Origin of the sequence: Flavobacterium sp. LAR06, assembly GCF_041946075.1 — a bacterium.
In the GTDB taxonomy this organism is placed as follows: Bacteria; Bacteroidota; Bacteroidia; order Flavobacteriales; family Flavobacteriaceae; genus Flavobacterium.
This window is the reverse complement of sequence record NZ_JAUTYT010000016.1, coordinates 1-57,671: the sequence shown is the minus strand read 5'-3', so window position 1 is coordinate 57,671 and position 57,671 is coordinate 1. Positions and strand designations below refer to the sequence as shown.

The following is a 57,671-nucleotide window of genomic DNA, read 5'->3' as shown; positions in this document are numbered from 1 at the left end:
GTTTTTTTAGCTTGAGAAAAAACAGGCGTTGAATTGCAATTTGCAATTAGCAAGCCTGTTAAAACTATTTTTGTTAACGATATTTTTTGGTTGAACATACTTTTTAATATTGTTGTGTTAATCAAATTTAGAAATTAGTTCGACTATTTGTCTTGTAAAAGCAGCATTAAATAATGAGAGGCAGACCAACTGAAATTATAGGCTTCTAATCCTTTTCCTGTAACGGGCTGATAATTCTCTCTAATTGAAATTCCTTTGTCTAAAACTCCTTCAGCATTGTAAATCAGTTTATGTGCTAATTCATTTGCTTCGGTTGTGTATCCGTATTTCTCTAATCCGTTGATTCCAAAATAACTTTGATCCAACCAGACCGGTCCTCTCCAATAACCGCCTTCCGGTTTAAATTTAGGATGATTGGCTGCCAATGTCGGTAAAGGGGCAAAAGTGTTTAGTGAGTTTGTATCTAACATATTTCCTTTTGCTAATTTGGCTTGCTCTGATGTAGCAACCTCAGCCCAAATTGGCAAATATCCTTCGCATCCCATTGCTTTAATCAACGTTTTTCCATCGATTGTAGTGTCATAAAACCAACCAGTTGTGGCATCCCAAAACTGATTTTGAATTTTAGTTTTTAGCGTTACACTTTCGTCTTTCCATTTTTTGGCTTCTTCTGCTAGTTTTAAAACGGCAGCCATTTTACTCAAATAGCTTTTCTCAGCATATAAAAACGAATTTAAATCTACACTTTCCTGATCTAGTGAATAGGCTTTTTCTCCATTTTTGAGAATTTTACTGTCATCAAAACGAACGGCATTATCCATTCCGCTTTCCCATTTTGCTGCGATCACAGTTGCGTCGGTGGATCCAAATTCACATAAACCATCCTGATCGTGATCACGGTCCTTATACCACCAATTGTGATATAATTTTAACTTTGGATAAAACTCTTTTATGAAGTTAATGTCTTTCGTTTTTTCATAAATTTTCCAGATTGCCCAGGCAGCAAGTGGCGCTTTTGTGTTTCGGTAATTGTTTTCTTCCAGAAGGTTATTTCTGTAGATGCAATCCGGGATAAATCCGTTTGGTTCCTGGTAATCAAATAAAGCACGCATTTGATTTTTTGCCAATTCAGAATCATAATTGGCTACAGCAACAGCATGTTTCCAACTGTCCCAAGCCCAAAAACCATGAAACCACTCGTAATTGTAACTTGGAAAAAGACCTCCATGTTTTAATCCTTCCGCAGCAATTCTGGTGTTGTTTTGTAGTGTTAAAACCAGTTTTGCCATCAAATCAGAATACACTACGTCTTTATAAATGCTTTTCTTTTTGGCTATTAATTCTGCTAATTGTCTTTCTTTTTCTTTTTGCGTTTTGTCAAGCAGCGTTTTGAAAACTGTTTTTGCAATAGTTTCATTTTCATTTTTCCATGAATATTGAGCAAAAATAAAAGTTTGCCCCACTACAATCTCTTTAGTTTCATTTGGCTTTAATACCAGTTTTTCTGTCTGAGCTTTGTATCCTTGTTTGGTGATTTCAATTTCAGGATTACTATTCAAGAACTGAATGTAACCTGTCGCAGTACTTTTTGCGGAAACGATTTTTAATTTTTTATCTTCTTGAGACAACTGTAAATCATCTAAAAAAATGTTCGAATTATACCAAGGAAAAAGGGTTATCGTTTTTCCGGATTTATTGGTAATGCTTGTTTTTTGCAATGCCGAATGACCCGATAAAAACACCAACTGCTGTTTTATCTCTACTTTGTCATTTTTAAATTGTTGCTCTAAATGGCTGTTATAACTATTTTGAGCAATTAATGCACTTTTCCAATTGATGACTTCCTGCTTGTTTTCGTCCTTTAATTCTAACGAAACAAAGGAAGGACTTAACCAAACCCCGTTTTGTTCTGTCATTAAAAAAGGCCCTGAAAATCCTGCCTTCACTTCTGATGGTTCTAAGAATCCAAATGCAAACCACGCGCCTTTATCTGAAAATGCTAATGCAGTTCTGTCTGTAGCTTTTTTAGGATTTCCTTTATAATTAATACTGTTTTTAGCGGATTCTAAGTTTGGGAAACTTTTTTGAGACCAACCAAACTGCAGTATAAAAAAGGGTGCAAGAATAAAAAGTATTTTCCTTTTGCCCATGTTATTTTGTTTTTAAGATGTTTTACTTCAATTTCCGCTTCTTCTTATGGAAGTTTTTTTTACATAAAAAGAATAGCCCAAGAAATATAGGCTATTCTTTTTAAATTAAAATCATTTACAGTACTAATTCGTTTGTAATTCTGTCAATGGAATTGGGTAGAAGTTATTTTTTTTATCCGTGACTTTTCCTGAAATTGTTTTTTGTGCTTGTGCAAAGTTGATGGTTGGCAACCACAAGCATAACAGTAAAGGAATAAAATTTAATTTCCTGATTAATAGTTTTTTCATTTTGGTAATGGTTTTGATTAATTTTTTTTCGTTTTCTTTTTTTGTTTTTTAGTTTATGCAGGCAATTTATCTGGTCAATGCCGAAAAAAACATTGGCCAAATAAACTACGGTATTCTCTTTATTCTGATTTTTTTTACAGACCTGTTCCGGGGCCTATAAATCAAATTTTATTCCTTGTGCCAATGGCAAACTAGTAGTGTAGTTGATTGTATTGGTTTGTCTTCGCATGTAAACTTTCCAGGCATCAGAGCCTGACTCTCTTCCACCACCTGTCTCTTTTTCTCCACCAAAAGCACCGCCAATTTCAGCACCTGATGTTCCGATATTTACATTGGCAATACCACAATCAGAGCCTGTAACTGATAAGAATAGTTCCGCTTCTCTTAAGTTATTGGTCATAATTGCAGATGATAATCCCTGCCCTACACCATTTTGGATTTCAATTGCATCTGTAACAGTTCCTGAATATTTTAATAAGTACAATACCGGGGCAAAAGTTTCGTGTTGTACAATCTCAAATGTGTTATCAGCTTCAGCAATTGCAGGTTTCACATAACAGCCACTTTCGTAACCTTCTCCTGAAAGTACGCCACCTTCAACGAGAATTTTTCCTCCCTCAGCAACTACTTTTTCCAGCGCCTGATCGTACATTTCAACCGCATGTTTGTCAATTAACGGACCAACATGATTCTTTTCGTCTAATGGATTTCCGATGCGCAGTTGCTTGTAGGCAGAAACTATTGCATCTTTAACCTTATCATAGATACTTTCGTGAATGATCAGACGACGTGTTGAAGTACATCTTTGTCCGGCTGTTCCCACTGCACCAAAAACGGCACCAATCACAGTCATTTTAATATCTGCGTCCGGGGTTACAATAATGGCATTATTTCCACCCAATTCTAATAATGAATTTCCTAAACGTCCCGCAACTACCTGTGCGACAATTTTACCCATACGAGTAGAACCAGTAGCTGAAATTAACGGTACACGTTTATCACTTGTTAATAATTCTCCTATTTTATAATCACCATTGATTAAACAAGAAATTCCTTCCGGAAGATTGTTTTCTTTGATCACTTCAGCAATAATGTTTTGGCATGCGATTCCGCAAAGAGGTGTTTTTTCAGAAGGTTTCCAAACGCAAACATCTCCACAAATCCAGGCCAAAGCAGTATTCCATGCCCAAACTGCTACCGGAAAGTTGAATGCCGAAATGATTCCAACAACTCCCAAAGGATGATATTGTTCGTACATTCTATGTCCAGGACGTTCAGAATGCATGGTCAAACCGTGAAGCTGACGGGAAAGACCCACTGCAAAATCACAGATGTCAATCATTTCCTGAACTTCGCCATAACCTTCCTGCAGTGATTTACCCATTTCATAAGAAACCAGTTTACCTAAAGCTTCTTTGTTTTTTCTCAGTTTCTCACCAAACTGACGCACGATTTCTCCACGTTGTGGCGCTGGCATTACTCTGAATTGTTTGAAAGCCGCTGTCGCTGATTCCATTACTTTTTCATAATCTGCTGCTGTCGAAGTTTTAATTTTTCCAATTAATGCTCCATCAACCGGAGAATAACTCTCTAAAATTTCTCCGTTCGAAAAATTGTTTATTCCTGTTGAAGTTCCTTCGTTAATTTCCTTTATACCCAATTGGTCTAAAGCTTCTTTAATTCCGAATCCTATTTCTGTTGTTGTCATTTCGACTTTTTATTAATGTGTTATGCTGCCTTTATAAAAAGCAGGGTACTATTTTACAGCCAGAAAAGCTTTTCTGTTGTTCCTTTTCTTTTATAAAAAAATTGATTGTTTTATTTGGTTTCCTGCAACTTTACATCAGTACTCTCAAATATTTTATCGGCAGATGATGCAACAAATCCCTGGTATAATTCTCCGTTTGCCATTGGGTAACGAAGGGCAAATTCATAATAACAAGATGGAATTTCTAAAGTACCTTCTTCAAAATCTACCACGTATAAATCTGCCAGTGTGCTTGATTGTTCCAGTAATTGTTCCGGTGTACCTTTGATTTTTCCTCCCGATGCATTTAATTTCCATCCGCTTACTTCTAAAAAGTTGTTTAATTCTTCTAAAGTTTTAAACTCTTTTAAAGCATTGGTATTTATAGTGAAGTGATTGGCTCTAAAACCGTAAACATACATCCAGGCAGCATATTCAGATTCCTCCAATAATGATTTGTAGATTTTTTGTGCATTTCCTTTCCAAACTGAACCGCTTAAAACCAATTCAGGATCGTTGAATACATTTTGATCACAACTGTTTAAGATATCCTGTACTGTTTCTTGCAATTCAGTTGAACATTTTTCTAATTCTAATTCAGAAATAAAAATTCTTGGAGCATTCTTATCAGTAGCATGTTCATAGTGTTTGGCATATAATTTTTTAGTCTCAAAATTATATTCTCCTCTTGCCTGATAACCAACATTTAAAAAAGGTTTTTCTAAAACGGCAATATTAACACGTTTATCATTAAAAGTACGAATTGCGATATGATCATTCTGAATTTCTTCACCTCTGTCTTCTAACAATTCATGTATTTTTTTTGCAGATGGAGTAATATCAGCATATTGCTCCCATAGTTTCGTAAGTAATTGATCTTTATTCATTTCTGTTATGTTAAAATACTGTTATTATGACACAAATCTATATATAAAGATGTAAATATAACAGTCTTAAGATACGATTATTGACATATAGACATTTCAAACGCTTTTTTTTGTAATTTTGACACTTTAAAATCCAGTTTTAACATAAGAATTGTCAAAATAATAGAATCTCTAAACAAACAAGAGCTATGGGAAGTACCAAGAAGAATGAAAATACTGACTATTTAGATAGAGAAATCATGCAGAAACTAAGTGAGAATGGAAGAATACCATTTTCAGATCTTGCCAAGGAATTAAATATATCCAATTCTTTGGTACATTTAAGAGTGAAGAAGTTACAGGAAGCAGGAGTAATTACAGGTTTTTCTGTAAAACTAAATGCTAAAGAACTTGGTTTTGAAACCATTACCTATACCGGAATTGTTACCAAAGAAGCCCGTTATTCCTACTCTATAGCCGAAAAACTGAAAGAAATCCCAGAAGTGATAGAATGTCACTGGGTTTCAGGAAAATATGCTTTATTTATTAAAATTGTTTCTTTTAATAATGAAGAGCTTCGTAAAATTTTATACGAGCAAATTCATCAGATTGAAGGTGTTGGAAGTACAGATTCGTTTTTTTCTTTTGGTGCTGCGTTTGAAAAAAATCTGCCGGTTTAAAATAGTATCAGATAAGTTACTTTTAAAATAAAAAACTCCTCAGGTTACTATCTGAGGAGTTTATACAGGTTTGAGTCATTTCTCTTTACTAAGAAGCGCAACATGGAACATTGTCCATTTTTAATCATTTGCAATACTTAAATTTTCCGCATTTTTATCCAATTCCAGAACAATTACTGAACTTATTGTATCTGGGAAAACCTGTGGCAAATTAAGCAGTACACCAAAATCCTTGTTTTGAACAAAAGCCACGACTTGACCATCAAAGAAATACGCTTTCTTTATTTTGGCCCCAATCAAGGCTGGCAGAATAAGTCTACCCTGATTTCTTTCAAAAACATGTAGATAGATTAGATTTCCTTTTCTGGTAGTTGCATATGTATTATTTGGCTTATAAGGCCCTCCTTTGGTTCCGTAAATAGTACGCCCATACTTAGTAAGCCAGGTTCCCATTTCTTTGAGGCGCTCAACTTGTCTGGCTTCTATTCGACCATCCATCATTGGCCCGACGTTAAAAAGTAAATTCCCATTACCTCCAGCTGTTTTTACCAAGGTCTGTATACATTCTTTAAGGGGTTTCATTTTATCATTGGGTTTCCATGCCCATTGATTACAAATCGTAATACAGCTTTCCCAGGGATCAACCATATTTAATTCCCCAATCTTTTGTTCCGGAGTTAAATAATCCCCAACCGACTCGGGTGAAAAAGATGTATGTTCTCCTTTTCCTAATCGATTATTGACAATTACATTTTTGTCCAGACTTTTTATAAATTGATAAAGCTCATTGCCGTATTCCTGTTTCCATTGCTTTTCCCAATTACCATCAAACCATAACATATATGGTTTGTAGCGAGTAATTACCTCCTTCAATTCATTTTTCATCGTCAATACAAAACGATCCATATTACCTGGTTGATCCTGCGTGTAATTAGGATCGTGCCAATCGGCAACTGTAAAATAAATACAAAATGCAAGACCTTGCTTTTGACAGGCTATTGACAACTCCTCCACGATGTCTCTTTTGAAAGGAGAATTCTTTATATTATAATCAGAAAAAGCTGTTGGCCAAAGACAAAATCCATCGTGATGTTTTGCTGTAATTACAAGGTATTTCATCCCGGAATCCTTCGCAATTTTTACCCATTGATCAGCGTTGAACAATTGTGGATTAAATTCTTTGTACAAATTATCATACTCCAGCGTTGGCACTTCATTACCCCGGCTCCAGCCAATTTCAGTACCTCTCAGACTTACCGGTCCAAAATGAATAAACATTCCAAAACGTTTATCCATAAAATCATCAACGATCATTTTTGGAGTTTTGCTGCCCGGGTCTAATAACCCGCTATTCACAGTATTTAAATTCTGGGCATTTGCAGACATACTCCAGGTCAAAATAAAAAAAACAGAACACGCCAATTTCATTAAATAGTTCCAAACTGCATATTTATACTCGCAAACACCAAATTGATGGCTTTTTGTATTTATTAAAAAAAACTTCATTTACCTGAATTTTTAATGATTTATTGGAACCAAATTTATCCTCACCTGATGCTAAAACAAATAGCGCATTTAATTATTATGATGGACTATCTTATTATTCATCACAGTGACTAAAACAAATACCGCATAAGCTGTATTTCAATTAAAACAAGGCTGTAGCATTTTCAATTAATTGCTGTCAAATCAATTATCAAATAAAATCAAAATTGTATTTTAGCGTCAAATGCTTTTTTTGCATAACAATTATAAAATGAAAAACTTTAAGCAGCGGGACGGGTTTCAGGGAGAAAAATTAATTGCATTGCCGGAGAGCATCTGGAGAAAAGCTATTAAGGAGAATCCGGTATTAAGTCATTTGTACATTACCTATATTGGCTATTTCCCCAAAGCAGCCCATCATTTTAGAGAACGAAAAAATGGATGTTCAGATAATATCCTTATTTATTGTTTACGCGGAAAAGGATGGTACACTATTAAAAATAAACGTTTTGAAGTTAGTCCTAATCAATTTTTCATTCTTCCTGCCACTAAAGAGCACATGAGTTATGGGGCAAATGAAAATGATCCCTGGACAATATATTGGATTCACTTCAGCGGTTGCGAGATAGACACTTTTAATCATAGCTTTAATATTGGTCTATATGATGGTCCAAAGCGAATCAATTTTAATGAAAAGGGAATAGAATTATGGCACACTATTTACAAAAACCTTGAAATGGGTTATGGCAAAGAAAACGTTATTAAAGCAAATCTTTGTTTATATCAATTTATCTGTTCTTTTTTATTCCCTGATACAACTAATGAAAAAAAACAGGATGAAAAAGACGCAATAAATAACACCATCCTATTTATGAAAAATAAATTATCAGAAAAACTAACACTCGAGGATTTGGCCCGGAGAAATAATTTATCTTCATCGCATTTTTCCCTACTTTTCAAAAAAAGTACCGGAATGTCACCATTGGATTATTTTATACACTTAAAATTGCAACAAGCTTGTCTCCAATTGTTAACCTCAGAGGTGAAAATCAAAAACATCGCAGCCAATTTAGGATATGACGATGCGTATTATTTTTCTCGGTTATTCAAAAAACATATGAAAATATCCCCATTGCAATATCGTTTTTCTCCTCAGTCAAAATCATCCTAATATTCTAATTTGAGAACTGCTTTATGAGTACTGGAAAAATAATTGAATACTTTTTTTTACCTGTTCGCTTCAACCATTTTTTTTGGCTCTGGTAAATATATTTAACTGAAAGGTTATAGCAAATAGTCCTTTCGCTTGAAAAACATCAAATTAATCTTTATCAATTAATCGGATTGTGCATTTCTTATTCATGAAATGACAAAATCAAAAAATCCCAAATTCCAGTTGTTAAGTTGGAATTTGGGATTTGGGATTTAAATATTGGATTTGTATTGTATCGTTTAGTCTAAAATAAAACTAACACTTACATTTGCTGTAATTTCAATTTCTCCAATTGCTAATGTTTCATTTGAAGGCACAGCATCTGCAGATTCTTTCATTCTCATAGCAGCATACATTGGCTGTGGATGATAGATTTGTGAATTATCTGAAATGGTATAAGCCTTACCTACTTTTTGCCCTAAAACAGAAACATAATCTTCTGCCTTTGCTTTGGCATCTTTAATTGCTAATTTTCTGGCTTCTGATTGATACTGGGCTAGTTTAGACGATTCAAAAGAAACGTTATCTAAACGGTTAATTCCTTGTTGAACTAAACCTTCCATCAATTCATCATATTTAGCTAAATCTTTTACTAAAATTTCGACTGTCTGAACAGCATTATAGCTTGTTTTCTTTTTTTCGTAATCATATTGCGGATTAAGAGCCACTTGTTTTGTTCTGAAATCTGTTGTTGGAATATTCATTTTTTTGATGAATTTCAACACAGCGTCCATTTTTTCGTCATTTTGCTTTTTGACGTCTTTAGCATTATTTCCCTTAGTTTCAACTGTAGCTGAAATAGAAACCTGATCTGGAGCTACTTTTACTTTTCCTTCTCCATTTACATTGATCTGCGGAATTTGTTTGGTCTCCTGGCCGTAAGACATAGTCATAAACATGATTGTTAAAAATAATACTACTTTCTTCATTTTTGTTATATTTTAAAATTATTGATAAGGGCATTTCAAAAGTTATGCCAGCATTATAATTTTCCTAATTTAGCCATAACAAAAAGTATTAAAATCGGAATTGCTAATAAAATAACCATCAAACTGTGGTCTACAATTAAGGAAGGTTCTTTTACCAAAGTAATCAAATAACCACCTATAGCACCTCCAAAGTGTGCTGTGTGCCCAATATTGTCATTTTTGGCTTTCATTCCGTATATCGAATACAATAAATATAAAATTCCGAACAAATAAGCGGGCATCGGAATGACAAAAAAGATTCCCAACATCATATCGGGCTGCAATAATATGGCAGAATATAAAATTCCGGTCACGGCGCCCGAAGCCCCTACCGCACGGTAACTATAATCATTTTTATGAAACAGCATTGTTAGCAGGCTCCCAAAGATCAAACTTCCAAAATAAATCAGAACAAAAGAAATGGTACCGAGCCATTCGATCACAACCGGTGCGAAAAACCAAAGAGTCAGCATATTAAATATTAAGTGCATCATATCAACATGCAAAAAACCGGATGATAACATTCTGATTTGTTCTCCTGAACGAATACTTCCAACATGAAATTCGTATTTTCTAAAAAAAGCAAGATCATTAAACCCTTTATAACTAATCAAGGCATTGGCAACTATAATTCCAACCAGAACGGTATTAACGGTATTCATAAATAATATTTAAAGTGAACGGTAAATATAATCATTCTTCAACACAACTTGAGAACAAACCAAAACATCCAACGTTATCATTTTTACTTTATCTTTGTAAAAAAAAGTTACATGCAATTCCTTGTTTATATTATAGCCTACCCTTTTTTATGGCTTATCTCTATACTTCCATTTAGAATATTTTACTGGCTTTCAGATTGTGTTTTCTTTCTTGTCTATCATGTTATTGGCTATCGAAAAAAAGTCGTTCGGGGAAATCTTGCTTTAACTTTACCACATTTAAGTGAAACTGAAAGAAAAGAGATCGAAAAGAAATTTTATCAGCATATGTGTGATATGTTTTTGGAGATGATCAAAACAATGAGTATCACCCCTGAGGAAATGGAGAAAAGATTTACCATTACCAATATGGATCTTTTTCATGAATATGAAAAAAAGGGGAAAAGTGTTGTTCTGGTAGCTTCACACTATGCGAGCTGGGAATGGCTTTTAACACTTAACAAAAGAATGCTTTTTAACGGCGTTGGAGTTTATAAAAAAATTGCCAATCCTTATTTTGATAAACTGGTTCGCAAAATCAGAGGAAAATATGATGCCGAATTGGTTGAAACTAAAAAAGCAATTCCGTTAATGGCACAAAACCAGCGTGACGGAATTTTAAGTCTCTATGGTTTGGCCAGTGATCAATCGCCAAAACTGGACAGAATTTTTCATTCGATGAAATTTATGGGAATTGAAGTTCCAGTTCATACTGGAGCTGAAATGCTGGCTAAAAAATATGATTTAAGTGTTATTTTTATCAAAGTAAAAAAAGTAGGAAGAGGTTATTATGAAGCGACCATTGTTCCAATTGCTGATGACCCAAAAGAATATGAAAATTTTGAAATCACTGAGAAATATTTAAGAGAAGTAGAAAAACAAATCTATGAAGCTCCTGAATATTATTTATGGACGCACAAAAGATGGAAACATCGCATTCAATAATACTCTTTTATTAAAATAGGTAAAAGTCCAAAAGGCAATATTGCTTTTTGGGCTTTTCTTTTATGTAAGTAAGCCAAACCTGAAAACTATGCTTTTAAGATATTAAAAAGAGATTTTGATGGGTTTTTGTAATGATTTTTTCTGATTTTAAACAAATGGTATTTTATACAAACAGTATACATTTGAAGTTGATTAAAAATCTATCCAAAAACCACATTAAAAGTATTACCATGTCTAAAAAATTACGCTTTACATTTTTGATCTCGGTCATCTATATAACTACTTTTGCTCAAAGTCCAAAAAGAGGTATTGCTTACGGCAATAATTCTCTTGCAGATTTAACAGCTCTAAAACCAGGTATTTCGTGGTGGTACAATTGGGGTTCATCACCTGAAAATGATATTAATGCAAATTATGAATCTCTAGGTGTTGAATATGTGCCAATGGCCTGGGGAAAAATTAGCGATGCCGAAGTACAGGCTTTCATCAACAGAATAAAACCGGGTGCAAAGTATTTACTAGCTTTTAATGAGCCAAACTTTAATGATGGTGCCAGATTAACGCCGCAAGAAGCAGTTAATGCATGGGTAAATGTAGAAAAGATTGCAGCAGCAAAAAATTTAGAAATTGTAAGCGCTTCGCCCGCATACAATGGCCCCGATAACTATGGAGGTTATACAGATCCTGTAGCATGGCATAATCAATTTTTTCTTTTATGTCCGAGTTGTAAAGTGGATTATATTGCTTTTCATACTTATGACAGTTCATCAGGATCGGTTATAGGTGTTACTGGAAATCTTAAAAGATTTAATCGACCAGTTTGGGTAACAGAATTTGCAAACAGAGTTATTCAGACTGCAGCCGAGAAAACAACATTTATGAGAGAAATCATTAACAGTTTTGAAAATGATCCTGATATTTACAGATATTCATGGTTTACAGGAAGAGTTCCTGCAGATTGGACCGATATGCAGGAAGGTCAATTATTAGCACCTGAAAGTGGTGTTCTAAAGCCAATTGGGACAGAATATATAAATACAAACTACACTGCAAAAAAAATAAATGTTCCGGGGCGAATAACAGCCAACAAACACTATAGAAGAAAGGGAACAGGCTTACAAAACACAACAGATTCCGGAACTGGTCAAAATGTTTGTTTTATTGAAGCCGGAGATTGGAATGAATTCATGTTAAATGTTGCAGATGCCGGAACTTATAATTTGACTTTTAGAGTAGCATCTCCAACAATTGCAGGAAAATTTGACATTTTAGTTAATGATGTTGTAGTAAAAACAGATGAAATTTTCCCAATTACAGGTGGTTATCAAACCTATGCTGACAAACTTGTAAGCGGGGTTACACTACCCAAAGGAGAAGTCTATCTGAAAATCAAGTTTAAATCAGATGATATGAATTTTAACTTTATTGATGTTACTGCAGCTAACTTAGGTGTAAACGATCCAATTCTTGAGAAAGATTTCTTTACTGTTTATCCAAATCCAATTAAAACACAAGCAACACTTCATATAAAAGCAGACGTGACTGAACCTTTAAATTTGAAGATTATCGACATGAAAGGTATTTTATGTTATTCATCAAATGATCATTTTACAAATGAAGATATTAAAATTGGGGATAAACTTTCAACAGGAGTTTATATAGTAATAGCCACTTATGGCACAGTTAAAAAATCGATAAAAATCATCAAAAACGAATAACCAACTCTCTAAAATAATTCCAAAAAAAAACTCTTTCAACTTAATGAAAGAGTTTTTTGTTTGAAACAGATTTAAAAATCTTAAAACCTTAGTATCTTAGAATCTTTTCTAACTAAATTCCGGCAATTGCTTTTATTTCATCTATAATTCGAAGGGCTAAAACATCAGCTTTTTCCTGAGAAGGAGCTTCAGTGTAGATACGAATAATCGGCTCTGTGTTTGATTTTCTTAAATGAACCCATTCTGTAGCGAAATCAATTTTTACACCATCAATCGTAGTAATATCTTCGTTTTTATATTTTTCAGTCATGGCAACCAAAATAGCATCAACATCAATTTGTGGTGTTAATTCAATTTTATTTTTGCTCATATAATACTCCGGATAGGAAGCGCGTAATGCCGAAACTGACATTTTCTTATTTGCCAAATGCGTTAAGAATAGCGCCACTCCAACCAAACTATCACGTCCGTAGTGAGATTCAGGATAGATAATTCCACCGTTTCCTTCACCACCAATAATAGCGTTATTTTTCTTCATCAACTCCACTACATTCACCTCTCCTACAGCGCTTGCTTCGTAGTTTCCGTTATGCGCTTTAGTAACGTCACGTAGAGCACGTGATGATGACATATTTGAAACTGTATTTCCTGGAGTTTTACTCAAAACATAATCGGCACAGGCCACTAATGTATATTCTTCTCCAAACATTTCTCCGTCTTCGCAGATGAAAGCCAAACGGTCAACATCCGGATCAACTACAACTCCTAAATGTGCTTTTTCTTTAACTACCAATTCTGAAACATCAGTCAAATGTTCTTTCAAAGGTTCCGGATTATGAGGAAAATGTCCGTTTGGTTCGCAATATAATTTTACTACTTCAACGCCCATTAATTCTAATAATTTCGGAATAATAATTCCACCAGAAGAATTTACTCCGTCAACAACAACTTTAAACTTAGCTGCTTTTACAGCTTCAACATCAACCAAAGGCAAGTTTAAAACCTCGTCGATATGAATATCCATATAAGCATCATTCACTGTAATTTCTCCCAAATTATCAACATCAGAGAAATCGAAAGCTTCTGCCTCTGCAATTTCAAGAATTTTTGCTCCTTCGGCTCCGCTTAAAAATTCTCCTTTTTCATTCAATAATTTTAAAGCATTCCATTGTTTTGGATTGTGAGAAGCCGTTAGAATAATTCCTCCATCTGCTTTTTCTAATGGTACAGCAACTTCTACCGTTGGTGTTGTTGAAAGTCCAAGATCAATTACATTAATTCCTAAACCTATCAACGTATTTACTACAAGATTATGAATCATCGGACCAGAAATTCTGGCATCACGACCAATCACAACCGTTAATTTCTCTTTTGGAGTATTGTTTTTCAGAAAAGTTCCATAAGCTGATGCAAATTTTACAGCATCAACCGGAGTCAGGTTATCACCAACTTTTCCTCCTATAGTTCCGCGAATTCCGGATATTGATTTTATTAAAGTCATTTTTTTGAGATATGGTTATTTTTATTTACAAATATAGAAAAGTTACTAAGGTTCTTGTAAAAAAAGTTATTAAGGTTCTAAGATTACAAGTTTTAAGTTTAAAGCCATTATCATTCTTTAAACGATGTCAAAAAGTTTTCATACTTTTACTAAATAAGCTTAGAAACTTAGTAATTATAAAAAGTATACTTTAGTAAATAACCTTAGAATCTTAGCAACTTAGAACCTTAGTACCTTATAAAAAAAATGAACTTCCTAGCCCACATATATCTTTCAGGTGATAATGATTTGATCAAAATCGGTAATTTTATGGCGGACGGTATTCGTGGAAAACAGTTTGAACATTTTCCTAAGGATGTTCAAAAAGGGATTATATTACACCGTTTTATAGATACTTATACAGATTCGCATGATGTTTTTAGACAAAGTACCAAACGGTTACATGAAAAATACCATCACTATGCGGGCGTGATTGTAGACATTGTTTACGATCATTTTTTAGCTAAAAACTGGAGCAACTATTCTGGTGAAAAACTAGAAGATTTCATCAATAGATTCTACAATTCACTTCATACCAATTATGATATTCTGACTGAAAAAACACAAGATCTGATGCCTTATATGATCGAAAGAAACTGGCTTTTAAGTTATCGAACAGTGGACGGCATTCGTCAGATTTTAACCCAAATGGATCGAAGGTCGAAAAACCTTTCTAAGATGCAATTTGCCAGTGAAGAGCTTAAAGAATTCTACGCCGAATTTGAGCAGGAATTCACGACTTTCTTTGGAGAAATGCAACTTCAGGCCAAACAAAAATTACTTTCCTTATAAAATCAATTGATTCTATAAAACCAATATTTTCTCCTCTATGAAAAAAATTACATTCTTATTCTCATTTATTTCCGTTTTTAGTTTTGCGCAACAAAATCCAACCGGACTGGTTACTTCAAAAGCCATGGTCGTTTCGGCAAGAGAAGAGGCATCTAAAATAGGTGCTGATATTATGAAAAAAGGAGGAAATGCTTTTGATGCAATGGTTGGAACTGAATTAGCTCTTGCCGTTGCTTTTCCGTTTGCCGGAAATATTGGTGGTGGTGGTTTTATGGTTTATCGAAAAGCTAGTGGGGAAGTTGGGTCATTAGACTATCGCGAAAAGGCACCTTTAGCAGCATCAAAAGATATGTTTTTAGATCAGGATGGAAATGTAATTAAGGGAAAAAGTACTGAAACTGCTTTGGCAATTGGTGTTCCGGGAACGGTGGCAGGCGTTTTTGCAGTTCATAGAAAATTTGGCTCGATGCCGATATCCGAAATTTTAAAACCTGTCATTGCTTTAGCCGAGAGGGGCGTTATAGTTACCAAAAAACAAGAAAAAAGTCTAAATGATTATCGTGATGCTATTGTAAAAGTAAATGGGTCAACCACTTTGTTAGCAACTAATTTTAAAGAAAAAGACACTATTAAATATCCGGCACTTGCCAAGACTCTAAAACGAATTTCTAAGAATGGCAGAAATGAATTTTATAAAGGTGAAACGGCTAAAATCTTAGTTGAGTATCTTCAGAAAAACGGTGGAATTATCACTTTGGAAGATTTGTCTAAATATGAAGCAAAATGGAGAAAACCACTTCAATTTACTTATAAAGATTTAAAGATTACTTCAATGTCTCCACCAAGCAGCGGGGGAATCTGTCTGGCTCAAATTCTAAAAATGATTGCTCCTTATGATTTGGCAAAAATGGGACATAATTCTCCCGAAGCCATTCAGGTCATTGTGGAAGCAGAAAGAAGAGCCTACGCAGACAGAAGTCAGTTTTTAGGCGATCCTGATTTTATAAAAATTCCTGTAAACGCATTACTTTCCGGAGATTATTTGAAAGACCGAATGTCCACTTTTAATGTTGACAAAGCCAGTTTATCCTCAGAAATAAAAGAAGGAAAAGTAACTTACAATGAAAGTACAGAGACTACTCATTATTCTATAGTTGATAAATTCGGAAATGCAATTGCGGCAACCACAACCCTAAATGACGGTTACGGCTCTAAATATTATTGTGATGAATTGGGTTTCTTTTTAAACAATGAAATGGACGATTTTAGTGCCAAACCAGGATCTCCTAATATGTTTGGTTTAGTTGGAAATGAAGCCAATAGCATCGCACCTCAAAAAAGAATGTTGAGTTCAATGACTCCGACAATTGTTGAGAAAGATGGAAAACTTTTTATGGTGGTGGGCACTCCCGGAGGTTCTACCATTATAACATCGGTTTTGCAAACTATTTTGAATGTATATGAATACAAATTGAGTATGCAGGAAGCTGTAAATGCACCAAGATTTCATCATCAATGGTTACCAGATCTTATTACTTTTGAACCTGGTACTTTTGATAACACTACGATCAATAAGCTTAAAGCGAAAGGCTATTTAATTAATGAGAATCCAACGCCAATAATTGGTAAAGTAGATGCTATTTTGGTACTTCCAAACAAAACTTTAGAAGCAGGAGCCGATTTTAGGGGTGATGATACTGCAGTGGGGTTTTAAATTAAAATAGATTTTAAATAAAAATCATACAATTTTGAATGTTATAAGCTAAATTTGCACTATTCCCCTAATTTTTACAGACAGAATGCTAAAAAAATATTTTAGAAAACTAGAAAGCGTTATTGCTTTGGCACAGTCCTTAATGACACCAAAGCAGTTTATTTTTTTATCAAGTGTTTTAATTGGTATTTCATGCTCTTTGGCGGTAATCGTTTTAAAAACTTTTGCCCATAGCGTTTTCTCTTTTGCAACTTATATCAATGCTATTTTAAAATTGAGTTTTATCAACAGTATCTTGCCTATTATTGGTATTCTGCTTACTGTTTTTGTTGTCAAAAAAGTCCTTAACGGAACCATCGAAAAAGGGACTTCTCAAATCTTATATGCTGTCGCTAAAAAAGCCAGTATTATTCCGAGAAAACAAATGTATGCCCAAATTGTAACCAGTTCCTTAACGGTTGGCTTAGGAGGCTCTGCAGGTCTTGAAAGCCCAATCGTGGTTACAGGAGCTGCGTTTGGCTCTAACTTTGCCCAAAATTATAAATTACAATATAAAGACAGAACATTACTTATTGGCTGTGGGGTCGCTGCGGGAATTGCAGCCGCTTTTAATGCACCTATTGCCGGAGTTTTATTCGCTATAGAAGTTTTATTGGTTGATGTCAGTATTTCTGCCTTTACTCCCATCATGATTTCAGCGGCCACCGGTGCTTTGGTTTCTGCAATTGTTCTGGATGAAACTATTTTATTGTCCTTCAAAAAACAAGAAGCTTTCAATTATCATAATATTCCGTTTTATGTTATTCTTGGTATTTTAACTGGCTTTATAGCCGTTTATTACGCTAGAAATTTCCAAAAAGTAGAGCATTATTTTGCACACTTGAAAATGGGTGCTTACAAAAAAGCATTAATTGGTTCTTCATTACTGGCCTTACTTATTTTTGTTTTTCCAACGCTTTTTGGTGAGGGTTATGAAAGTATTAAAACCTTATCTGAGGCTGATCCGGGTAAAATTCTGGACAATACCTTATTTGGAGATTTTAGAAACAACCAATGGGTCTTACTTCTTTTCGTTGGATGCACGATGATGGTAAAAGTTTTCGCTTCAGGTTTAACTATTGGTAGTGGAGGAAACGGAGGAAACTTTGCTCCTTCTCTATTTTTAGGGTCTTATCTAGGTTTCTTTTTTTCGAAATTTGTAACCATGATTGGTTTATCAAAATTACCAATCAGTAATTTTACAATGGTTGGAATGGCGGGTATTTTGAGCGGATTATTTCACGCTCCATTAACCGCAATATTCTTAATTGCAGAAATTACCGGAGGTTATAGTTTAATGATTCCTCTAATGATTGTCTCTTCTATAAGTTTTGCAATCTCGAAACGTTTTGAAAAATATTCACTTGATGTAAAAGGTCTGGCTAAAAAAGGGCACGCTTTTACAAGTAATAAAGACTCCAATATCTTATCCACTTTGGATATTGATACTATCATTCAATGCGATTACCTGACTGTTCATCCGGAAGAAAACCTAACTAAATTAGTTGATCTCATTTCGCACTCCAATCAAGTTGTTTTTGCTGTAGTAAATAATGAAAAAGAATTGGTTGGTGTAGTTCATTTTAATGATATCCGCGAAATTATTTTTAACACCTACCGCGTAAAATATACGCTGATTAAAGATGTCATGAAGACGCCATCGGCTACTATTTCTTCTTATGACAGTATGGAAATTGTGATGAGTAAATTCGAAAAATCAAAAACAGCCTTTCTTCCTGTTTTACGAAATGAAAAATATTACGGCTTCATTTCCAAATCTATAGCACTTGAAGCGTATAGAATGAAGTTGCGTTCTATGACAATTGAATAAGCTTAATATCGGATAGGTTAAAAATTTTATTTATCCGACATTAGAGAATTATCTTTGTAGGATTATGTGGAATATTGACTTAACATGCAGAGAAGAATTTCAATCAACATGTGATCAATTGGGCAAATGTATGCGCTTCACTTAAACGATCCTGAAAAAGGCCTTGATAATATGTGCAAAGCTTATAATTTGTATATTGAACAAAAATCACCATACAGAGCAGATGCCGAAAAAATCATTCAGATGATATATGCTGATCTGAAAAAAGTCGGTAAAGAAGATACTTTTGATAAAATTTTAGCAACAAACAACATCAAATCTAATTAGCGTTTTTTGTTACTAATTGTAACATAAAGTTTTGTAGTCTAGTATTAAAAGAACAAATCAAAGTGGTAACTTTGCGTTTTGCTCAAAATTATGTTAGAAAAAGACAATACTATTGAAGTTCTTGGTGCAAGAGTTCATAATCTAAAAAATATCGATATTTCAATTCCGCGTGAAAAACTGGTTGTAATTACCGGTTTATCAGGCTCGGGAAAATCATCTTTGGCATTTGATACGATTTATGCTGAAGGACAACGTCGTTATGTGGAGACTTTTTCGGCTTATGCCAGACAGTTTCTTGGCGGGCTAGAACGTCCTGATGTGGATAAAATTGACGGACTTTCGCCGGTTATTGCAATCGAACAAAAAACAACCAGTAAAAGTCCGCGTTCGACCGTTGGAACTATTACTGAAATATATGATTTCTTAAGACTTTTATACGCTCGTGGAGCTGACGCTTACAGTTACAACACTGGCGAAAAAATGGTTTCTTATTCTGATGATCAGATTAAAGATTTGATCATGGAAGATTTTAACGGAAAACGCATTAATATTTTGGCACCCATTATTCGAGCCAGAAAGGGACATTATGCCGAATTATTCCAACAAATCACCAAACAAGGCTTTCTGAAAGTTCGCGTAAATGGCGAGGTTCAGGATTTGGTTTCAGGAATGAAACTGGATCGTTATAAAACCCATGATATTGAAATTGTAGTCGACAGAATGTTGATTGAAGATACTGAAGAGAATCAAAAAAGATTATCTGAAAGTATTAATACTGCGATGCATCACGGCGAGAATGTACTGATGATTTTAGATCAGGACACCAATGAAGTACGTTATTTCAGTAGAAATTTAATGTGTCCTACCACTGGAATTTCGTATCAAAATCCGGAGCCGAATTTATTCTCTTTCAACTCTCCAAAAGGAGCTTGTCCGCATTGTAACGGATTGGGAACGGTTCACGAAATCAATATCAAAAAAATTATTCCGAATCCTAAATTATCTATTAAATCTGGAGGTTTTGCACCACTTGGCGAATATAAATCTTCCTGGATTTTCAAGCAACTGGAAGTTATTGGAGAAAAATTCGGATTTAAAATTACGGATCCGATTGAGAAAATTCCAGCAGAAGCAATGGATATGATTCTTCATGGCGGAAAAGATAAATTTACCGTAAACTCAAAGGATTTAGGGGTTACCCGCGATTATAAAATTGATTTTGAAGGAATCTCTCATTTCATCAAAAATCAATATGACGAAAGTGCTTCTACAACGATAAAACGTTGGGCAAAAGATTTTATGGACGAAGTGAATTGTCCGGTTTGTGAAGGTTCACGTCTGAAAAAAGAAGCGCAATTTTTCAGGGTAAATGATAAAAATATCACCGAATTGTGTGATATGGATATCTCTGACTTAACAGCCTGGTTTCAGGATTTGAATAGCCATTTAACAGACAAACAACTTTTGATTGCTTCTGAAGTTGTGAAAGAAATTAAAGATCGTTTGAACTTCCTGATGAATGTCGGTTTGAATTATTTGGCTTTAAGCCGAAGTTCAAAATCACTCTCTGGTGGTGAAGCACAACGTATACGTTTGGCTACTCAAATTGGTTCGCAGTTGGTTGGGGTTTTATATATTTTGGATGAACCGAGTATTGGTTTACACCAAAGAGACAATGAAAAACTTATTAAATCACTAGAACAATTACGTGACATTGGAAACTCTGTTATTGTTGTTGAACACGATAAAGACATGATCGAAACTGCAGATTATGTAATTGATATTGGTCCGAAAGCAGGAAAATACGGTGGAGAAATTATTAGTATTGGAACTCCGGCTGAAACTTTAAAATCGAATACGATTACCGCTCAGTATTTGAATGGTACAATGAAACTGGAGATTCCAAAAGAGCGTCGTAAAGGAAATGGTAAGTTTTTAAAACTAACCGGAGCGACAGGAAACAACCTAAAAAATGTTTCTATTGAATTGCCTTTAGGGCAATTGATTTGTGTGACTGGAGTTTCAGGAAGCGGAAAATCTACTTTGATAAACGAAACGCTCTACCCGATTTTAAACGCCTATTATTTTAATGGTGTGAAAAAACCACAGCCTTATAAAAAAATTGAAGGTTTAGAACATATCGATAAAGTAATTGATATTGATCAAAGTCCGATTGGAAGAACACCACGTTCGAATCCCGCGACTTATACTGAAGTTTTTACTGAAATCAGAAACCTGTTTACGATGACTTCTGAAAGTATGATTCGTGGTTACAAAGCCGGACGTTTTAGTTTTAACGTAAAAGGCGGACGTTGCGAAACCTGTGAAGGTTCTGGAGTTAGAACAATCGAAATGAACTTTTTACCAGACGTTTACGTAGAATGTGAAACCTGTCAGGGAAAACGTTTCAACAGAGAAACATTGGAAATTCGATACAAAGGAAAATCAATTTCTGATGTATTGAATATGACGGTTGATGAAGCAGTACCATTTTTTGAAAATATCCCGAAAATCTACAGAAAAGTAAAAACCATTCAGGATGTTGGCTTAGGATATATTACACTTGGTCAACAAAGTACAACACTTTCCGGAGGTGAAGCGCAACGTATTAAACTTGCAGGAGAGTTGTCTAAAAAAGATACCGGAAATACGTTTTATATACTAGATGAACCAACCACAGGATTGCATTTTGAAGACATTCGCGTTTTAATGGATGTAATCAACAAACTGGTTGATAAAGGAAATACAATTCTGGTTATTGAACATAATATGGACGTAATCAAACTTGCTGATTATATTATTGACATTGGTCCTGAAGGCGGAAAAGGCGGCGGACAATTGATCGCCAAAGGAACTCCTGAAGAAGTAGCGAAAAATAAAAAAAGCTATACGGCTAAGTTTTTGAAAAAAGAGCTAACTTAGTATTGATTTAAAATAGAATTCTTAATAATGAATAATTAGGATTATGAACAGTTTGACTTTAAAAGTAGATTTAGATTTTGACTAACTCTTAGGTTGTGAAACAATTATCGCCATCTGAAAAATTAAAACTAAATGAGGCTATTTGGAAAGAAGGAATAGAAATTCCAACAGAACATCAGGAAATTGTTTTAGATCGAATTAAAAAAAGTAAAGTATATCCTGAAAGAATGTTAGATTGGGATCAAGTTGCTGATAATATTATTTAGTAATTTCTTGGAAAAGTATAGAATTAAAATCGATGAAGATGCTTAAATGATCTTCGCGAAATTGTCATTTGGTATAATAATGCATTAAATGATTTAGGAATTCGATTTCACAAACAAGTAAAATTGCAAATAAATTCGTTAAAAAATAATCCATACAGCTGTTCAATACGTTATTCCGACATAAGATGTCTGGTTGTTAAAAAATTTCCTTTTATTATACATTACTCAATTAACGAAGAGTCATTCGTTGTTGAAATTTATGCCCTATTTCATACTAGTCGTAATCCCGAAATTTGGAAAACTAGACTCAAAAAATAAATAGTATTGACTTTCAAATTATTTAAGCAACTTTTTCTAAGTCATTGTTAATTAGTCTCAAACGAAAACCCTAAAATCTTAATTGTTACATTTAAATTAATAAATGGACATTCTTGTGACAATTCTCAAAAAAAGACTTAATTTAGCTAGCCGTTTTTGAAAAAACTTTTGATTTCGGTAAGGACTAATATAAAATCTATGAATCTAAAAGACAAGTTCAGTAACGTAGACCAATATTTTTCGCCTAAAATAATTGATGAAGTAAACGATCAATACATAAAGGTGGCTAAAATAAAAGGTCAGGAAATACCTTGGCATAATCACGAAAATGAAGACGAATTATTTTATATTGTTGATGGTGAACTTTTAATGGAAATTGAAAACGAGTCATCATTCACTATGAAGAAAGGTGAAATATTCGTCGTAAAAAAAGGAATAAATCACCGGGTTTCATCTGTTGAGGAATGTCTAATAATGCTTATAGAATCTAAGACAACAGAGCATACCGGAAAAGTAAAAAGCCCTATTACGAAATCAATTGAAGAACAAACCTATTAGTAACGGATTCTTCTTTTGAAAATGAGTGCCTTAACCCTGATGGCAACGGCATCCTTTTGTGCCGGAGTTCGGCACAAAAGATATAGTGGACAGCAGGAAACAGCTCCTTCTTTTGAGTATATTTATAACGACACAGCTAGAAATAAAAATATAATAATTAAAATACCTAAAATGAGATTAGAAGATTTTGATAATGATGAGGATAAAGTAATTCAGGATCGTTTGAAACAAAAAACGTGGAATGAAATTAGAACCAATGACAGCTGGGCGATTTTTAAAATCATGTCCGAATTTGTAAACGGTTACGAAAGCATGGGGCGTATTGGTCCTTGTGTATCGATTTTTGGATCAGCGAGAACAAAACCAGATGATAAGTACTATTTATTGGCGGAGAAAATTGCTTATAAAATTAGTAAAGCCGGCTATGGTGTAATTACAGGAGGTGGTCCCGGAATTATGGAAGCTGGAAATAAAGGTGCGCACTTAGGTGGCGGAACTTCGGTTGGTCTGAACATCGAATTGCCTTTTGAACAGCATTTTAATCCTTATATCGACCACGATAAAAACCTGAATTTTGACTATTTCTTTGTTAGAAAAGTAATGTTTGTAAAATACTCTCAGGGATTTGTAGTAATGCCTGGAGGTTTTGGGACTTTGGACGAAATGTTTGAAGCGATTACCTTAATCCAAACTAAGAAAATTGGAAAATTCCCAATTATTCTAGTGGGTGTTGAATTCTGGTCAGGGTTGATCGAATGGGTCAAAACTGTTCTAGTTGAAAAAATGCATACCGTAAGTCCTGAAGATTTAAACTTATTCAAAATCGTAGATACTGAAGATGAAGTAGTTGATGTTTTAGATAAATTCTATAAAAAGTACGATTTAAGTCCAAATTTCTAATTTTTAAATTATATCGCATTTTAAGTTACTCTAACTTTAATAAAAGGAAAACAAATTGTTTAAATGAATAAATAACGTTAAGTATCACAAAAATTGAAAGCTGTTTTTTAAAACAGCTTTTTTTATGCTATTTTTACAAAAAACCAAAACGACTTTACATTCGTAACTTAAAGTATACGCTAAATTATCCCGAGTCATCCTTGAAATCATTTTATAAATTCATATTCTTCATTTTAGTTTTATTCAGTTCAATAAAACAATATGCACAACATCAGTCTAAGATGGATGTGGCGGTTAATCTTGAACTTAAAACACTGAATATAAGACAGGATATTACGTATTACAACACCTCAAATGACTCTTTGGACTCAATTGTTTTGAATGACTGGAACAATGCTTTTTCAGATAAAAATACACCTTTGGCCAAACGTTTTTCAGATGAATTTTACAGAGGTTTTCATGTTGCCAAACCAGAGGAAAGAGGAAATACGACCATTTTGAGTTTGACAGGTTCTGATAATTTGGCTTTGGAATGGCAAAGAACCGATAAAAATCCTGATTTCATTGTTGTTAAGCTGAATCGAAAATTATCTCCAGGTGAAAAAATCGATCTACATCTTACTTATATTTCTAAAATTCCTAGTGCTAAATTTACGCATTATGGCTTTGATCAAAATGGAGGAATGAACCTGAAAAACTGGTTTATAAGTCCTGCCCGATTTGAAAGCCATCATTTTGTAAAAAATAACAATTTTAATCTGGATGATATTGCTAATACCAGCACAGATTACAAAGTTGAAATAAAGATCCCAAGTAATTATTCGATTACCACCGATTTGGATTCTGTTTCAAAAGATGATTCCAATTCTTCTTATAGTACCTATTCTTTTTATGGAACTAATAGAACTGATTTTAATTTATTTATTGAAAAACAAAATAGTTTCAGAAGTTATACTATGGGAGACTTAGAAGTGCTTTCAGATTTAAAAACGAAAAAACTTAACGACATTCAAAAAGCTATTGTTATCGACAGAGTAGCAACTTTTGCCAATGAATTTATTGGAAAATATCCACACAAAAGAATCACGGTTTCTCAGGTTGATTATGATCGAAATCCGTTTTATGGATTAAATCAATTACCATCCTTTATTAGTCCGTTTACAGATGAATTTATCTTTGAGATTACTTTTTTAAAAACCTACCTCAACAATTATCTCAAGAATAGTTTACGTCTTGATCCAAGAAGGGATAATTGGGTTTATGACGGAATTCAGATCTATACCATGATGAAATACATGGAAGAACATCATTTGGATCAGAAAATGCTGGGTAGACTTTCTGACATGAAACTCTTTAAAAGTTACAACATTACCAATATAACTTTCAACGAGCAGTACAGCTATTATTATATGCTGATGGCACGAAAAAACCTGGATCAGCCTCTTGGAGATCCAAAAAATAAGCTGATAAAATTCAACGAACAAATTGCCAGTAAATATCGTGCAGGTTTAAGCTTGAGTTATTTAGATGATTATCTGAATCATAATATTGTGCCTGAAAGTGTTCAGGAATTTTATAATCTGAATAAAAAAGAGCAGACAAACCGCTTTGACTTTGAAGCCATATTAACAAAAAATAGTCCAAAAAAAATCAATTGGTTTTTTGAGACTATTATTGATTCTCGCGAAATTATCGATTATAAATTCACCAATGTTTCGCGAACCAAAGACAGTATACAATTTCAGATCAAAAATAAAACGGGAATTTATGCTCCAGTTCCGATTTATGGAATTAAGAAAAATGAAGTCGTTTTTAAAACCTGGATTGAACCCACAAAAAATGATTCGGTTTATAACTTTGATCGAAAAAATGCAGATAAAATTGTCATTAATTACGACAATGAGGTTCCGGAATACAACCAAAGAAACAACTGGAAATCGTTAAAAAATGTAGTTATTGTCAATCGCCCGATCAAATTTAATTTTGCCAAAGATCTGGAAGACCCTTATTACAATCAGATTTTATATATTCCGACACTTAATTATAATTTATACGATGGTTTGACGCCTGGAATTCGTTTTCATAATAAAACCATTTTAGACAAACCTTTTACGTTTGATATCAATCCGGCATATTCTATAAATGCAGGAACAATTTCTGGTTCATCGGCATTTTCATGGAGCCAATATTATCGAAACAGTACACTCTATAATATACGTTATTCGATTAGTCAGAATTATTTTCACTACGCGCCGGATGCAACGTATTTGAGATTGAATCCAATGGTGCAATTCCGCATTCGCGAGAAAAATTTCAGAGACAACAGAAAACAACTTTTCTTATTGCGCGAGGTTATTGTAAATCGAGAGGCAAGTGAATATATTACTGATAATTCACCAACAAATTATTCTATTTTCAATTTGCGCTATTCGAATACAAAAACAGAATTAATCAATCATTTTAATTTCATGACAGATGTTCAGTTTTCTGGAGATTTTGGAAAAGTAGCTGCAGAAATTGAATATAGAAGATTGTTTGAGAACAACCATAAACTAAATCTGAGAATGTATGCCGGAACTTTTCTTTATAACAAAACAGATTCGGATTATTTTAGTTTTGGTCTAGATCGTCCAACAGATTATATGTTTGATTATAATTTTTATGGAAGATCTGAAAGCAGCGGTTTTTTTAGTCAGCAGTTTGTGATGGCTGAAGGTGGTTTTAAGTCCAAAATCGAACCCTCATTCGCTAACCAGTGGATGACAACATTAAATGCAAGTTACTCTGTTTGGAACTGGGTTGAAATGTACGGTGATATTGGTTTTATGAAAAGTAAGCATCAAAGTGCCGATTTTGTTTATGATACCGGAGTTCGTTTAAATCTGGTTCCGGACTATTTTGAACTCTATTTTCCGGTCTATTCAAATAACGGATGGGAAATCACGCAAACAAAATATAACGAAAAAATAAGATTTGTTATAACATTATCACCTAAAACATTAGTCAATCTTTTTACCCGAAAATGGTTTTAATTGAATAAATTTTAATCAAAAAGATGCATTATTATTATTAAATTATGTTTTTTATTTAAAATAACATAAATAAAATACGTAGTTTTTTGATTTTAAATACAAATAATTAAATTATATTTATTTTAAAGAATTATGATTATTGATTGTTTTTAAGTAATTTCGCAGTCTCAACATGACCATTCCAGATTATGATTACAGAAAAAAACAATACTACATTAACATTTGAGGATTTCAAAACTGAAGTATTAAACGACTACAGAATTGCAGTAACCAGCCGTGAATGTAGCCTTTTAGGTCGTAAAGAAGTATTGACCGGAAAAGCCAAATTTGGAATATTTGGTGACGGAAAAGAAGTTCCACAGCTTGCAATGGCAAAAGCCTTCAAAAATGGGGATTTCCGTTCCGGATACTACCGCGATCAGACTTTTATGATGGCGATTGGCGAATTAACTCCAAAACAGTTTTTCGCAGGTTTATATGGTCATACCGATTTAGATTTTGATCCAATGTCAGCCGGAAGACAAATGGGCGGACACTTTGTAACGCACAGTTTAAACGAAGACGGATCCTGGAAAGACCTGACAAAACAAAAAAATTCAAGCGCAGATATATCTCCTACAGCCGGACAAATGCCAAGATTATTGGGATTGGCACAGGCTTCTAAAATTTACAGAAATGTCGATGGCATCAAAATCAAAGACAAATTCTCTGTAGATGGAAACGAAGTGGCTTGGGGAACTATTGGTAACGCGAGTACTTCTGAGGGGTTGTTTTTCGAAACAATAAATGCTGCAGGAGTTCTACAAGTTCCGATGGTAATGAGCGTTTGGGATGATGAATACGGAATTTCGGTTCACGCTAAGCATCAAACAACCAAAGAAAACATCTCTGAAATCCTTAAAGGATATCAACGTGATGAAGATTCTAAAGGATATGAAATTTTTAGAGTTAAAGGCTGGGACTATGCTGAACTAGTTTCGACTTACGAACGTGCCGGCGCCATTGCCCGCGAAGAACATATTCCGGTTTTAATTCACGTAAATGAGTTAACACAACCACAAGGGCATTCGACTTCAGGTTCTCACGAACGTTATAAAAATGGAGAAAGATTGGCTTGGGAAAGAGATTTCGACTGTATTCGTCAGATGCGTTTATGGATGATTGCCATCAATATTGCATCTCCTGAAGAACTTTCAGAAATTGATTTTGAATTGAAAAAAGAAGTTCTTGAAGCTAAAAAAGAGGCTTGGAATTCTTTCATCAACCCGATTATTGAAGATCAAAAAAACCTTTTGGCATTATTGGAGCAAATTGCAGAAGCAAGCATCAATCATAAAGAAAGAATAAGAAAATATATTTCAGAATTAAGCGCTATCAAATCGCCTTTAAAAAAGGAAATGTTGGTTATAGCGCGCAAAATATTACGTTTTGTAGAAGTACCAAACAGTAAAGTTTTGTTATCAAACTGGATTACGGAGTACATTTCAAAAACGCAACCAAGATTCAGCAGTCATTTGCATTCTGATTCAGATTTGAATGTATTCTCTGTAGAAAAAGTACTTCCGGAATATGCAGAAAATGCAAAACCGGATTCAGATGGTCGAATGATCCTACGTGATAATTTCGACGCTTTGTTTACCAAATATCCTGAAACACTAATTTTTGGTGAAGATGTTGGAAACATTGGTGATGTAAACCAAGGTTTAGAAGGCATGCAGGAAAAATACGGAGAACTTCGTGTTGCCGATGTCGGAATTCGTGAAGCAACTATCGTTGGTCAGGGAATCGGAATGGCTTTGAGAGGTTTACGTCCAATTGCTGAAATTCAGTATTTAGATTATCTATTATATGCGATCCAGATCATGAGTGATGATTTGGCTACATTACAATACAGAACTGTTGGAAAACAAAAAGCACCGTTAATCATTAGAACGCGTGGACATCGTTTAGAAGGTATCTGGCATTCTGGTTCTCCAATGGGAATGATTATCAACGCTATTCGCGGAATTCATGTTTTGGTTCCAAGAAACATGACTCAGGCTGCAGGATTCTATAACGCTCTTTTAGAAACTGATGAACCAGCTTTGGTAATTGAATGTTTGAATGGATACCGTTTAAAAGAAAAAACACCTTTGAATTTTGGTGAGTTCAAAACGCCAATTGGGGTGGTTGAAACATTAAAAGAAGGTTCAGATATTACTTTAGTTTCATACGGTTCAACTTTAAGATTAGTAGAACAAGCGGCAACCGAATTATTAGATCTAGGAATTGATTGCGAAGTTATTGATATTCAGTCTTTACTTCCATTCGATATCAATAAGGATATTGTAAAAAGTATTGCAAAAACAAATCGTTTGTTAGTAATCGACGAAGATGTTCCCGGTGGAGCTTCTGCTTTTATCTTACAACAAATTCTGGAAGAGCAAGATGCTTATGTTCATTTAGACAGCAAACCACAAACATTGGCTGCAAAAGCGCACAGACCGGCTTACGGAACTGATGGTGACTATTTCTCTAAACCTTCTGCCGAAGATATTTTCGAAAAAGTATACAGCATGATGCATGAAGTTAATCCTTCTAAATTTCCTGATTTATACTAAGGATTTAGTTTGATTTTTGATATAAAAAAAGCTCCAATATTTGGAGCTTTTTTTATTTTAGATTTCTGAGTTTAGATTTTAGATTAAAAACTTAATGTCTAAAATTTATGATTCCGATTTTAAGGAGCTAGTTTTCAAAAGAAAGCTTAGTTCTTAAAAAATTCCGCACCATCCTCGTACCATTTTTCATTAGAATCAAACTATTTAGAAGCCAAAATAGCCCTCGCCTTTTCTAAATCTTCAGCAGTATCAATACCGATTCCAACATGAGTTGTTTCGACCATTTTTATACGTTTTCCGAATTCCAAATAACGAAGTTGCTCTAATTTCTCAGAAGCCTCCAAAGATTTCATTGGCAAGCTATAAAAGTCTAACAAGGCCTGTTTTCTGAATGCATAAATTCCGATGTGCTGAAAGTAACGAACACCAACCTCTTTGTCTCTCGGATATGGAATTACAGAACGTGAAAAATACAAAGCAAACTGCGATTGATCTACCACCACTTTTACATTATTTGGATTATTGATTTCCTCTTCATTCGTAATTTCGCGCATTAAAGAAGCTAAATCTACTTTGCGATCTTCATCATTCTTAAAAGCAGCTAGAACTTGCTCTAAGGGACCAGCTTCTGTAAAAGGTTCATCTCCCTGAACATTCACTACAATATCAACATCTAAACTCGCTACGGCTTCCGCAATTCGGTCACTTCCTGATTCATGTTCTTTGATACTCATAATGGCTTTTCCACCATTTGAAACAATTTCCTTAAAGATCAAATCAGAGTCAGTAACAACAAATACATCATCAAATAAGTTTGTTGCTACAGAGGCTTCGTATGTCCGTAGAATTACCGTTTTACCTCCTAAATCCTGCATTAGTTTTGCAGGAAAACGTGTTGAGGCATATCGCGCCGGAATTACAGCTATTATTTTCATTTTTATAATTTTAAATTTTCTTCTTTATGAAGCTTTTGCTGCTTTGTGTTATAATTTTTACCACAGAGATTCACAAAGGATCACAAAGTTTTTTTTATATAATTTTTACAGAAGTCATACTTAACGAACCCGCCAGTAATTTATCATTGAACAGACTCAACTCTTCTGATTTTTCTTTTAGACCTAAAGTGTACAACAAAGGCAAATAATGATCAGGAGTTGGAATTGCAATCTGAACGGCTTTGCTCATCTTTTCGAAATCTATTAAAGGCTGAAAATTTCCATCTAACAAATAATTATTTACCGTTTCTCTGGCTTCAATAGCCCAATCGAAACCGTAATTGTCTTTGTCAAAATTTCTGAAATCTACTAAACGAAGATTATGAACGATGTTTCCGCTTCCGATAATCAAAACACCTTTATGGCGCAGTGATTGTAATTTCTGAGCCAATTCAAAATGATATTGTCCCGATTTGGTATAATCAATACTCAACTGAATTACCGGAACATTTGCTTCCGGATATAAATGTTTTATTACGCTCCAGGCACCGTGATCTAAACCCCAATGTTCATCTAAATCAACACTTACAGGTTCTAATATTTTCTTAGTTTCAACGGCTAATTCAGGACTTCCTTTTGCAGGATATTGAACATCAAAAAGTGCCTGCGGAAAACCGCCAAAATCATGGATGGTTCTTGGCATTTGCATCGAAGTTACTTTGGTTCCGCTGGTAAACCAATGCGCCGAAATACACAAAATCGCATTTGGCTGTGGCAAAGTTTTAGCCAGTTTTCGGAAACCAGCCACAAACTGATTTTCTTCAATGGCATTCATCGGACTTCCGTGTCCTAAAAACAAAACCGGCATTTTATCTGTATTCGAAAACGTTGATGAAATCGAATGTAAGTCGTTTAGTGTTGTCATATTATTTTAATCTACAAAACTTTCGTCTTTAAATCCAATCAAATATAACTTATTTTTAGCACGCGTCATAGCTGTATACAGCCATCGAATGTAATCACGATCGATTCCGTTTGGTAAATACGGTTGTTCTATAAAAACGGTATCCCATTGCCCTCCCTGTGATTTATGACAGGTTATGGCATAGGAAAATTTCACTTGCAAGCCGTTGAAATATTCGTTTTCTTTTACTTTTTGAAACTTCTTATATTTTGTACTTTCATCTTCATAATCTTTCATCACTTCTTCGTACAAGCGATTGGATTCTTCATAAGTTAATGACGGAGATTCACTTTTTATTGTATCTAAAAGCAAAACTGTTTCAAAAGGTTTTTGATCCGGATAATCGACCATTCTAATTTTTACTTTTGCAAAAGTAAATCCGTATAGTTCTTTAATGCCGAACATTTCCAAAACTTCAATAATATCTCCGTTGGCAATAAATCCGGCTTCATCGGTTTCTTTCAGCCAGAAATAATTGTTTTTTACCACCATTAAAAAATCACCTACCGAAAGTTCACTTTCTTTAAACAAGATTCGGGTTCTGATTTGTTCGTTGTATTGATTGGCTCTTTTATTCGAGCGCACAATAAAGGCCGTATCTTCAATACTATAATTGCTGTAAGCCGTATTAATGGCATCCTGAATATCATATCCATCGGTTAAACGAACGATATCTTTGAACTTTTTTACGTTAAATTTAAATTCGGTAATAAAACTATCTTTTAGTAATTCACGCAATTCAGTCGCATTATATAAAATCCCTGAATTTTCTTCCTGACGCATTACTTCATCGAGTTCTATATGTTCAATTTCCTTGTCATAATGGGCATTTAAAGTATGTACATCAAGCGCAGGACTAATATCTAAATTAACCGGAGGCAACTGAGCCGTATCCCCTAAAAGAATCATTTTGCAATTGGTTCCAGAATAAACATACTGAATCAAATCATCCAGAAGCGATCCGTTATCATACAATTTCGAATCAGAATTGCTATCCGAAATCATCGAAGCCTCGTCGACGATAAAAATCGTGTTTTTATGTTTGTTGACCTGTTTGGTAAAAGCCACGCCTCCACCAGAAGATTTTTTAGGAAAATATATTTTTTTATGAATAGTAAATGCAGGAGTATTCGAGTAATTGGCAATTACTTTTGCCGCGCGGCCCGTTGGCGCCAGCAAAACATACTTCTTATTAATTTCTCCTAAATTATTTACAATAGTCGAAATCACCGTTGTTTTTCCGGTTCCGGCATATCCTTTTAGTACAAAAATCGTATCATTAGCAGGCTCGGTTAAAAAAATGGCAATTTTTTGAAAAAAAATATCCTGTTTCAGAGTTGGTGCAAAAGGAAATTTTCTTTGTAAAATGCCGTAAAACAATGCTGAATTCATAGGGTAAAATTGAACTACAAAGTACGGTTTTTTAAATATCAATTTCAATGTCAAAAATCAATATTTTCCACCATATAAGCCATATAAGATCATTTAATTTCTGCATTTACATATTCTTAAATTCCTTTTAACAAGATGCCTTGCTATGCGCCTCTGCATAATTGAACTTATATGGCTTATATGGTGAAAAAAACTTAACATTACCTTAAAATCTGTTTAAAATTGTTTTTTGAAATTGCAATTATTATTCTTGCTTTTTAATTTGTAAGTTTGTGTTCGAATTAAATTCTTTCTTGATACTATAACAGGTAACGAATTGAAAATCAAATTATGGCATTTCAAAATACTAATATTACATCAAAAAATTATAAAAAACTTTCTATTCAGGTTTCCCTGACCGGATTTTCTTTTTGTTGTTTTGATACCTTAAATAATACCATTACTTCTTTTAATGAAATTCATTTTGATCCCACTAAAAAGGCGACTAAAATCGAAGAATCGTTTAGTGATGCTTTCAAAAAGTATCCAGAGCTAAAAGATACGTATGACGAAATAATGGTCATTCATAATAACAATCTTTCCACTTTTGTTCCAACTGCGCTTTTTGATGAAAATTATCTGGGCAGCTATTTACAGTACAATACAAAAGTGTTTGAAACTGATTTTTTTACCTTCGATACCATTTCAAATTACGAAATGAATGCAGTTTACATTCCATATGTAAATATTAATAATTTCCTGATTGACAATGTCGGATCTTTTGATTACAAACATGTTAACAGCATTTTAGTCGAAAAAATTCTTGATGCTTCAAGAAATAACGATGATAAAAAAATGATCGTTAATTTTAATCCGGAACATTTTGAAATTATTGTAGTTCAAAATCAAAAACTGTTATTATTTAATTCTTTTGAATATAATACACCTGAAGATTTTATTTATTACCTGCTTTTTACAGCCGAGCAATCGAATTTAAATCCTGAGATTTTTCCACTCGAATTGTTAGGTACAATAGAAAAAAATGACCCTTTTTATGCCATCGCGTATAAATACATTCGTAATGTTTCCTTCTTAGATGTAAGCACATTACAAGAGAAAAATAATTTTTCTACTGCACAAAATCAAAAACATTATATCTTATTTCAATCATGAGAATCATTTCTGGAAAATACAAAGGACGCCGCATTTTTCCGCCAAAAAACCTTCCTGTAAGACCTACAACTGACATGAGTAAAGAAGCATTATTTAATGTTTTGAACAATCATTTTAGTTTTGACAGTTTAAAAGTTTTAGACTTATTTTCGGGAACAGGCAATATTAGTTTTGAATTCGCTTCACGCGGAAGCGCGCCCATTACTTCTGTTGATGGAGATTTCGGCTGCGTTAAATTCATCAAACAAGTTTCATCAGAATATGATTTTGATATCGCTGCAACCAAAAGTGATGTTTATAAATTTTTGGAAAACTGCAAAACTTCTTACGATATTATCTTTGCCGATCCGCCTTACGGATTAGATCAGGCTGCGTTTGAAAAAATTGTGCTGACGGTTTTCGAAAGAGATTTATTGCACGAAGATGGCATGATGATTATCGAACATTCCAAATACACCAAAATGGAGCATTTGAGTAATTTCTCTTTCCAGAAAAGTTATGGTGGCTCCTTTTTTAGTTTCTTCGAATTAAACTCGACAGATGATGATGAAGAATTACCAGATGATTCGCTAAAAAAAGTTACAGAAGAAGACGAAGGATAATTCTCTTTTTAAGCATAAAAAAGCCCTTGAAATTCAAGGGCTTTTTCTTTTATCTAATTCTATTTGAATTTTCATCGATGTTTTTCTCTTTGAATTCGGTTTCTTTTACTTTACCAAAAGAATATCGCATTGCTATTGAAATCTCATGATTATCGACGACATATCTTGCTTTAGAAGTAATACTATTAATCGTAAATTGTTCGGCCTGAATATTATTTTTAAAAACGTTATTACAGCTTAAAGTGCAATTCCAATTTTTAGAGAAGGTTTTTGAAACCGCCATATCTACTACAAACATCGGAGCTGTTTCAAAAACTCCTGTATATTGTTTTGTTAATCCCCAAAAAATCAAAACAAAAGAATAGTCTTTTGGAAGTTTAAATTCATTATTTGAACTATAATAACAATAGGGTTTTGATGCCAGGAATGCTGCAGACTGATCTTCAATTTTTTCTAAAATAAAAACCAACGAATTAGTTGTTGTCCAAAATTTATAGGTGAACGGCAATGTGAAATCGGCTGTAAATCCAGAACTTTTATCAAAATTTATATCCTGAAAAGTCATAATATTTTTTTGATCATCAAACGAAAAACTGTTGTGGACAGGATCTTTGGCGTGCGTAAAACTTAATTTAACTGATTTATCATGATATTGAAAAGTAGTCGAAATTTCGTCAATAATTGTTGGCCCCAAATTAATATTCCTCGCATATAAAAAATAAGGATTGATATAAGTAGCTCCCTGACTTAATGAGGAATAATTAGGTCTCGAAATACTTTTAGCATAATTAAAACTCACACTTTTTGTGCTGTCAATAGGGAATGTAAACTGTGCTTTCGGAAAAAAATTAGCGTAATTTTTAGCAATCAACGGCAATAAATCTGCTTTAAACTTTCCGTTTATAGTAGTCTCTTCAACCCGAACTCCAACAGAGAAATCGATCTTCTTAATTTTTCCGGAAAGTTGACTGTATCCCGCTAAATTCTCTTCTTTAAAATCATAATGACTTATTTCATTTGTATTGGTTTCATAATAAAAAATATCAAAATCAGATTTTGAATCTGCCGCTGAATACAGTCCTCCTATTTCAAATTTCATTTCATTTTTAAGTTTTTTTTCAATATCAATTCGGCCCGAAAAAACATTGACTTTGAACCTCTGATCCCGAATCTGAGCCAACTCGAATTGCGTTTCATTAAAATTATTTTGAACCTCACTCCACGATGTCTGATCAAAATTAGAATATTGAAAACCTGTAAAAATTTGTGTATCGATTGATTTTATCTTTTTATTATAATTTAAAAAAGAGTTCACGAAGTTCTTTTTACCCACATTATCGCTATACGTTACAACATTATTTACAACGTGCTGGTTTTTATTTTCTGTTATCGTATTGATAGGAAAAATGTCTGTCTGCAGCCTACTATTTATATTAAACGAAAAATAATCATCTTCATTTGTTTTGTAAAATAAACCGCCGCCAAAAACAAATTGTCTTTTTTGTTTACTATCGGCTGTTACATCATATTTTGAAGCAATATCAGCATTTGTAATTTGATAATCAATACTGTGGTTTTCCCAGGGCTTCAATAGATTATAGTTAAAATTAGCTTTCAGCTCTAGTTTGTTTTTTTTGAAATTAGAATTAAATCCGAGATAATTATTATAATTTTTCTTAAACGAAGCAACCTCAGAAATCTCTGTTCTAAAACTGTCTTTTTTGCTAAACTTTCGTGTAATCAAAATGACGACACGGCCTTCAGCTTCATATTTCGCAGATGGATTCTGAATAATTTCGATCGTTTTGATATCGGCGGCAGCCAAAGCATTTAAATCGTTCATGCCCACTTTTTGATTGTCAATATAAATTAAAGGGGTTCCTTTTCCCACAACCGAAATACTTTCCCGATCGGCACTAACCTGAACCGTTGGTATTTTAGCTAATAAATCCAATGTGTTTGGAATCGAATTGTAAATAGAATTGGCAACATCCAATTTAATATTCCCATTTTGATTTGAAAATGCTTTTTTATTTTGAGTTATAATAACTTCGTTCAGGTTATTGGAAATACTGTCTTTTGGAGTTCTATTCTGGGCATTTCCTAAAAGGGAAAAACAAAAAAGCAATAGGATTATAAAAAGTTTTACAGGTAGACAAACATTCATTTTAAAAAGATTTTTGGTTTAGATTGAATGCAAAAATGCTTCTAAAAAAGTGTTGCGAAAGTTAATTGAAGGTTAATGCGGGGTTAATGCTCAAATTGTATCATAAAAGCTTTATTTTTGGAAAGAATTTCAAGCTGTATGAAACAAAGAATCAATTTATTAATAGCATTTTCAGTCATAGCGTTAATCGTTTTGTCGACGGTACAATGCTATTTGGTAAAAACCACTTATGATTATAAAGTGGCGCAGTTTCATACGGAAATTAAAAATGAAATTGGCCAGATTTCTAACAATTACAGCGATATAGATTCGGTTCTTGTAGCTAAAAAAGAAGCCCTATACAAATCATTATCAAAGAATTATCTTCAGGGAAAAAATTCTAAAATAGATATTAAAAACAGTATTCTTAAAAATGAGTTCAGTGCTCTTTTAACGCAGAAAATCCAACGTAAGTTTGAAAGAGAATTACCCAATCTGAAAATTGATTTTGCCATCGTGCTCAACAAATATATTCTGTATAAAAACAGTAAGAAAGCAGATACCATATTCTCTGAAAAACCTTTTATCAGTAATAAATTATACGGCAATTTAGCTTCTTTAAATAATGCCTTTCTGGTTCGGAATTATGTTGGAACCACCAACGGAACTTTTGAAAATCAGGACTATAAATTATTGACAGAAGACTCCATGTACGTTTCTGTTATTGATTGGGAAATGATTATTTTAAGAAGAATGACTTTCATTCTGATCTTATCCTTACTTTCCATTGTAACGCTAATTACACTTTTTGTAATTGCAATTAAAGCTTTGATCAAACAGAAAAAAGTAAGTGATGTCAAAACTGATTTTATCAACAATATCACGCACGAACTTAAAACGCCGTTGGCAACTTTAGGTATTTCTACTAAAATTTTAGAGCAGAAAAACATTCGTGAAAACGATGAAAATTTTAATGCGATTGTCAATACGATTTCACGCCAGAATAATCGTTTACAGAATCTGATCGATCAGGTTATGGCGAATTCATTGGCAGAAAATGAAATCGAATTGCAGAAAGAAAAAATAGAAACCGAAGATTTTCTGCTATCCATTGTAAATGATTTTAAAATTACATTTCCAAAAATTAATCTTAAAACCGATTTTCAAACGCAGAAAACCATTTTGATTTTAGATAAATTCCACTTGACAACCGCTTTTTTAAATGTTTTGGAAAACGCTGTAAAATATTGTTCAAAAACGATTACCATAAAAACCAGAATCGTAGAAAATCAGTTTTCGATCAGTATTGAAGATGACGGAATCGGAATTGAAAAGAACAAACAATCACTTCTTTTTGACAAATTTTATCGCGTAGAACAGGGAAACCTGCACAATACAAAAGGTTTAGGTTTAGGCCTTTATTATGTAGATCAAATTGTAAAAGCGCATCAGGGTACTGTTAAAGTTGTAAGCGATTTAGGAAAAGGAACCGAGTTTACTATTTTATTAAAAGTTTAAATACCTTATTTTGAAAAGACTACTTTTAGCTGAAGACGATTTTGATTTTGCAGCCATTTTAAAACAATATTTAGAACTGCATCAATTCGAAGTAATCTGGGCAGAAAATGGAGAAATAGCTTTAGACTATTTTAAAACCCAAAGTTTTGATATTTGTATTTTTGATGTAATGATGCCTAAAATGGACGGATTTTCATTGGCAGAAAAAATCATTACAATCAATCCTGAAATTCCATTTATTTTTCTAACGGCAAGAAAGTTAAAAGAAGACAAAATCATTGGACTAAAACTAGGTGCAGACGACTATATCATAAAACCTTTTGAAGTCGACGAACTGATTCTGCGCTTGCAGAATATTCTGAAAAGAATCGAACAAAAGAGAACTCTGGAAGGAAATAATATAATCGAAATTGGCTCTTATGTTTTTGATAATGAAAGATTAACCCTCAACAATAAAAATCACGTTCAGCAGCTCACAGAAATGGAAGCTTCTCTCATCGAGTATTTATATCTAAACCATAACCAGCTGTTAAAGCGAGATCAAATTTTAATGTCTGTCTGGAAAAAAGACGATTATTTCTCAGGCCGAAGTATGGACGTTTTTATCAGCAGGCTTAGAAAATATTTTAATTCAGATCCTAAAATCAAGATTGAGAGTGTTCGTAATATTGGATTGGAATTTAAAATAGAAAAAACCTGACATCAAGGTTTTTCTATTTTAAATTCTATTTATTTTCCTATCACCCAGCCTAATGTAAAATTTACAAGAGGTACAAATTCTGTCTCATACTTATCAAAATTCACTCCGGGACCTGCGCTAAATTCCAGATTAAACTTTCTTTTGTAAGTACGCTGTAATCCCCAAAGCGCGCCTACTGTAACGGAAGGAACTGCTTCGTTATATTTATCATTCGTCGAAATAGATTCAAAATTATAAGCGGCTACTAAGCCAAGATAATTTCCAGAATTAAATGCGGTTCTCTTTCCTTTAGTCGCTCTTTTTTCAAGATTGTAGTAATGACGAAATTGCTCAACGATTTGCGGAAAAAATGCAAAATTTGACTCATTAGAATTTGATGAGAATCCTAAACCTAAACTAGCTTCAGAGTATAAAGTGTTTTTAGCGTCAAAACCATGTTCCCAAACGAAACCTGGTAAAAACATATTAACTTTAAATTGATTTTTTTGAACAGATGTAACGGCTTCATCTTGTGCATAAGATGCATTAATTAAGAAGGCAAATAAAATAACGATTAAGTATTTTTTTTTCATTGGTGGTTTTTAAATTAGTTGTGCCAAAAATAGTATTTAAACAAAACAATCTACTTAAAAAATAAAATATTTTCTTACAATGAATCAGTGGGGTTTACCTGGCTGTCATGTGATATTCTTTTAAAATTTGCAGCCCCTTCTTCTACTGCAAATCATATAATTTCTCTAAGTAATTGTATAACAGTCAAAAACTTTTTAGAATGTAAATTTGATAAACATTAAAAATCAAAATCATGAACCTAAAAAGATTATTTGGAGGAATACTTACAATTCTTGGAATTGTAGGTCTTATTTACACAGCAGTTATTTTTGCTGATACTTCAGGAGGAGAGCGAGATATTAAATCGCTTATTATTTACGGTATCCTTGGAATCGTTTTCTTTACATCTGGAATTAGTTTAGTTAGAACTACAAAAGACGAATCGTAGACGGTTGCATTTTTATAATAATGCATTTGCAATCTTTTCATAAAGAGGAGTTGCAACACCATATTTTAAGCCTTCGTTGACTACAAATTGTGTCAACGAAGTTACTTCTGTTTTTCTATTGGCCAGTAAATCTCTATGCATGGATGAAGTTGCTTCTTTAGGCGATTTTTCAAGCTTAATAATCGTTTGATTTACAATATCATCAGGCAATTGCAATCCTTTTGCTTTTGCAACTGCTTCAATTTCATGAAGCAATTCCACATAAACCTTCATAGATTTCTTTTTCTTTTGAATTTCGCCAATATTCTGATTCAGATAAGAAGTCGCTGAAGCCAAAGCTGAAATAAAGATAAATTTCTCCCAGACCGTTTCTTCAATATTTTCAACCAAAAAGCTTTCAATTTTAGCTTTTTGAAGAATGTTTTGCAGTTCTTCTAAGTTAGCAATTGATGTCGTCCTTGAACCAAAAAACAGTTTTTCATAAAACCCTAATCTGCGAATTGTACCAGGTGAAGCAATCATCGAAACTATATAAACACAACCTTGTAAAATATCATTTTCAGGGAATATTTTCTGGATACGTTCCGGCGCATCAACACCATTGTATAAAGGAAGAATTACAGTTTTTGAAGTAATACATTTTTGCAGGGAAAATAAACTTTCCTCAATATCATACGTTTTGGTAGCACAAATTAAATAGTCTAAAACACCTATTTCATCAGGATCATTTGAAACCAATTTTGGATAGGCAATTATTTCAGAATCATCATTGATAATTTTCAATCCATTCTCGGCGATGGCATCTTTTGTTGCGCCTCTGGCAATAAAAACAACCTCAATATCAGCAGAGTTATAATAGGCATTCGCCAAAAGTCCACCAAAATACCCTCCTACTCCACCAAGTCCTAAAATTCCAATTCTTTTCATAACAATCTTATTAAATACCACTAAATCTCAAAGACACAAATTCTTACTTTAAAAAAAAATTAGCGTCTTTGTCCCTTCGTGGCAAAACACACATTATTCCTCTACAACAGGCTCCAAATTCAACTCCGTAAAATCGTGCTCCGTTTTCGAAATAATAATCGTTGCCACTGTATTTCCAATTAAATTTGTAATTGCTCTGGCTTCACTCATAAATTTATCAACGCCCAATAAAAAAGCCAAACCTTCAACCGGAATTTTATGAATCGCTGTTAATGTTGAGGCCAAAACAATAAAACCGCTTCCTGTCACGCCCGCAGCTCCTTTTGAAGTAATCATCAAGATCCCAATTACGCTCAAAATCTCAGCAAAACTCAAATGCACATCATATAATTGAGCGAGAAATATAACCGACATTGACAAGTAAATTGAAGTTCCGTCCAAATTAAAAGAATAACCCGTCGGAATCACCAAACCAACAACGGATTTACTGCATCCCATTTGCTCCAGTTTCACCATAATACTTGGCAAAGCGGCTTCTGAAGAAGATGTTCCCAAAACCAATAAAAGTTCTTCTTTGATGTATTTTAGAATCGAAAGAATATTGATTTTATAATATCTTAGAATAGTTCCCAAAATCATGAAGACAAATAAAGCCATCGTCAAATAAACGCAGAGCATTAATTTTCCTAGTGGAATCAAAGTCTGCAACCCGAATTTTCCAATGGTATAAGCCATTCCTCCAAAAGCCCCAATTGGAGCCAAATACATTACATATTTCAATCCGAGGAAAACTACATTCGAGAAACGTTCTAAAACCAAAATAGTCTGTTCTCTTTTTTGATAAAAATTCAAAGCGATTCCGCAAACAATCGCAGCCAACAAAACCTGTAACGTAAAATTAGAAAGGAAAAACTGCAGCCACGAAAAATTCTCCGCAGCGTGATTCGTGTATTTGCTCGCATCCTGCAAAGCCAAACCTGATTTGTCAATTTTGCCTGGTTGAAAAAAATAGGCAACTCCAACCCCAATTGCCAATGAAATTGTCGAAACCACTTCAAAATAAAACAAAGCTTTCACTCCAATTCGGCCTACTTTTTTCAAATTTCCCATTCCGGAAATTCCCAAAACAATCGTCAGGAATATAATAGGGCCAATAAATAGCTTGATGATATCGACAAATGTTTTTCCGACAATTTCCATTTTTACACCATTTTCGGGCGAAAAATGTCCAAGCAAAACACCGGCAATAATGGCAATTAAAACCCAAAAAGTAAGATTGGTAATTATAGAATGAAAAGTGCTTTTCTTAGTTTTTGGAGAAGCATTTGGAGTAGTGATATTCATGTAAGTGATTTAGAGCTTTCACAAATATATAAAAAATGCAGACCTATAAGCCGGATTCTGTCCCTGATAAATCAGGGCCTTATCATTTATCTAGATCCAGCATTACTACTGGACTCAAGCTACCTACCCTTCAACAACGGACGAGAAGCCCTTAAATGCTGATATACTTGGTATTTCACCGCATAGAGTTTACCTGGTTTCACTACAGCATTACCTGTACATACTTTCTGTTGCACTTGTCCTTGCGTTATTGCTAACGCCGACGGGTGTTACCCGCTATGCTTCTCTGTGGTGTCCGGACTTTCCTCCCCCCAACGAATTGAGCGACGATAAGGCGGTCTGCGGTGCAAAAGTAGCGATTTATCAACGAAGAATCAGCCATTTAAATTTCCGATTTTTATAAATTTTTCATAACAATTTAATTTTAAATTGGTTACCTTTAAAATCCTTAATTTTTAAATCAATTATCATGACAAGAATGTATCACTACGCAACTGTTTCAAAAGCTTTAGATCAACTTCATGAAAAAGGATTTACATGTGATTTTAATCTGAACTCGGACATGATTAAAAAAAATCCTGAAAAATTTGAAATTGTACATGTGTATCGATACGAAGGGGATTCAGATCCAGGCGATGAGGCAGTTGTATACGGAATTAAATCGAATTCGGGCAAAAAGGGCGTTTATGTAGCAGGTTTCTCCGCCGACTCCGATCAGGAAACCGCAAAATTTTTATTTGATTTGAGTATAAAGGGAAGATGAATTCTCAGGAGCTAATCCTGCTGTCCTTCCAATCTTTTGTGGTCAACCCCACCACAAAAGGATTTTCCCTCCCATCAGGGCACTCGGTTTCATAAGACGTTTTGTTTAAACAAATTTACCACAATCCTGCCATTGCGAGGAACGAAGCAAAAAAGCAAATTATTCAGCAAATGCGGTTGCTTCGTTCCTCACAATGACATAAAATGAGAAAAAAAACTTAGCGACCTTCGCGTAAATCCCTTGCGCTCTTCGCGGTTAAACAAAAAAAGTCCATCATAAAATGACAGACTTTCAAAACAACCCGCAATTAAATTACGAAGTTGGTATCTTCAATTTCCATCCCGGCTGAATCAGATCCGGATTTTTAATAATATCTTTATTGGCTTCAAAAATATCCTGCCATGAAACGCCGTGTTCTTTGCCTATTTTTGACAACGAATCCCCACCTTTCACAGTATATTCTGTAGTAGCTCCTTCAGCAACTTCGATATTCATTACCACATCAGCCGATCTGTAATCAGGATCTAATGTTCCGTAGCTATCCCAAAGTTTCTCTTTATCAGCTGCAGATTTTGCTGTGCCATCAATATACAATACATTTTCCTGTTCTCTAACCTGTAAATTTGCTACACCCAAAGTAGAAGCCAAATCTGTTAACTCTTTGTATTTCTCTTGTAAACTCATAACATCATTATTTAATAGTTAATTTGTTTTCTACTTTTTTAGGTTTCAATTCCTGCACACTTTGAATTAAAGGTGCTAATTGGCTGCGTTTAATTTCTCCTGTAAGTGTTACAACACCATTAGCAACAGTAACGCTAACACCACTATAAGCTTTCACCACCTCATTAACCGAAGTTGTTAAAACAGTATCCGGATTAATTTCAACCGGAGCAGGTTCGGCCGCTATAGGTTCCGGAGCTATAATTTCGCAATTATTGACCACAGATTTTACGCCTTTCACTCCTTTTACAATACTCTCCGCATTTTGTTTAACGCTATCATCCTGACAAGTACCAGAAATAGTAGCAACACCTTTTACAACCGTAACATCGACTCCCGCCAGGCCACTGATTTTTGCGTCTATCTCTTTTTCAATATCTGCATCTTTAGGACCACAGGCGACCAACAGAAAAGCAAAACTCATTCCTAATAAAATTGATTTAATTTTCATAATGATATTTTTTTAGTTTAGTAACTCTTAAAGTTAACAAATTAAAAATCAACATTTTACACAATTATGTTATCAAATTTATATTATTTCCAGTTTTCTTAACTTTACGGTCGCAGTTGCAGTAACATTGACAGTTTTCACTCCGTGATACTGAATACTGAGACCGAATGCCGTGACTGCGATTGTGACTGCGGCTGGAAACTAAAAGCTAGTCTAAATAATCAGGAGGAAACATTTGCTGCCCGTATTTTTCGAAAAGGGAATGTAATTTTTCTTTCGTTTCACTCCCGCTGGATTAGATGATTTATTTGGAGAAAGCGGAGTATTTTGAAACAGCTTTACTAATATTTTGCTCCGGCATAGAACGTATCGCTTTTAAAAAAACCTCTACTCAAAAGTTCTTTAATACAATTTTGTTCAAAGAATGACTCCAATTGACTTTTAGTCAACTTTTTAGTGCCTTCCAAGTCACTCTTTTTAATTCCCAGAATCAATTTTCCTCGAACTGTAATATCAGTAATGCTATCAACTTTTATAAATAAATTCCCTTTTGAATCTTCTGTGATTCTGGTCATTGCAGTTGCAGTTGTGTTATATTCTGGTATGTCAAACGAAAAATTAATATCTCCTTCTAATTCTTCAATTTTTCCTCCAATAGTATTTACATTCAATTTTTTATATAAATTTTTCTTGCTAATTGGCATCAGATAAACTTTATCTGATTTTATTTTAAGTGCAATCTTTTGTCTGGGCTGGCTATCTGCTAAAATTGTAAAAGCGCATAATGTACCTATTAAAGAATTTACCAGAAAGAATGATTTTTTATCTTCTACATATTTCCTTTTAAAATACTGATAAGAAAAAGGCAGAACAGATAAAGCAATTAAATCTGAACTGTCTACCGTTCGATAAAATGCCAGATTAAGACTTTGTGAAATCCAATTAATAAATCCATCTGATATCTGAAATTTCCAAAAAATAAAAAACACTCCGGTTAAACAATAGATTTTTAATATTTGCTTTGGAAAGAATACCGCAAGAAAAAATGGAAATATAAAGAGTCCAGCAAAGTCACTTAATTTTCCGGTAATGATATTTGAAAATTCGTACTTTAAGTAAAAGTCATTTACTAACACAGTAAATATTCCTAAAATGAATAATTCAGAAGTTAAGAGCTCAAATTTGATTTTGTTTTTCATGAATAGAGAATATTAAAGTAGAAAGATTAATTCATTTATAGAGAATTTTCAAATTCTGATAGGTTCTAGAATATATAACAATGATTCCAAATCATTCATCGGTATTTTTACAACAGATTCCATTTGAGACTGTTCAGAAGAAATAATCAACACACCTTCATTGTCTTCTTCATAACCCACTGCTTTAAATGAATAATTCGGATTAATAATTGCAAATTCTTTCTTTCCATCTTTAAACCATCCATAATTAGCTTCATAAATGATCTTATTTTCTAATATTTCAATCCTTTCTTCCCCATAAGTGTTCCATAAAGAAAGTCGAAGAAAGTAAAATCCCATCAATGAAAATAAACCTATTCCAATAAAATAACCAAAATGCAATCCGCTTCCCGTTAATACCCCAACCATCGTTCCCGCAATTGGAAATACAAAAAAAGCAAATGCAAAAAAGAACATTACAATTCTGACTGCAAACGGAGATTTTTTAACTTTTAGATTTAGAATGTTATTTTTAAAATTATATTGTTGCATCAAATTTAGTTTAAGATTTAATATTAGAAAAAAAATATCTTTTGCACTCCCCCTGAAAGATTTTTATATTTAAAAAAATCAGAGCAGGCACAATTATTCCAACCCATAAATGAAAAAACTTAAGAAGATTGTACTCTATTTCCAACCACAACCCTGTACAATAATAAAACAAGAACAATAATGTATAACCTTTAAAAAAAATCCCGAAAATTGTAATTATTCTCTTCATTTAACGTCCCAATTTACCATAACGTTGTTGTTCAGAAAAATATATGACTATCGTTTTTCCATTCTTTTTGTAGGGATAAAACAATTCATAATTCCCATCATGAGAACTATATCTTATTTCATCATTATTCTTTTCAAAAACAGTGTTTAAATATTGCCTTTCTTCTTGGGTTGTCTTATAAAGATACTCTGCCTTTTGTGGTTTTATAGTGTCTTTCAAATTTTCTCTAAAATATTCATTGAAGCCTAAGTAAACTGGAGATACTTTAATCGAATCTTTAACAATTACGGTTACATTCGGAAAATTTTTATCTGTTCCAGACAAAATTTCTAAAATAGATGCTGTCTCTTTAATGTAATTTTCTGAGAAAGTATAATTTACCAATTTATCACTATTTGCTTTATTGGTTTCAATTATAGATTTAGCCGACGCGACCAATAATTTTTCCTTTCTAGAAGAAGTCAAATAATCTCCTCCAAATAAAATTATGGCAATCAAAGGAAAAATTAAAAGTAAGGCTATAAATCTTATTTTATTTGATTTAGTATTTAAGGTATCTTGATTGTGTCGTTCCGCTATTCGTGTCAAATTAAACATTAGATTAACAATCAACGAACCAGTCATTAGAGCAAGAATTCCTAAAACGCTTAGGTAAAAAGTTTCAGTCATATTTTCTCTAAAAACTTTTAATCCAAATACCTGAATCATTATAAAAGTAAATACCCAATAGACCAATAAAAGTATGGCTACAATGCCGATGATATTACTTAATTTAACTATTTGTTTTGCGTTCATAAATGCTAATTATATTTAATTCTTTTGTCAAAATATCAATTTGTTTGGGATTAAAAATAGTACATTTTTTATTACAAAATAGTAACCAAACAATATTTCATTAGAAATAATTAAAGCAAAAAACTTCAATTTAAAAACGCAACATTCTCTAAAAAAACAGATTACTTTTTAATGTTCAAAACACATGAAATCTTTCAATTTTTAAATTTTCAAATCATTAAATTATACCCTATATTTGCTGTCGAATAAAAAAGAATATGGAACAATTTGTAGTATCGGCTCGTAAATATCGCCCACAAACCTTTAAGGATGTTGTAGGTCAGAAAGCCATTACCAACACTTTGTTGAATGCTATTGACAGCAACCATCTTGCTTCTGCCCTTTTATTCACCGGACCGCGTGGTGTTGGAAAAACAACCTGTGCACGTATTTTGGCCCGTAAAATAAACCAGCCAGGATATGACGATCCAAATGAAGATTTTGCTTTTAACGTTTTTGAGTTAGATGCGGCTTCAAACAACTCGGTTGATGATATCCGTAACCTTATTGATCAGGTTCGAATCCCGCCACAAACCGGGCAATACAAAGTCTATATTATTGACGAGGTTCATATGTTGTCTTCGGCAGCTTTTAATGCTTTTTTGAAAACATTAGAAGAACCGCCAAAACATGCTATTTTCATTTTAGCAACAACAGAGAAACACAAGATTATTCCAACGATTTTATCTCGTTGCCAGATATTTGATTTCAAAAGAATTACAGTAAAAGATGCTAAAGAACATTTGGCAGAAGTTGCTACAAGTCAGGGAATCAATTTTGAAGACGATGCTTTGCACATTATTGCTCAAAAAGCTGATGGTGCCATGCGTGACGCTTTATCTATTTTTGACCGTGTAGTTTCCTATTGCGGAACTAATTTAACACGTCAGGCTGTAACCGAAAACCTAAATGTTTTAGATTACGAAACTTACATTAGCATTACAGATTTACTTTTAGAAAATAAGATTCCTGAACTTTTATTGGCTTACAATGATATTTTGGCGAAAGGTTTTGACGGGCATCATTTTATTGCTGGTCTGGCTTCGCACTTTAGAGATTTATTAGTAAGCAAAACACCTGCAACTTTGAGTTTACTTGAAGTTGGCGAGCAAGCACAACAAATGTACGGTGTTCAGGCTCAAAAATGTTCTCAGGACTTTTTATTAAAAGGAATTGACATTGCCAACGATTCCGATTTAAAGTACAAACTGAGTCAGAACCAACGTCTTTTGGTCGAATTATGTTTGATGCAATTAGCCTCTATCAACTTTGATGGAGAAAAAAAAAAGTTGAGCAATTCATAATTCCGCCTACTTACTTTAAAAATGGAGGTTATTCTATAGTTGAAGTCAAAGGTCAAAACTCGAAAGTCGAAAGTCAAACTGAAACTTCAAATAATTCTTCTGAAACCTTAACGCCACAAAAAGAAGAAATAGTTTCAACTGCAAACGCTGAAAATCTAGTTTCTGCTACTGTTGAAAATACATCTTCAACTGAAAATCAACCTAAAAAGGTTTCTGCTTTTTCTCTCGCGAGTATTCGTGCGAAAAAAGAAATGGAAGAAAGCAACAAATCATATGTAAAGCCTACTTCAGTTTTACCTACAGAAGACTTTACAGAAACAGAAATGTTAGTACAGTGGAACAAATATGCACAACGTCTTGGTGAAAAAGGTTTCAAAATTATGGAATCGTTACTATTGATTAACGATCCAAAATTAAACGGCACCCAAATTACACTTGAATTGCCAAACGAGGGTTCTAAATTAGATTTTGAAGGTCAAATGAATGGTATTTTAGGACATTTGAGAGGACACCTACACAATCACGATATTACCATTGAAATTATTGTGAATGAGGCGATCGAAACCAAAAGAAGTTTTAATGATCAGGATCGCTACAATCGTTTATTAGAAATCAACCCAAATATTGAACTTTTACGTACAACGTTTGGATTGGATTTGCATACTTAGTTTTTGTTCGTAATATTGTTATTTATTTCTTAGTCCGAAATCATATACTTTATCGAGCCATTTTTCTCTTTGAGACTCATTAGATCCTTTTATAATTCCTATGTAGCTTACTTTTACTGGCTTTACACCGCAGAATTCCAGAGTTGATTTCTTTAACTGATTAACACTTGGCCTCGCATAAAACAATCTGTAATACCAGCCTGGTTGATCTAAAGTTGTTATAATGTGTGCTGATTTTCCTTTTAGAAGTTTATCCCACCAAACTGAGTTTTCACGGTATTGAAAAGCCATTCCGGGTAAAAACAAACGATCAATAAATCCTTTTGTAATTGCCGGAAGTCCGCCCCACCAAACAGGATGAATCCAGACTAAGTGATCCGCTCTCTGGATTTTTTCCCACGCTTCCAATAAATCAGTCTCTAAATCGGTTCTTTTTTGGTAGCCAAATTTCAAATTTGGACTAAAATTTAAACTAGCAATTGTAATTGTTTCTACTTGTGCACCAGAAGTGATAGCGCCTTTTTGGTAAGAATCCGCGATAGCAAAATTGAAGCTTTCCGAATTTGGATGTCCGTTTATAATAAGTATTTTTTTCATATTTACATTTTTTACAAAAATACTATTCACATGAAAAATGATACTGGACAAATGTCCTATAAAATAGCTTTCCGAATTCTGCTTAAATGCCTTGGCGTAATACCTAAATAAGAAGCAAGATACTGAAGCGGAATCAGCTGAATGTATTTTTGATGGTTTTTATACAACTCTTCATAACGTTCTTTCCCGGATAGTTTCTGAAAAGAAATCATTCTTTTTTGAAGCGTTACATATTCCATTTCAGTTAGCTTCCTACCTATTTCCTGCCAATGAATTCCAACTTTATAAAGCTTTTCTAAACTTTCACGAGTGATAATCTGTAATTCTGTATCGACCAAAGCCTCAATATTTTCCTGAGCTAATTCCCGCGTTATAAAACTGGAAAGTGAAGCCATAAATTCGTTTTCGAAAGCAAAACAATTCGTGATTTCATCTCCCTGATGATTAAAGAAATACGATCGTAAAATTCCGCTTTTTATAAAATAAATCTCATTACAAACCTGATTTTCGGTCAATAAAAATTCTCCTTTTTTAAGCTTTCTAAAGGTAATTAAATCATCTAATTGATCTAATTCAACTTGAGGTAAAATATGAATAGATTGAAAAACGGATTTCATTTTTAACATTATAATTTTGTAGTAAAAAATCTGTTTTATTCAAATGTTACTTCTTCAGTTGTCGCTTTTAAAATCTCATGATTTGATTTTTCAATTTCTATTGTAAACCTGTGTTTTTTAAAACTTTCGGGTTTTAAAGCTATTTTCATGGCATAAGTATTTAATGTAGCAGGATTTAAATCAGCCAGAAAACCTTCAACAAGCTTATCATTAACGTCATAACCATGTGCGATAACAATACTATTTAATTCAGAACCGGCTGGAAAATTGGCATTAAAAGCTGCATCACTTTTAATTGAAATTCTAATCAAGGGATATTTTTCACCTCCATATCCTTTTTGACATTTAGTTGTTGCATATATTGCATTCGAAAAGTTGAAATTTACCTTTTCTTCAGCCATATATTCACGATTATCCCAATCTATCTGATAACCGAACACTAATTTTTCACTTGCTACAACTTTAGGATAACCTACACTAGCAATTATCGTATGATAATCATAATATTTTTCGTGTGGACATTCAGGAAAGCAGGCATTCAACAATCCTAAAATATTAAAAGTCAAAAATAGTGTGAGTAGTCTTTTTTTCATCTTTGTCAAAATAGTTTTATAGTAACGAACTTACAACTATATTTTTACAATTCATTTTCTTTTCATTTTTAAGAAAATGTATGCCGTGACATCTTTATTTAGTAAAAACTTTTTCAATCCTTTTATCCGGAATAAGCCATGACATTGCAACAATAAAATAAGCTGCACCGGAAATCCATTCATTATAAAATGAAGCGACAATTCCAACGGTATATAAAACTACAGAAGCTTTTCCTTTTAAATCTTTTGCAAGCGCTTTTGCTAATACAGAATCTTTTCCTTCGACTTCTAATACCGTTTTTTGAAGAATCACGTAAGCAATAGCACAAAGCAATAAGATAGCCCCATAGAATGCCATTGCTGCTTTTGCAAAATTATGCTCACCCATCCAGCCTGTGGCCACAGGAACTAGTGATAACCAAAATAGCAAATGCAAATTCGCCCAAAGTATTTTTCCGTTTACCTTAGATAAACCATGAAGTAGATAATGGTGATTGTTCCAGTAAATTCCAACATAAATAAAACTCAAAATATAACTTAGAAACTTTGGAATAAGCGGTTTTAAATCGGCAAATTCATGTCCGTGAGGCACTTTAATCTCCAAAATCATTATAGTTATAATGATTGCTAAAACGCCATCACTAAAAGCTTCGAGTCTGGTTTTATTCATTTTTAAGATATTACTGTTGTGTATTTTTTTTCCACAGTTTAAAAGATTTTTTACAGATTTTTTAATCGTTTGAATCTGTGAAATCTGTGGCTATTTTTATTAAATTTTACCGTAGTACATTGCTTTTACGATACCATCGGAAAGTCCGATTTTTGGAACGTAAATTTGGCGTGCCCCGCTCCACTTCATTGCGTTAAGATAAATTCTTGTTGCGTGGATAATTACGTCGGCACGGTCAGAGTTCAATCCAAGTTCGGCGATTCTTTGTTCGTATGTTAACGAATTCAGGAAAGCATATTGCGAATTGATGTAAATGTATGAAAGCGGTTTTTCCTGCTGTTTTCCAGACATTTTAAACAACTTATTGATATTTCCGCCAGAACCAATCAATGTTACTTCTTCATAATCTGCCGTATTGGTTTTAATCCATTTTTCGATTTCATCCCAAACAACGTCGCACACCATATCATTTAACAAACGAACTGTTCCGGCTTTAAACGATCTTGAATTAATCATTTTTCCGTCGGAGAATAAAGTAAATTCGGTACTTCCACCACCAACATCAACAAATAAATAAGTTTCGTCCGTTTTTAATAGGTGATGCAAATCTGTAGAAGCAATAATAGCAGCTTCTTTTTTTCCATCAATGATTTCAATTTTTATGTCAGCTTTTTTCTTAATCAAAGCGACAACTTCTTTGGCATTATACGCTTCACGCATTGCCGAAGTGGCAAACGCCATATAACGTTCTACTTTATGTACTTTCATCAAAAGATTAAATGCTTTCATGGCATCAACCATTCGATCTATATTTTCTTCTGAAATTTCGCCTACAGTAAAGGCATCTTGTCCCAAACGAATTGGTACACGAACAAGGGAACTTTTATTAAATTGTGGTTCTTTGCCTTCTTGTTCTACAACATTCGATATCAGCAGCCTCATGGCATTTGATCCGATATCTATTGCTGCAAACTTCTTTATATTAATCATGCTCACTTATGATTTGAAATTGATTTTGGTTTTTATTAATTTATTTTCTGAGGAACCTCTTCTAATACCGCAATTTTATTTTGGTAGTATTTGTAGGTTTCAAGCTGAGCTCTAAATGGGGCATGATGATTTCTAGGCTTGTATTTATTATCTAATTTATAGGAATGATATCTCACTTTAACATTCCCTTTCCATGCAATATTAAAATTATCAATCAGTTCTTTTTTAATTTCCAGATCATAAATAGGGCATGTGACCTCTACTCTTCCGTCCAGGTTTCTGGTCATAAAATCGGCAGATGAAATATAAACTTCGGTTAAACCTGCATTTCCAAAAATATAAACTCTTGAGTGTTCCAGATAATTATCAACAATACTAATAGCTTCGATGTTTTCGCTCATTCCCGGAATTCCCGGAATTAAAGAGCAAATCCCCCTAACCTGTAACTGAATTTTTACTCCGGCATTACTTGCTTCGTATAATTTATCGATCATTTTAAAATCAGACAAACTATTCATTTTAAGTTTAATATGTGTTTTTCTACCGGCAAGAGCATGCAAAATTTCACGATCAATCAGTTTGACAAACTTGGTTCTGGTATAGTGTGGCGATACAATTAAATGTTTGTATCGGTGTACTCTGTAATTAATATCGAAAAATTCAAATATTTTAGAAATGTCTTTCAGAATTCCCTGATGACAAGTAAAAAGTGTGACATCTGTGTAAATTTTAGCCGTAGATTCGTTGAAATTTCCGGTTGAAATAAACCCGTAACGCCTTGTTTTTCCGTCTTCAACTCTTTCAATAACACATATTTTACTGTGTACTTTTAATCCTTTAATTCCGAAAATAAGATTAATTCCTTCTGTCTGCATTTGTTCAGCATACGAGATATTGGTTGCTTCATCAAAACGAGCCTGCAATTCAATTTGAACTGTTACTTTTTTACCATTTTTTGCTGCATTAATCAAAGAACTGATAATCTGCGAATTCTTAGCTAAACGATATAAAGTAATCTTTATACTGGTTACTGTAGGATCTAAAGCCGCCTCACGCAAAAACTTTGTCAAATAAGAGAATGATTGATATGGAGCATGTAATAAATAGTCTTTTTTATTGATTTTCTCCAATATACTTCCTCCCAAACTTAGCCCTGGAATTGGCAATGGTTCATTTGGTTTATAGAGTAGATCGTATCGTCCTAAATTTGGAAAATTCATATAATCACGACGATTATGATATCTTCCTCCCGGAATAATACTATCTGTCTCAACAATTTTCATTTTATCCAAAAAGAAACGCAAAGTATCTTCTTCAATTAAATTATCATAAATAAAACGCACAGGTTCACCTATCCTCCTGTCTTTTACCGAAGAAGCAATTTTCTCGAGCATACTTTTACTCAAATCACTATCGATATCCAACTGTGCATCACGGGTAATTTTAATCATGTGTGCCGAAACACTTTTATAATCGAAAATATTGAAGATATTCTTCAAATTATAACGAATTACATCATCAATCAAAATAACATAATGTTTATCATCATGCGATGGTAGAACCACAAATCTGTTTATTGTTTTTGGAATTTCGATAACTGCATAACGAACTTCATCATTTTGATTCATCTCTAATCGAACAGCCAAATATCCCAAAGTATCTTTAAGAATAGGAAATTCCGCTAAATCATTCAAGATGATAGTTACGAGTTCGGGACTCAATTTCTGAATAAAAAAGTCTTTCAGAAATCTTTCCTGATCCTGCGTAATTTGATCTTCATTGATGATAAATATGTTTTCAGCTTCCAATTCAGCTTCGATATTACCTAAAATACGAAGACTTTCAGATTGCTGCTGAATAACTATTTCTGTAATATCTTTTACTAATTGATGGGCAGAAACGCCGCCTAAATATTTTTCACCAGAAATTCCTGAAAGGCTTAGTCTACGGATTGCGGCATAACGAACTCTAAAAAACTCATCTAAATTGTTCGAAAAAATTCCAACAAAACGCAACCTGTCTAAAAGTGGAACCGTGTTATCTGCAGCTTCCTGAAGCACTCTTGCATTAAACGCTAACCAACTTTTTTCTCTATCGATATATTTCTGTTCGTACACTTTATTTATTTTAAATCTTTGGGGAAAATTGTTTTATGGGTTTTGCCTTTATTGATGTTATCCCAGCTTTCACTGTCAAATTGTAATGATACAAAACCTGAAGTCGGGACGTTTTCGATAAAAACATCCCCAAATTTATTAACAAAATTTGTAATAGCCTCGTTATGTCCAAAAAGAATAACGCTTTCGAAACTATTATCACATGATTTAATAACCTTTTCGAGCTGTCTTTCATCAAAAGTATAAAGATCGTCTTTATAAACGATACTCTCAATAGGATATGAAATATTTTGGGCAAAAATTAAAGCAGTCTCTGAGGCACGCGCTGCAGTACTACTCCATATTATATATGTTTTTGGAAGATATTTTGAAATATTGGCCGATACATCATGCGCATCTAAAATCCCTCTTTTCATTAAAGGTCTGTCAAAGTCTTTTAAAGGTGCTTCCCAACTTGATTTAGCATGACGTATTAAGATTAAATTTTTCATAGGCTGAAGTATTTAGAAACATCAAAAAAAGAAGTTCTGATTTATTGAAGTTCTAATTTACAAAAGAAATTTTAATAGTTCTCACTTTTTTATTTCTGTTAACATTTCGTCCAAAATTTTAACAAGAAGAACGAAGATGCCGAAATGAAGAAAATCAAAAAATAAAAATGTCCAATTTTCAAAAAAAGTGTACTTCATCTATTAAACCGTTCACTTAGTCGATTTATTTAAATTAATAAATACAACATCAATTATCTGATTATCAATAATTTACAATAGATAGAAAAATATTTTTTAAGTAAAAAAAGTAAAAAAAAGGCATTTTTTAATTTGTTAGAAATGGCATAAAAAAATGCTTTTTTGATCATTATTTAACAAAAAAAATACCTTTCAACGAGTTTTTAGGTTAGTTACAGACAAAAAAAATCAAAATAAAACAGTCTATATAACTTTGATTATGTTAAAAATCAACAAAAACCAAAAAACAAAAACCCAAGTTATGAGAACTAAAACTACTCTAATAAAAGCTGTAAAATTTGTCAACAATTGTAAGTTTATTTTTTCGTTCAGAAACAATATCTTCCAAAAAAACATTTTTTCAATACTGTTCTGTTTCATTATACTTATTTCATTTGAACAAGCCGGGTATCTCGATCTTAATCTAAAGATTGAAAACAACAGAAGTAATAAAACTTCTTCTTTAGACAGCTACAGCAATTCAAATATTCCAAACATTACGCTTATTAGGCCTTTTACAGATTCTTTTAAAAGCACTATAACGGAATATCGTATTGCTTTTCAATATGGTCCTAACCATTCTATTACTACATAATTCATTTCATTTAAAAAATTAAAAGAAATACGCTCCCAAACGAAAACAGGAAAAAGTCTCTTTAAACATCAGTTCCTTGTTATTGCCGATCGATAATTTTTAATCAAAACAAAACTGATTAAAAAAAAATATAAGTCTCATAATAAAAGTATTAAAGTTTTAAAAATTAGAGATTATGAAAAACATTACTTCTTCTTTAAAAAATATCAATATTAAAGGCGTTTTTATAGCGTTACTTTTAATATTTATTACAAGTGGCTATTCTCAAGGTACATATGATGGAGATTACTGCCCAGGACCCAACGCAGTTGGTGATGAATATGCAACCGGAACTGTTTATAGCACAGTATTATCAGCTAACCCTTCTTCAACGTGCAATATTGGAACGATTCACGCTAAAGTTGATACTCAAAATCAAGTATTAAGATTAGGTATGGACATTGGTAATGGCGGTTCGGCACTTTTTAGATTATACTTAGATACCAATAATAATCCTTTAACCGGATTAACTTCAGATGCATTTGGAGGCACCATTAGTGTTGCTGGTGCTGAATATATCTTAGAAATTAATTCTAACGGAAGTGGTTTTACTTTATACACGGGAAGCGGAAATACTAAAACTCAAACTAACGTTATCCCTGCGGGTCTTGCTGTTCAGGCTGGTAACGCCAATTGTAATTCTGGTGCTACATTCTTAGAGTTTAATATTCCTTTTGGAAGTTTGGGAATCAACATTTGTGATCCTAATAACCCTGGTATAATCAATATTGCAAAATTAGCTTCTGTTAGCGGTAACTCACCTAATTCAAGTTCCTGTATTAATGTCCCACTTACTTTTGGAATTCCACTAAAAGGAATAGTTGGACCAAACTCAACTATTTGTTCAGGAGCTAGCACCGCTTTAACAATAACTGGTCTAAATGCTAATTCTACTGTAACTAAATGGCAATCATCTATCTCTCCATTTTCAGTTTGGGTAGATATCGCTAATACAGCAGGTTTAACAGTTTATAATACCGCTAATTTAACAGAAACTACGAAATTCAGAGCAATATTTTCTAATTCAGGCTTATGCTCTGGAAATAATATTGCTACAAATGAAGCAACCGTAACAGTAAAAGCTCCAACTAGTTGTTCTATTACTGGTACTGCTGGTCCTGTATGTTTGACTTCTTCCAATGTTTATACAGCTCCAGCCAATATGACTACCTATGCGTGGTCTTTACCTCCTGCAACTGCAAATGGCGCCACCATAACATCTGCTACAAATGCACAAAATGTAACTGTTCAGGCTGGTTCTGTTTGTAACGCAACGTTCAAATTAGTACTAACTACTACTTTAGACGGATGCAGTTCTACTTGTGAAAAAATAGTTACTGTTAACGACACAACAGCACCAATCTGGACAACTGCTGCAGGATCACTTAATGCAACTTTGCAATGTAGTGACGCTGCCGGTTTAGCAACTGCTCAGGCTAATGCGCCTGTAGCAACAGATAGTTGTGGAGGAACAGTCACTTATAACAAAATAGGTGGTCAGTTTGTAGCATCTCTATCTTGTAGCAATGCAGGAACGTACACTAATACCTGGACTGCAACTGATGCATGTACAAATATCTCTACTGTCTTTACTCAGATCATCACTATCGAAGATACTACAGCTCCGACATGGACAACTGCTGCCACTGCTCTTAATGTAACTTTAGAATGTAGTGATACTCAAGGATTGGCCAATGCACAAGCTGCCCTACCGATTGCAGCTGATTTATGTGATGCCGATGT

The 57,671-nt window shown here is 33.5% G+C and carries 52 protein-coding genes, 1 other RNA gene and 1 pseudogene (1 of these 54 running past the window's edge); 25 read left to right on the top strand and 29 right to left on the bottom strand.

The genetic code is table 11. The annotated features are described in order from the left end of the window. From Q7C23_RS20165 to Q7C23_RS20145, 5 genes are all read right to left on the bottom strand, one after another. Window positions 1–98 carry the beginning of a beta-galactosidase gene (locus Q7C23_RS20165; RefSeq protein WP_375034184.1) on the bottom strand. It extends 2,038 nt beyond the left edge of the window, so only the first 98 of its 2,136 coding nucleotides appear in the window; its start codon is at window positions 96–98; the stop codon falls past the left edge of the window. 45 nt (window positions 99–143) lie between these two features. After that, window positions 144–2,150 (bottom strand): trehalase family glycosidase, encoded by a 2,007-nt coding sequence (locus Q7C23_RS20160; RefSeq protein WP_375034183.1) that lies wholly within the window; start codon window positions 2,148–2,150, stop codon window positions 144–146. Between the two features lie 123 nt (window positions 2,151–2,273). Further along, a complete protein-coding gene (locus Q7C23_RS20155) occupies window positions 2,274–2,438 on the bottom strand; it encodes a hypothetical protein (RefSeq protein ID WP_375034182.1) in 165 nt (54 codons plus the stop codon). 154 nt (window positions 2,439–2,592) lie between these two features. Then, a complete protein-coding gene (locus tag Q7C23_RS20150) occupies window positions 2,593–4,146 on the bottom strand; it encodes an aldehyde dehydrogenase family protein (protein ID WP_375034181.1) in 1,554 nt (517 codons plus the stop codon). A gap of 110 nt (window positions 4,147–4,256) precedes the next feature. Beyond that, entirely contained in the window at window positions 4,257–5,072 is an 816-nt protein-coding gene (locus tag Q7C23_RS20145; protein ID WP_375034180.1) for a DUF1338 domain-containing protein, read from the bottom strand. 188 nt (window positions 5,073–5,260) lie between these two features. Between Q7C23_RS20145 and Q7C23_RS20140 the strand changes: the two genes are divergently transcribed. Continuing rightward, the gene (locus Q7C23_RS20140) at window positions 5,261–5,731 is read left to right on the top strand and encodes an Lrp/AsnC family transcriptional regulator (RefSeq protein WP_375034179.1); all 471 of its coding nucleotides are present in this window, start codon (window positions 5,261–5,263) and stop codon (window positions 5,729–5,731) included. Window positions 5,732–5,851: 120 nt separating this feature from the next. Here the strand turns inward: Q7C23_RS20140 and Q7C23_RS20135 are convergent, their stop codons facing one another. Next, complete coding sequence (locus Q7C23_RS20135) at window positions 5,852–7,237, bottom strand: alpha-L-fucosidase (protein WP_375034178.1); 1,386 nt, start codon at window positions 7,235–7,237, stop codon at window positions 5,852–5,854. 250 nt (window positions 7,238–7,487) lie between these two features. On the opposite strand from Q7C23_RS20135, the gene Q7C23_RS20130 reads away from it, so the two are divergent. Then, entirely contained in the window at window positions 7,488–8,387 is a 900-nt protein-coding gene (locus Q7C23_RS20130; RefSeq protein WP_375034177.1) for an AraC family transcriptional regulator, read from the top strand. A gap of 281 nt (window positions 8,388–8,668) precedes the next feature. Here the strand turns inward: Q7C23_RS20130 and Q7C23_RS20125 are convergent, their stop codons facing one another. Both Q7C23_RS20125 and Q7C23_RS20120 read right to left on the bottom strand, forming a co-directional pair. Then, window positions 8,669–9,358, bottom strand: a complete 690-nt coding sequence (locus Q7C23_RS20125; RefSeq protein ID WP_375034176.1) for an SIMPL domain-containing protein — start codon at window positions 9,356–9,358, stop codon at window positions 8,669–8,671. Between the two features lie 53 nt (window positions 9,359–9,411). After that, entirely contained in the window at window positions 9,412–10,059 is a 648-nt protein-coding gene (locus Q7C23_RS20120) for a rhomboid family intramembrane serine protease (protein WP_375034175.1), read from the bottom strand. A gap of 111 nt (window positions 10,060–10,170) precedes the next feature. On the opposite strand from Q7C23_RS20120, the gene Q7C23_RS20115 reads away from it, so the two are divergent. Then, entirely contained in the window at window positions 10,171–11,043 is an 873-nt protein-coding gene (locus tag Q7C23_RS20115) for a lysophospholipid acyltransferase family protein (RefSeq protein WP_375034174.1), read from the top strand. Window positions 11,044–11,273: 230 nt separating this feature from the next. Continuing rightward, window positions 11,274–12,761: a glycosyl hydrolase gene (locus tag Q7C23_RS20110; RefSeq protein ID WP_375034173.1), complete on the top strand. Its 1,488-nt coding sequence runs from the start codon at window positions 11,274–11,276 to the stop codon at window positions 12,759–12,761. Window positions 12,762–12,873: 112 nt separating this feature from the next. Here the strand turns inward: Q7C23_RS20110 and glmM are convergent, their stop codons facing one another. Next, window positions 12,874–14,262, bottom strand: a complete 1,389-nt coding sequence (gene glmM / locus Q7C23_RS20105; protein WP_375034172.1) for a phosphoglucosamine mutase — start codon at window positions 14,260–14,262, stop codon at window positions 12,874–12,876. 246 nt (window positions 14,263–14,508) lie between these two features. On the opposite strand from glmM, the gene Q7C23_RS20100 reads away from it, so the two are divergent. The 11 genes and pseudogenes from Q7C23_RS20100 (at window position 14,509) to Q7C23_RS20050 (ending at window position 29,600) form a co-directional block, all read left to right on the top strand. Then, window positions 14,509–15,093, top strand: coding sequence for an ACP phosphodiesterase (locus Q7C23_RS20100; protein ID WP_375034171.1), 585 nt, complete (start codon window positions 14,509–14,511; stop codon window positions 15,091–15,093). A 37-nt stretch (window positions 15,094–15,130) separates the two neighbouring features. After that, a complete protein-coding gene (gene ggt / locus Q7C23_RS20095) occupies window positions 15,131–16,807 on the top strand; it encodes a gamma-glutamyltransferase (protein ID WP_375034170.1) in 1,677 nt (558 codons plus the stop codon). An 85-nt stretch (window positions 16,808–16,892) separates the two neighbouring features. Further along, window positions 16,893–18,677 (top strand): chloride channel protein, encoded by a 1,785-nt coding sequence (locus Q7C23_RS20090; RefSeq protein ID WP_375034169.1) that lies wholly within the window; start codon window positions 16,893–16,895, stop codon window positions 18,675–18,677. A gap of 126 nt (window positions 18,678–18,803) precedes the next feature. Beyond that, window positions 18,804–19,004 carry a hypothetical protein gene (locus Q7C23_RS20085; RefSeq protein ID WP_375034168.1) on the top strand — a complete coding sequence of 67 codons (201 nt, stop codon included), beginning with the start codon at window positions 18,804–18,806 and terminating at the stop codon, window positions 19,002–19,004. Window positions 19,005–19,094: 90 nt separating this feature from the next. Beyond that, complete coding sequence (gene uvrA / locus Q7C23_RS20080; RefSeq protein ID WP_375034167.1) at window positions 19,095–21,926, top strand: excinuclease ABC subunit UvrA; 2,832 nt, start codon at window positions 19,095–19,097, stop codon at window positions 21,924–21,926. A 95-nt stretch (window positions 21,927–22,021) separates the two neighbouring features. Then, window positions 22,022–22,192 carry a hypothetical protein gene (locus Q7C23_RS20075; protein WP_375034166.1) on the top strand — a complete coding sequence of 57 codons (171 nt, stop codon included), beginning with the start codon at window positions 22,022–22,024 and terminating at the stop codon, window positions 22,190–22,192. Between the two features lie 54 nt (window positions 22,193–22,246). Continuing rightward, window positions 22,247–22,510 (top strand): annotated as a pseudogene (locus tag Q7C23_RS20070) (type II toxin-antitoxin system RelE/ParE family toxin); the annotation flags it as partial. Between the two features lie 198 nt (window positions 22,511–22,708). After that, window positions 22,709–23,068: a cupin domain-containing protein gene (locus tag Q7C23_RS20065; protein ID WP_375034165.1), complete on the top strand. Its 360-nt coding sequence runs from the start codon at window positions 22,709–22,711 to the stop codon at window positions 23,066–23,068. A 171-nt stretch (window positions 23,069–23,239) separates the two neighbouring features. Continuing rightward, a complete protein-coding gene (locus Q7C23_RS20060; protein ID WP_072976115.1) occupies window positions 23,240–23,968 on the top strand; it encodes a TIGR00730 family Rossman fold protein in 729 nt (242 codons plus the stop codon). Window positions 23,969–24,249: 281 nt separating this feature from the next. After that, window positions 24,250–27,000: an aminopeptidase gene (locus Q7C23_RS20055; RefSeq protein WP_375034210.1), complete on the top strand. Its 2,751-nt coding sequence runs from the start codon at window positions 24,250–24,252 to the stop codon at window positions 26,998–27,000. A gap of 188 nt (window positions 27,001–27,188) precedes the next feature. Next, window positions 27,189–29,600 carry a thiamine pyrophosphate-dependent enzyme gene (locus Q7C23_RS20050; RefSeq protein ID WP_375034164.1) on the top strand — a complete coding sequence of 804 codons (2,412 nt, stop codon included), beginning with the start codon at window positions 27,189–27,191 and terminating at the stop codon, window positions 29,598–29,600. A 200-nt stretch (window positions 29,601–29,800) separates the two neighbouring features. Here the strand turns inward: Q7C23_RS20050 and kdsB are convergent, their stop codons facing one another. The 3 genes from kdsB to Q7C23_RS20035 form a co-directional block, all read right to left on the bottom strand. Next, complete coding sequence (gene kdsB, locus Q7C23_RS20045; protein WP_375034163.1) at window positions 29,801–30,535, bottom strand: 3-deoxy-manno-octulosonate cytidylyltransferase; 735 nt, start codon at window positions 30,533–30,535, stop codon at window positions 29,801–29,803. Between the two features lie 94 nt (window positions 30,536–30,629). After that, window positions 30,630–31,460 carry a 4,5-DOPA dioxygenase extradiol gene (gene ygiD, locus Q7C23_RS20040; RefSeq protein ID WP_375034162.1) on the bottom strand — a complete coding sequence of 277 codons (831 nt, stop codon included), beginning with the start codon at window positions 31,458–31,460 and terminating at the stop codon, window positions 30,630–30,632. Window positions 31,461–31,466: 6 nt separating this feature from the next. Further along, window positions 31,467–32,891: an ATP-dependent RecD-like DNA helicase gene (locus tag Q7C23_RS20035; protein WP_375034161.1), complete on the bottom strand. Its 1,425-nt coding sequence runs from the start codon at window positions 32,889–32,891 to the stop codon at window positions 31,467–31,469. 330 nt (window positions 32,892–33,221) lie between these two features. On the opposite strand from Q7C23_RS20035, the gene Q7C23_RS20030 reads away from it, so the two are divergent. Next, entirely contained in the window at window positions 33,222–34,043 is an 822-nt protein-coding gene (locus tag Q7C23_RS20030; RefSeq protein WP_375034160.1) for a DUF3822 family protein, read from the top strand. Continuing rightward, complete coding sequence (locus Q7C23_RS20025; protein ID WP_072976100.1) at window positions 34,040–34,645, top strand: RsmD family RNA methyltransferase; 606 nt, start codon at window positions 34,040–34,042, stop codon at window positions 34,643–34,645. Before Q7C23_RS20030 ends, Q7C23_RS20025 begins: the two co-directional genes overlap by 4 nt. A gap of 49 nt (window positions 34,646–34,694) precedes the next feature. Here the strand turns inward: Q7C23_RS20025 and Q7C23_RS20020 are convergent, their stop codons facing one another. Next, window positions 34,695–36,812, bottom strand: a complete 2,118-nt coding sequence (locus Q7C23_RS20020) for a TonB-dependent receptor domain-containing protein (protein ID WP_375034159.1) — start codon at window positions 36,810–36,812, stop codon at window positions 34,695–34,697. A gap of 138 nt (window positions 36,813–36,950) precedes the next feature. Between Q7C23_RS20020 and Q7C23_RS20015 the strand changes: the two genes are divergently transcribed. Together Q7C23_RS20015 and Q7C23_RS20010 are read left to right on the top strand one after the other, a co-directional pair. Next, window positions 36,951–38,309 (top strand): sensor histidine kinase, encoded by a 1,359-nt coding sequence (locus Q7C23_RS20015; RefSeq protein WP_375034158.1) that lies wholly within the window; start codon window positions 36,951–36,953, stop codon window positions 38,307–38,309. A 10-nt stretch (window positions 38,310–38,319) separates the two neighbouring features. Next, a complete protein-coding gene (locus tag Q7C23_RS20010) occupies window positions 38,320–39,009 on the top strand; it encodes a response regulator transcription factor (protein ID WP_375034157.1) in 690 nt (229 codons plus the stop codon). Window positions 39,010–39,038: 29 nt separating this feature from the next. On the opposite strand, the gene Q7C23_RS20005 is transcribed toward Q7C23_RS20010, so the two are convergent. Continuing rightward, window positions 39,039–39,581, bottom strand: coding sequence for a hypothetical protein (locus Q7C23_RS20005; protein ID WP_375034156.1), 543 nt, complete (start codon window positions 39,579–39,581; stop codon window positions 39,039–39,041). Window positions 39,582–39,814: 233 nt separating this feature from the next. On the opposite strand from Q7C23_RS20005, the gene Q7C23_RS20000 reads away from it, so the two are divergent. Then, window positions 39,815–40,009 (top strand): hypothetical protein, encoded by a 195-nt coding sequence (locus Q7C23_RS20000; protein ID WP_026984339.1) that lies wholly within the window; start codon window positions 39,815–39,817, stop codon window positions 40,007–40,009. Between the two features lie 12 nt (window positions 40,010–40,021). On the opposite strand, the gene Q7C23_RS19995 is transcribed toward Q7C23_RS20000, so the two are convergent. The 3 genes from Q7C23_RS19995 to rnpB all read right to left on the bottom strand — a co-directional run bounded on the left by Q7C23_RS19995 (window position 40,022) and on the right by rnpB (window position 42,626). Further along, a complete protein-coding gene (locus Q7C23_RS19995) occupies window positions 40,022–40,936 on the bottom strand; it encodes a ketopantoate reductase family protein (protein ID WP_375034155.1) in 915 nt (304 codons plus the stop codon). A gap of 93 nt (window positions 40,937–41,029) precedes the next feature. Continuing rightward, window positions 41,030–42,280, bottom strand: coding sequence for a cation:dicarboxylate symporter family transporter (locus Q7C23_RS19990; RefSeq protein ID WP_375034154.1), 1,251 nt, complete (start codon window positions 42,278–42,280; stop codon window positions 41,030–41,032). Between the two features lie 30 nt (window positions 42,281–42,310). Next, window positions 42,311–42,626, bottom strand: an RNA gene (gene rnpB / locus Q7C23_RS19985) — RNase P RNA component class A. A 123-nt stretch (window positions 42,627–42,749) separates the two neighbouring features. On the opposite strand from rnpB, the gene Q7C23_RS19980 reads away from it, so the two are divergent. Then, window positions 42,750–43,043 (top strand): hypothetical protein, encoded by a 294-nt coding sequence (locus tag Q7C23_RS19980; protein ID WP_375034153.1) that lies wholly within the window; start codon window positions 42,750–42,752, stop codon window positions 43,041–43,043. A 312-nt stretch (window positions 43,044–43,355) separates the two neighbouring features. Here the strand turns inward: Q7C23_RS19980 and Q7C23_RS19975 are convergent, their stop codons facing one another. From Q7C23_RS19975 to Q7C23_RS19955, 5 genes are all read right to left on the bottom strand, one after another. Next, complete coding sequence (locus Q7C23_RS19975; RefSeq protein WP_375034152.1) at window positions 43,356–43,727, bottom strand: LysM peptidoglycan-binding domain-containing protein; 372 nt, start codon at window positions 43,725–43,727, stop codon at window positions 43,356–43,358. A gap of 7 nt (window positions 43,728–43,734) precedes the next feature. Then, window positions 43,735–44,217 (bottom strand): BON domain-containing protein, encoded by a 483-nt coding sequence (locus tag Q7C23_RS19970; protein ID WP_375034151.1) that lies wholly within the window; start codon window positions 44,215–44,217, stop codon window positions 43,735–43,737. Window positions 44,218–44,558: 341 nt separating this feature from the next. Next, window positions 44,559–45,416, bottom strand: a complete 858-nt coding sequence (locus Q7C23_RS19965) for a hypothetical protein (RefSeq protein WP_375034150.1) — start codon at window positions 45,414–45,416, stop codon at window positions 44,559–44,561. 48 nt (window positions 45,417–45,464) lie between these two features. Beyond that, the gene (locus tag Q7C23_RS19960; protein ID WP_375034149.1) at window positions 45,465–45,947 is read right to left on the bottom strand and encodes a hypothetical protein; all 483 of its coding nucleotides are present in this window, start codon (window positions 45,945–45,947) and stop codon (window positions 45,465–45,467) included. 229 nt (window positions 45,948–46,176) lie between these two features. Continuing rightward, window positions 46,177–46,971: a hypothetical protein gene (locus tag Q7C23_RS19955; RefSeq protein ID WP_375034148.1), complete on the bottom strand. Its 795-nt coding sequence runs from the start codon at window positions 46,969–46,971 to the stop codon at window positions 46,177–46,179. Between the two features lie 257 nt (window positions 46,972–47,228). On the opposite strand from Q7C23_RS19955, the gene dnaX reads away from it, so the two are divergent. After that, entirely contained in the window at window positions 47,229–48,314 is a 1,086-nt protein-coding gene (gene dnaX / locus Q7C23_RS19950) for a DNA polymerase III subunit gamma/tau (RefSeq protein WP_375034147.1), read from the top strand. Window positions 48,315–48,565: 251 nt separating this feature from the next. After that, window positions 48,566–48,982 carry a DNA polymerase III subunit gamma/tau gene (locus tag Q7C23_RS19945; protein ID WP_375034146.1) on the top strand — a complete coding sequence of 139 codons (417 nt, stop codon included), beginning with the start codon at window positions 48,566–48,568 and terminating at the stop codon, window positions 48,980–48,982. An 18-nt stretch (window positions 48,983–49,000) separates the two neighbouring features. Here Q7C23_RS19945 and Q7C23_RS19940 read toward each other — a convergent pair whose 3' ends face one another. The 7 genes from Q7C23_RS19940 to Q7C23_RS19910 all read right to left on the bottom strand — a co-directional run bounded on the left by Q7C23_RS19940 (window position 49,001) and on the right by Q7C23_RS19910 (window position 55,057). After that, a complete protein-coding gene (locus Q7C23_RS19940; RefSeq protein ID WP_375034145.1) occupies window positions 49,001–49,579 on the bottom strand; it encodes an NAD(P)H-dependent oxidoreductase in 579 nt (192 codons plus the stop codon). A 56-nt stretch (window positions 49,580–49,635) separates the two neighbouring features. Further along, window positions 49,636–50,196 (bottom strand): Crp/Fnr family transcriptional regulator, encoded by a 561-nt coding sequence (locus tag Q7C23_RS19935; protein WP_375034144.1) that lies wholly within the window; start codon window positions 50,194–50,196, stop codon window positions 49,636–49,638. Between the two features lie 35 nt (window positions 50,197–50,231). After that, window positions 50,232–50,789, bottom strand: a complete 558-nt coding sequence (locus Q7C23_RS19930) for a hypothetical protein (protein ID WP_375034143.1) — start codon at window positions 50,787–50,789, stop codon at window positions 50,232–50,234. Window positions 50,790–50,883: 94 nt separating this feature from the next. After that, complete coding sequence (locus tag Q7C23_RS19925) at window positions 50,884–51,459, bottom strand: TMEM175 family protein (protein ID WP_375034142.1); 576 nt, start codon at window positions 51,457–51,459, stop codon at window positions 50,884–50,886. Between the two features lie 99 nt (window positions 51,460–51,558). Further along, window positions 51,559–52,449 (bottom strand): Ppx/GppA phosphatase family protein, encoded by an 891-nt coding sequence (locus tag Q7C23_RS19920; protein WP_072976074.1) that lies wholly within the window; start codon window positions 52,447–52,449, stop codon window positions 51,559–51,561. A 35-nt stretch (window positions 52,450–52,484) separates the two neighbouring features. Further along, window positions 52,485–54,566: a polyphosphate kinase 1 gene (gene ppk1 / locus Q7C23_RS19915; protein ID WP_375034141.1), complete on the bottom strand. Its 2,082-nt coding sequence runs from the start codon at window positions 54,564–54,566 to the stop codon at window positions 52,485–52,487. Window positions 54,567–54,571: 5 nt separating this feature from the next. After that, on the bottom strand, window positions 54,572–55,057 hold the full coding sequence (locus Q7C23_RS19910; RefSeq protein WP_074663548.1) for a histidine phosphatase family protein: 486 nt from the start codon (window positions 55,055–55,057) through the stop codon (window positions 54,572–54,574). 499 nt (window positions 55,058–55,556) lie between these two features. Here Q7C23_RS19910 and Q7C23_RS19905 point away from each other — a divergent pair, with 499 nt between their 5' ends. Together Q7C23_RS19905 and Q7C23_RS19900 are read left to right on the top strand one after the other, a co-directional pair. Beyond that, entirely contained in the window at window positions 55,557–55,889 is a 333-nt protein-coding gene (locus Q7C23_RS19905) for a hypothetical protein (protein ID WP_375034140.1), read from the top strand. A 175-nt stretch (window positions 55,890–56,064) separates the two neighbouring features. Next, window positions 56,065–57,671 (top strand): hypothetical protein (locus Q7C23_RS19900; protein ID WP_375034139.1); only part of this gene is annotated, 1,607 nt, incomplete at its 3' end.

Bases quoted from the DNA above. Each gene is read 5' to 3' on its own strand.
- Q7C23_RS20160 (WP_375034183.1), bottom strand. From the start codon at position 2,150: ATGGGCAAAAGGAAAATACTTTTTATTCTTGCACCCTTTTTTATACTG.
- Q7C23_RS20155 (WP_375034182.1), bottom strand. From the start codon at position 2,438: ATGAAAAAACTATTAATCAGGAAATTAAATTTTATTCCTTTACTGTTA.
- Q7C23_RS20150 (WP_375034181.1), bottom strand. From the start codon at position 4,146: ATGACAACAACAGAAATAGGATTCGGAATTAAAGAAGCTTTAGACCAA.
- Q7C23_RS20145 (WP_375034180.1), bottom strand. From the start codon at position 5,072: ATGAATAAAGATCAATTACTTACGAAACTATGGGAGCAATATGCTGAT.
- Q7C23_RS20140 (WP_375034179.1), top strand. From the start codon at position 5,261: ATGGGAAGTACCAAGAAGAATGAAAATACTGACTATTTAGATAGAGAA.
- Q7C23_RS20135 (WP_375034178.1), bottom strand. From the start codon at position 7,237: ATGAAGTTTTTTTTAATAAATACAAAAAGCCATCAATTTGGTGTTTGC.
- Q7C23_RS20130 (WP_375034177.1), top strand. From the start codon at position 7,488: ATGAAAAACTTTAAGCAGCGGGACGGGTTTCAGGGAGAAAAATTAATT.
- Q7C23_RS20125 (WP_375034176.1), bottom strand. From the start codon at position 9,358: ATGAAGAAAGTAGTATTATTTTTAACAATCATGTTTATGACTATGTCT.
- Q7C23_RS20120 (WP_375034175.1), bottom strand. From the start codon at position 10,059: ATGAATACCGTTAATACCGTTCTGGTTGGAATTATAGTTGCCAATGCC.
- Q7C23_RS20115 (WP_375034174.1), top strand. From the start codon at position 10,171: ATGCAATTCCTTGTTTATATTATAGCCTACCCTTTTTTATGGCTTATC.
- Q7C23_RS20110 (WP_375034173.1), top strand. From the start codon at position 11,274: ATGTCTAAAAAATTACGCTTTACATTTTTGATCTCGGTCATCTATATA.
- glmM (WP_375034172.1), bottom strand. From the start codon at position 14,262: ATGACTTTAATAAAATCAATATCCGGAATTCGCGGAACTATAGGAGGA.
- Q7C23_RS20100 (WP_375034171.1), top strand. From the start codon at position 14,509: ATGAACTTCCTAGCCCACATATATCTTTCAGGTGATAATGATTTGATC.
- ggt (WP_375034170.1), top strand. From the start codon at position 15,131: ATGAAAAAAATTACATTCTTATTCTCATTTATTTCCGTTTTTAGTTTT.
- Q7C23_RS20090 (WP_375034169.1), top strand. From the start codon at position 16,893: ATGCTAAAAAAATATTTTAGAAAACTAGAAAGCGTTATTGCTTTGGCA.
- Q7C23_RS20085 (WP_375034168.1), top strand. From the start codon at position 18,804: ATGTATGCGCTTCACTTAAACGATCCTGAAAAAGGCCTTGATAATATG.
- uvrA (WP_375034167.1), top strand. From the start codon at position 19,095: ATGTTAGAAAAAGACAATACTATTGAAGTTCTTGGTGCAAGAGTTCAT.
- Q7C23_RS20065 (WP_375034165.1), top strand. From the start codon at position 22,709: ATGAATCTAAAAGACAAGTTCAGTAACGTAGACCAATATTTTTCGCCT.
- Q7C23_RS20060 (WP_072976115.1), top strand. From the start codon at position 23,240: ATGAGATTAGAAGATTTTGATAATGATGAGGATAAAGTAATTCAGGAT.
- Q7C23_RS20055 (WP_375034210.1), top strand. From the start codon at position 24,250: ATGGATGTGGCGGTTAATCTTGAACTTAAAACACTGAATATAAGACAG.
- Q7C23_RS20050 (WP_375034164.1), top strand. From the start codon at position 27,189: ATGATTACAGAAAAAAACAATACTACATTAACATTTGAGGATTTCAAA.
- kdsB (WP_375034163.1), bottom strand. From the start codon at position 30,535: ATGAAAATAATAGCTGTAATTCCGGCGCGATATGCCTCAACACGTTTT.
- ygiD (WP_375034162.1), bottom strand. From the start codon at position 31,460: ATGACAACACTAAACGACTTACATTCGATTTCATCAACGTTTTCGAAT.
- Q7C23_RS20035 (WP_375034161.1), bottom strand. From the start codon at position 32,891: ATGAATTCAGCATTGTTTTACGGCATTTTACAAAGAAAATTTCCTTTT.
- Q7C23_RS20030 (WP_375034160.1), top strand. From the start codon at position 33,222: ATGGCATTTCAAAATACTAATATTACATCAAAAAATTATAAAAAACTT.
- Q7C23_RS20025 (WP_072976100.1), top strand. From the start codon at position 34,040: ATGAGAATCATTTCTGGAAAATACAAAGGACGCCGCATTTTTCCGCCA.
- Q7C23_RS20020 (WP_375034159.1), bottom strand. From the start codon at position 36,812: ATGAATGTTTGTCTACCTGTAAAACTTTTTATAATCCTATTGCTTTTT.
- Q7C23_RS20015 (WP_375034158.1), top strand. From the start codon at position 36,951: ATGAAACAAAGAATCAATTTATTAATAGCATTTTCAGTCATAGCGTTA.
- Q7C23_RS20005 (WP_375034156.1), bottom strand. From the start codon at position 39,581: ATGAAAAAAAAATACTTAATCGTTATTTTATTTGCCTTCTTAATTAAT.
- Q7C23_RS20000 (WP_026984339.1), top strand. From the start codon at position 39,815: ATGAACCTAAAAAGATTATTTGGAGGAATACTTACAATTCTTGGAATT.
- Q7C23_RS19995 (WP_375034155.1), bottom strand. From the start codon at position 40,936: ATGAAAAGAATTGGAATTTTAGGACTTGGTGGAGTAGGAGGGTATTTT.
- Q7C23_RS19990 (WP_375034154.1), bottom strand. From the start codon at position 42,280: ATGAATATCACTACTCCAAATGCTTCTCCAAAAACTAAGAAAAGCACT.
- Q7C23_RS19980 (WP_375034153.1), top strand. From the start codon at position 42,750: ATGACAAGAATGTATCACTACGCAACTGTTTCAAAAGCTTTAGATCAA.
- Q7C23_RS19975 (WP_375034152.1), bottom strand. From the start codon at position 43,727: ATGAGTTTACAAGAGAAATACAAAGAGTTAACAGATTTGGCTTCTACT.
- Q7C23_RS19970 (WP_375034151.1), bottom strand. From the start codon at position 44,217: ATGAAAATTAAATCAATTTTATTAGGAATGAGTTTTGCTTTTCTGTTG.
- Q7C23_RS19965 (WP_375034150.1), bottom strand. From the start codon at position 45,416: ATGAAAAACAAAATCAAATTTGAGCTCTTAACTTCTGAATTATTCATT.
- Q7C23_RS19960 (WP_375034149.1), bottom strand. From the start codon at position 45,947: ATGCAACAATATAATTTTAAAAATAACATTCTAAATCTAAAAGTTAAA.
- Q7C23_RS19955 (WP_375034148.1), bottom strand. From the start codon at position 46,971: ATGAACGCAAAACAAATAGTTAAATTAAGTAATATCATCGGCATTGTA.
- dnaX (WP_375034147.1), top strand. From the start codon at position 47,229: ATGGAACAATTTGTAGTATCGGCTCGTAAATATCGCCCACAAACCTTT.
- Q7C23_RS19945 (WP_375034146.1), top strand. From the start codon at position 48,566: ATGGAAGAAAGCAACAAATCATATGTAAAGCCTACTTCAGTTTTACCT.
- Q7C23_RS19940 (WP_375034145.1), bottom strand. From the start codon at position 49,579: ATGAAAAAAATACTTATTATAAACGGACATCCAAATTCGGAAAGCTTC.
- Q7C23_RS19935 (WP_375034144.1), bottom strand. From the start codon at position 50,196: ATGAAATCCGTTTTTCAATCTATTCATATTTTACCTCAAGTTGAATTA.
- Q7C23_RS19930 (WP_375034143.1), bottom strand. From the start codon at position 50,789: ATGAAAAAAAGACTACTCACACTATTTTTGACTTTTAATATTTTAGGA.
- Q7C23_RS19925 (WP_375034142.1), bottom strand. From the start codon at position 51,459: ATGAATAAAACCAGACTCGAAGCTTTTAGTGATGGCGTTTTAGCAATC.
- Q7C23_RS19920 (WP_072976074.1), bottom strand. From the start codon at position 52,449: ATGATTAATATAAAGAAGTTTGCAGCAATAGATATCGGATCAAATGCC.
- Q7C23_RS19910 (WP_074663548.1), bottom strand. From the start codon at position 55,057: ATGAAAAATTTAATCTTAATACGTCATGCTAAATCAAGTTGGGAAGCA.
- Q7C23_RS19905 (WP_375034140.1), top strand. From the start codon at position 55,557: ATGAGAACTAAAACTACTCTAATAAAAGCTGTAAAATTTGTCAACAAT.